Source organism: Tolypothrix tenuis PCC 7101 (genome assembly GCF_963874875.1).
GTDB lineage: Bacteria > Cyanobacteriota > Cyanobacteriia > Cyanobacteriales > Nostocaceae > Aulosira > Aulosira tenue.
Genome location: NZ_CAWNJS010000001.1, coordinates 7,984,367 through 8,033,664 on the forward strand (window position 1 = coordinate 7,984,367; position 49,298 = coordinate 8,033,664).

The 49,298-nt window shown below is 41.0% G+C and carries 36 protein-coding genes (1 of these 36 cut by a window edge); 19 read left to right on the forward strand and 17 right to left on the reverse strand.

Features of this window, described 5'->3' with window-relative positions; all coding sequences use genetic code 11:
• A protein-coding gene (locus AACU25_RS31495; protein ID WP_096582425.1) for an acetoacetate decarboxylase family protein crosses the window boundary here: on the reverse strand, window positions 1–493 show its 5' portion. It extends 152 nt beyond the left edge of the window; only the first 493 of its 645 coding nucleotides appear in the window; the start codon lies at window positions 491–493; its stop codon lies off the left edge, out of view.
• A gap of 318 nt (window positions 494–811) precedes the next feature.
• A complete protein-coding gene (gene dnaK / locus AACU25_RS31500) occupies window positions 812–2,722 on the reverse strand; it encodes a molecular chaperone DnaK (protein ID WP_096582427.1) in 1,911 nt (636 codons plus the stop codon).
• Between the two features lie 527 nt (window positions 2,723–3,249).
• On the opposite strand from dnaK, the gene AACU25_RS31505 reads away from it, so the two are divergent.
• A complete protein-coding gene (locus AACU25_RS31505; RefSeq protein ID WP_096582429.1) occupies window positions 3,250–4,209 on the forward strand; it encodes an aldo/keto reductase in 960 nt (319 codons plus the stop codon).
• A gap of 508 nt (window positions 4,210–4,717) precedes the next feature.
• On the opposite strand, the gene AACU25_RS31510 is transcribed toward AACU25_RS31505, so the two are convergent.
• Window positions 4,718–6,253 (reverse strand): DEAD/DEAH box helicase, encoded by a 1,536-nt coding sequence (locus AACU25_RS31510; protein WP_096582431.1) that lies wholly within the window; start codon window positions 6,251–6,253, stop codon window positions 4,718–4,720.
• Between the two features lie 79 nt (window positions 6,254–6,332).
• Window positions 6,333–7,652, reverse strand: a complete 1,320-nt coding sequence (gene rimO / locus AACU25_RS31515; protein WP_096582433.1) for a 30S ribosomal protein S12 methylthiotransferase RimO — start codon at window positions 7,650–7,652, stop codon at window positions 6,333–6,335.
• A 668-nt stretch (window positions 7,653–8,320) separates the two neighbouring features.
• On the opposite strand from rimO, the gene btpA reads away from it, so the two are divergent.
• The 4 genes from btpA (at window position 8,321) to AACU25_RS31535 (ending at window position 15,336) form a co-directional block, all read left to right on the forward strand.
• Entirely contained in the window at window positions 8,321–9,169 is an 849-nt protein-coding gene (gene btpA, locus AACU25_RS31520) for a photosystem I biogenesis protein BtpA (protein WP_045868803.1), read from the forward strand.
• A gap of 197 nt (window positions 9,170–9,366) precedes the next feature.
• Window positions 9,367–10,359, forward strand: coding sequence for a vitamin K epoxide reductase family protein (locus AACU25_RS31525; protein WP_096584324.1), 993 nt, complete (start codon window positions 9,367–9,369; stop codon window positions 10,357–10,359).
• A gap of 985 nt (window positions 10,360–11,344) precedes the next feature.
• Window positions 11,345–13,528, forward strand: coding sequence for a CHASE2 domain-containing protein (locus AACU25_RS31530; protein WP_096584327.1), 2,184 nt, complete (start codon window positions 11,345–11,347; stop codon window positions 13,526–13,528).
• Window positions 13,529–14,166: 638 nt separating this feature from the next.
• A complete protein-coding gene (locus AACU25_RS31535) occupies window positions 14,167–15,336 on the forward strand; it encodes a PAS domain S-box protein (protein WP_096582435.1) in 1,170 nt (389 codons plus the stop codon).
• Window positions 15,337–15,463: 127 nt separating this feature from the next.
• On the opposite strand, the gene AACU25_RS31540 is transcribed toward AACU25_RS31535, so the two are convergent.
• The 5 genes from AACU25_RS31540 to AACU25_RS31560 all read right to left on the reverse strand — a co-directional run bounded on the left by AACU25_RS31540 (window position 15,464) and on the right by AACU25_RS31560 (window position 19,834).
• Complete coding sequence (locus AACU25_RS31540) at window positions 15,464–16,633, reverse strand: pyridoxal phosphate-dependent aminotransferase (RefSeq protein WP_096582437.1); 1,170 nt, start codon at window positions 16,631–16,633, stop codon at window positions 15,464–15,466.
• 6 nt (window positions 16,634–16,639) lie between these two features.
• Window positions 16,640–16,978, reverse strand: coding sequence for a carbon dioxide-concentrating mechanism protein CcmK (locus AACU25_RS31545; protein ID WP_096582439.1), 339 nt, complete (start codon window positions 16,976–16,978; stop codon window positions 16,640–16,642).
• A 113-nt stretch (window positions 16,979–17,091) separates the two neighbouring features.
• Window positions 17,092–18,474: a cytochrome P450 gene (locus AACU25_RS31550; RefSeq protein WP_096582441.1), complete on the reverse strand. Its 1,383-nt coding sequence runs from the start codon at window positions 18,472–18,474 to the stop codon at window positions 17,092–17,094.
• Window positions 18,475–18,677: 203 nt separating this feature from the next.
• Window positions 18,678–19,241 (reverse strand): 3'-5' exonuclease, encoded by a 564-nt coding sequence (locus AACU25_RS31555; protein ID WP_096582443.1) that lies wholly within the window; start codon window positions 19,239–19,241, stop codon window positions 18,678–18,680.
• 128 nt (window positions 19,242–19,369) lie between these two features.
• Window positions 19,370–19,834 (reverse strand): hypothetical protein, encoded by a 465-nt coding sequence (locus AACU25_RS31560; RefSeq protein WP_321206788.1) that lies wholly within the window; start codon window positions 19,832–19,834, stop codon window positions 19,370–19,372.
• A 203-nt stretch (window positions 19,835–20,037) separates the two neighbouring features.
• On the opposite strand from AACU25_RS31560, the gene petN reads away from it, so the two are divergent.
• The 4 genes from petN to dusB all read left to right on the forward strand — a co-directional run bounded on the left by petN (window position 20,038) and on the right by dusB (window position 25,106).
• On the forward strand, window positions 20,038–20,127 hold the full coding sequence (gene petN / locus AACU25_RS31565) for a cytochrome b6-f complex subunit PetN (protein WP_010998401.1): 90 nt from the start codon (window positions 20,038–20,040) through the stop codon (window positions 20,125–20,127).
• A gap of 7 nt (window positions 20,128–20,134) precedes the next feature.
• Window positions 20,135–20,296 carry a hypothetical protein gene (locus AACU25_RS31570; protein WP_096582445.1) on the forward strand — a complete coding sequence of 54 codons (162 nt, stop codon included), beginning with the start codon at window positions 20,135–20,137 and terminating at the stop codon, window positions 20,294–20,296.
• 276 nt (window positions 20,297–20,572) lie between these two features.
• Complete coding sequence (locus AACU25_RS31575) at window positions 20,573–23,701, forward strand: GAF domain-containing protein (RefSeq protein WP_096582447.1); 3,129 nt, start codon at window positions 20,573–20,575, stop codon at window positions 23,699–23,701.
• A gap of 346 nt (window positions 23,702–24,047) precedes the next feature.
• Complete coding sequence (gene dusB / locus AACU25_RS31580; RefSeq protein WP_096582449.1) at window positions 24,048–25,106, forward strand: tRNA dihydrouridine synthase DusB; 1,059 nt, start codon at window positions 24,048–24,050, stop codon at window positions 25,104–25,106.
• A gap of 145 nt (window positions 25,107–25,251) precedes the next feature.
• On the opposite strand, the gene AACU25_RS31585 is transcribed toward dusB, so the two are convergent.
• From AACU25_RS31585 to chlP, 3 genes are all read right to left on the reverse strand, one after another.
• Entirely contained in the window at window positions 25,252–26,211 is a 960-nt protein-coding gene (locus AACU25_RS31585) for a choice-of-anchor A family protein (RefSeq protein ID WP_096582451.1), read from the reverse strand.
• Window positions 26,212–26,469: 258 nt separating this feature from the next.
• Window positions 26,470–27,963 (reverse strand): aminotransferase class I/II-fold pyridoxal phosphate-dependent enzyme, encoded by a 1,494-nt coding sequence (locus tag AACU25_RS31590; protein WP_096582453.1) that lies wholly within the window; start codon window positions 27,961–27,963, stop codon window positions 26,470–26,472.
• 120 nt (window positions 27,964–28,083) lie between these two features.
• Window positions 28,084–29,340, reverse strand: coding sequence for a geranylgeranyl reductase (gene chlP, locus AACU25_RS31595; protein WP_096582455.1), 1,257 nt, complete (start codon window positions 29,338–29,340; stop codon window positions 28,084–28,086).
• A 159-nt stretch (window positions 29,341–29,499) separates the two neighbouring features.
• Here chlP and yidD point away from each other — a divergent pair, with 159 nt between their 5' ends.
• The 4 genes from yidD to nadB all read left to right on the forward strand — a co-directional run bounded on the left by yidD (window position 29,500) and on the right by nadB (window position 34,146).
• Window positions 29,500–30,051 (forward strand): membrane protein insertion efficiency factor YidD, encoded by a 552-nt coding sequence (gene yidD / locus AACU25_RS31600; protein ID WP_096582457.1) that lies wholly within the window; start codon window positions 29,500–29,502, stop codon window positions 30,049–30,051.
• A gap of 104 nt (window positions 30,052–30,155) precedes the next feature.
• Window positions 30,156–31,172 (forward strand): sulfate/molybdate ABC transporter ATP-binding protein, encoded by a 1,017-nt coding sequence (locus tag AACU25_RS31605; protein ID WP_096582459.1) that lies wholly within the window; start codon window positions 30,156–30,158, stop codon window positions 31,170–31,172.
• A 630-nt stretch (window positions 31,173–31,802) separates the two neighbouring features.
• Window positions 31,803–32,228: a photosystem II complex extrinsic protein PsbU gene (psbU, locus tag AACU25_RS31610; protein WP_096582461.1), complete on the forward strand. Its 426-nt coding sequence runs from the start codon at window positions 31,803–31,805 to the stop codon at window positions 32,226–32,228.
• Between the two features lie 217 nt (window positions 32,229–32,445).
• Entirely contained in the window at window positions 32,446–34,146 is a 1,701-nt protein-coding gene (gene nadB / locus AACU25_RS31615; RefSeq protein WP_096582463.1) for an L-aspartate oxidase, read from the forward strand.
• A gap of 42 nt (window positions 34,147–34,188) precedes the next feature.
• On the opposite strand, the gene AACU25_RS31620 is transcribed toward nadB, so the two are convergent.
• Window positions 34,189–34,458, reverse strand: a complete 270-nt coding sequence (locus AACU25_RS31620; protein ID WP_096582465.1) for a hypothetical protein — start codon at window positions 34,456–34,458, stop codon at window positions 34,189–34,191.
• Window positions 34,459–35,266: 808 nt separating this feature from the next.
• On the opposite strand from AACU25_RS31620, the gene psaK reads away from it, so the two are divergent.
• A complete protein-coding gene (psaK, locus tag AACU25_RS31625; protein ID WP_096582467.1) occupies window positions 35,267–35,533 on the forward strand; it encodes a photosystem I reaction center subunit PsaK in 267 nt (88 codons plus the stop codon).
• A gap of 173 nt (window positions 35,534–35,706) precedes the next feature.
• Here psaK and AACU25_RS31630 read toward each other — a convergent pair whose 3' ends face one another.
• From AACU25_RS31630 to coaD, 4 genes are all read right to left on the reverse strand, one after another.
• Window positions 35,707–36,072 (reverse strand): hypothetical protein, encoded by a 366-nt coding sequence (locus tag AACU25_RS31630; RefSeq protein WP_096582469.1) that lies wholly within the window; start codon window positions 36,070–36,072, stop codon window positions 35,707–35,709.
• A gap of 546 nt (window positions 36,073–36,618) precedes the next feature.
• Window positions 36,619–36,933: a Ycf66 family protein gene (locus AACU25_RS31635; RefSeq protein ID WP_199347399.1), complete on the reverse strand. Its 315-nt coding sequence runs from the start codon at window positions 36,931–36,933 to the stop codon at window positions 36,619–36,621.
• A 371-nt stretch (window positions 36,934–37,304) separates the two neighbouring features.
• Window positions 37,305–37,973 carry a DivIVA domain-containing protein gene (locus tag AACU25_RS31640; protein WP_096582471.1) on the reverse strand — a complete coding sequence of 223 codons (669 nt, stop codon included), beginning with the start codon at window positions 37,971–37,973 and terminating at the stop codon, window positions 37,305–37,307.
• Window positions 37,883–38,434: a pantetheine-phosphate adenylyltransferase gene (gene coaD, locus AACU25_RS31645; RefSeq protein WP_096582473.1), complete on the reverse strand. Its 552-nt coding sequence runs from the start codon at window positions 38,432–38,434 to the stop codon at window positions 37,883–37,885. Before coaD ends, AACU25_RS31640 begins: the two co-directional genes overlap by 91 nt.
• A gap of 766 nt (window positions 38,435–39,200) precedes the next feature.
• Between coaD and AACU25_RS31650 the strand changes: the two genes are divergently transcribed.
• From AACU25_RS31650 to AACU25_RS31670, 5 genes are all read left to right on the forward strand, one after another.
• A complete protein-coding gene (locus tag AACU25_RS31650) occupies window positions 39,201–39,461 on the forward strand; it encodes a DUF7219 family protein (protein WP_096582475.1) in 261 nt (86 codons plus the stop codon).
• Window positions 39,462–39,768: 307 nt separating this feature from the next.
• On the forward strand, window positions 39,769–42,189 hold the full coding sequence (locus AACU25_RS31655) for a GH116 family glycosyl hydrolase (RefSeq protein ID WP_096582477.1): 2,421 nt from the start codon (window positions 39,769–39,771) through the stop codon (window positions 42,187–42,189).
• 2,380 nt (window positions 42,190–44,569) lie between these two features.
• Window positions 44,570–44,809, forward strand: coding sequence for a hypothetical protein (locus AACU25_RS31660; protein ID WP_206758950.1), 240 nt, complete (start codon window positions 44,570–44,572; stop codon window positions 44,807–44,809).
• Window positions 44,810–45,019: 210 nt separating this feature from the next.
• Window positions 45,020–45,358: a HetP family heterocyst commitment protein gene (locus AACU25_RS31665; RefSeq protein ID WP_096582481.1), complete on the forward strand. Its 339-nt coding sequence runs from the start codon at window positions 45,020–45,022 to the stop codon at window positions 45,356–45,358.
• Window positions 45,359–47,285: 1,927 nt separating this feature from the next.
• Window positions 47,286–49,292 (forward strand): DICT sensory domain-containing protein, encoded by a 2,007-nt coding sequence (locus tag AACU25_RS31670; protein WP_096582485.1) that lies wholly within the window; start codon window positions 47,286–47,288, stop codon window positions 49,290–49,292.
• The last annotated feature ends 6 nt before the right edge of the window (window positions 49,293–49,298 follow it).

Below are 49,298 nucleotides of genomic sequence, written 5' to 3' on the forward strand. Positions count from 1 at the left end.
AACCCAAGCGAGATTTCATTCCGACTGAAAATAATAATAAATCATTATTTATAGCACTGAAACCAGAAGCATCTAACGATTGCCGCCACGCCAAACTTTGTTGAGTGTAATTGAGAGTACACAACTTGCGGTTTCCTTGGCGAACAGTTACATTGTTTTCTTGCCATTCAAAATCAGCTAATTCTTTTGGTAATCCCCAAATTTCCCGACCTCCAGCTACCGAATCAACATGGTCTACATAAATATGGGAAATCCAACCGCCTATTTTACCCTGATAACTAACTACTGCAGGAACAACAATTAACTCGCTATACTCCAGCACTGAGTTAGAACCGTAATAGGATAAATAGACACTAGCAACAGTTTTACCAGGCCAGACAGAGATAATATCTAACTCTAAAGGAACTAAAGACCGCACTTGCTCAACATTGACTAAATGCAGAGTCTGCACAGCCTCGCCTTGCAGTATCCAAGGTGCTTGTGGATAGGACATAGTAATTCAAAATTCAAAATTCAAAATTAATTAGGGTGAAGGTAATACCATTTTGAAAAAAGAACGCGACAGATGAGTAGGGGCACGGCACCAGTAAGATATTTGACATACCAAAAGATTGCGGATGCCGTGCCCTTACAAAGAATTTATCTGTCGCCAACATTATTTGAATTGGTATAATTTACCTCTTTATTAATAGGTAGCAGTTGATTACCTAAAAAAAATCCCCACCCAGGCTAATGCTTAGGTGGGTAAGAAGAGTTAAGGATGCGATGTCTACGACGGGCTATGCCTACGCATCCTTAACCACCAGATCAATTACTTGCTTTCAGTGAAGTCAGCATCAATTACATCATCACCGCTACCGGAAGGAGGAGGAGTGGGGCCACCATCCGAAGGGCTGGGTCCACCAGGCGCAGCACCACCACCAGCTTGTTGATAGATGTTGCTACCAACTGCAAATAGTGCTTGTTGCAATTCAGGTGTCAGCTTCTTAATTTGCTCATCATCTTCCTTAGCTACTGCTTCACGCAGTTCTTTGACTAAACCTTCAACTTTGGTTTTGTCAGCTTCAGGAACTTTATCACCTAATTCTTGCAACTGCTTCTCAGCTTGGTAAGCCAAGGAATCAGCTTGGTTCTTACGTTCAATTTTCTCACGACGTTCTTTGTCGGAAGAAGCGTTTTGTTCAGCTTCTCTCACCATCCGGTCAACATCAGATTTATCCAAAGTGGAAGCACCTGTAATGCTGATGGATTGTTCCTTACCAGTACCTTTATCCTTAGCAGTTACGTTGAGGATACCGTTAGCGTCGATGTCAAAGATCACTTCAATCTGAGGTACGCCCCGTGGTGCTGAGGGAATACCATCAAGGCGGAAGGTTCCCAAACTCTTGTTGTCGTTAGCAAATTCCCGTTCACCTTGGAGAACATGGATTTCTACGTTGCTTTGACCATCCACTGCTGTGGAGAATACTTCCGATTTCTTGGTGGGAATTGTAGTGTTACGAGGAATAATCTTGGTCATCACACCACCCAAGGTTTCAACACCTAAAGATAGTGGTGTTACGTCTAACAACAAGATACCAGTAACATCACCAGCTAATACCCCTGCTTGAATTGCTGCACCAACAGCTACCACTTCGTCTGGGTTCACAGTTTGATTAGGATCTTTACCTAACAACCGCTTCACCAACTCTTGGACTGCGGGAATCCGGGTAGAACCACCAACCAAGACAACTTCATCGATATTGTCTTTAGTTAATTTGGCATCTCTAAGCGCATTTTCTACAGGGATGCGGGAACGGTCGATTAAGTCAGAACAAAGTTCTTCAAACTTAGCGCGGGTGAGGGTTGTATCCAGGTGCTTTGGCCCATCCTGGGTAGCAGTGATAAAGGGTAGGTTAATTTCCGCTTGAGTAACGCTAGAAAGCTCAATCTTGGCTTTTTCTGCGGCTTCGGTCAAACGTTGTAAGGCTTGTCTATCTTTGCGGAGATCAATACCTTCGTCTTTTTTGAACTGTTCGGCTAAGAAATCAACAATCTTCTTATCGAAGTCATCACCACCTAAGTGGGTGTCACCAGAGGTAGCTAGTACTTCAAATACGCCATCACCAACTTCTAGTACAGATACGTCGAAGGTACCACCACCAAGGTCAAATACCAGGATAGTTTCGTTGCTTTTCTTATCGAATCCGTATGCTAGAGATGCCGCAGTCGGCTCGTTGATAATCCGCAATACTTCAATACCAGCGATTTTACCAGCGTCTTTGGTCGCTTGACGTTGGGAGTCGTTAAAGTAAGCGGGTACGGTAATTACAGCTTGAGTAACTGTTTCACCAAGATATTTGCTAGCGTCTTCAACTAATTTACGTAGAACTTTCGCAGAAATTTCTTCAGGAGCAAATTGCTTACCAGCACCAGGAGAATCTAGTTTAACGTTACCGCTACTGCTTAATACCTTATAGGAAACTTCTGTAGCTTCGTTTGTAACTTCATCAAAGCGGCGACCAATAAAGCGCTTCACTGAATAAAAAGTATTTTCTGGGTTCATCACCGCTTGGCGTTTGGCAATTTGTCCTACCAAATTATCGCCATTTTTCGCAAATGCTACAACCGATGGTGTTGTCCGAAAACCCTCTGCATTAGCAATAACCGTGGGTTTACCACCTTCCATGACTGCGACGCAGGAGTTCGTTGTACCTAAGTCAATTCCAACTACTTTTGCCATTTTTAGCGCTGGCTCCGTATAACTACAAATGAATGGGATTATTAAGGACTAAATTTTTGAACCAACTGTGCTGAGAGAAGCAGCCAGTTCAGCATGAATACCTTTGGTTTGGTTTTCGGAGTTAAGACCCCATAATATGCTGATATATATACTGAGCTTATATAGCCAGTCCATTAAGGGGGGTTTCCCGAACCTTGATTGGGACGGTTAAATTTAAGAATCTATTTAGTTGGCTCATGAATTGATTTGCTTTCACTGTGTACTAATGTATGAGAATTAATACTTTCAGGAATTGGGGTGAACCGTAACACCAGAGTGGGGTTTGCCGTCTTTATAATGAACTACATGGCATTTTTTGGTTGGTGTTCGGTGTTTGGTAATTGGTAATAAGTGTTTGTCATTAATTATTTCTCCCCTGCTCCCTGCTCCCTTGCTTTTCCTAGCCTCCCTCATCCCCATCCGCCGATTGATTACGCTCTGAGTAAGTGACGCTAGACTAAAAATGTAAATAAATGTAACAAAACTAAATGTTTACAAACACGGAAACCATCACATTGGGGAAAAATGGCCCGATTGTTACACCCCTTTGCCTTGGAACTTGGGCATGGGGTGATAAACTTTTTTGGAATTATGGAGATGGCTACGGGCCAGAACAATTAAAAGAAGCATTTACAGCCGCGCTAGAAGCTGGCGTGACTTTCTTTGACACAGCAGAAGTCTACGGATTGGGAATCAGCGAAACTCTGCTGGGGCAATTTTTGCAAGAAACCCAGCAACCAGTGCAAATTGCTACAAAATTTGGGCCTCTACCCTGGCGCTTTACGGGACAATCTGTCTCTGATGCTTTAACGGAAAGCCTTAAGCGCCTACAATTAGAGCGAATTGAACTTTATCAAGTGCATTGGCCGTTTACCTTCTTTTTAAGCCAAGAAACACTGATGAACACCCTTGCCGATGAAGTGCAGCGAGGTAGAATTGGCGCAATTGGTGTAAGTAATTATTCCGCAGCGCAAATGCGAGAAGCACAACAAATTTTAGCGGCTAGAGGAGTACCCTTAGCAGTTAACCAAGTCCGCTACTCTTTGCTATCTCGTCAAATTGAAAGCCAAGGTATTCTTTCCACAGCGCGTGAATTGGGTGTGACAATTTTGGCTTATAGTCCTTTAGCCCAGGGATTGCTCACAGGTAAATACACAGCCAATGCTGGTGAAACCCCCACAGGTGCCAGAAAATTAGACTCACGATTTAGTAAAGAAGGGCTACAAAAAATTTCACCTGTGATTTCTTTACTACAAAAATTTGGAGAAAAATATGAGCGCACTCCTGCTCAAGTTGCTCTAAATTGGTTAATTGCTCAAGGTAATGTAATTCCTATCGCTGGGGTAAAAACAGCGCAACAAGTCAAACAAAATGCAGGCGCTTTAGGCTGGAGACTGAGCGATGATGAAGTGAGCGAATTAGAAAGAGTTAGTCGCCCTTGGTTGTAAAATTTTTTTGGCAAATAGCTAAGTTTGAGTTGCAATTTCAATTCTCAACTCAAAATTTTTAGTAATAATAATTCTCCAGAATTTGGCTGCAAATAATTGTTTTAATGCAGCAACAGGAGTAGGGGCGCAAAGCTTTGCGTCCCTACTTAATATCTTCGTCTCATTTGGTTTTTCAACTGGTATTACAATGCCGATTTATAAATAAAATACGGGAAATTTTTGTAGGGTGGGCACTCACAAATATCTGATTTGCAACTTCATTATGAAGGTTGCCCAGCCTACTATTTACCCAAAATCTCTGTAATACCAACGCTCTAAACCTGAAAGATTTACTATCAGGCTATAGCTAATCCATCTTTGATGATGTTGTGAACAAATCATCAACAAGTTCAAAGTCAAAAGTCAAAACTGTGAAGTACGCACCACCTAACTATTAGTTAGAGTCGGGTACTTTTTACCTAAATTTCCTTAATTTCTCGCTCTTGACTCTTGACCCTTGACTATTGATTTATGAAGCAGACTCTCTAGCTGAAGATGAACCTAGCTTGTGATTAACTGGGGAAGCATCACGACGGCCTGCGCGCAATTTTGGCTTGGGAGTAGAACGTCTTTCGTCTTCGCCAATGTTATCTGATTTGCTCCAATTGGAACGGGAACGATCGCCTGAACCATCACGACGCTGTTTTACCAACTTGGGTTTAGGAGTCGGGAGATTGTCTTCTTGGGGAATTTCAATGTCTGAACTTAACCAAGCTGGACGAGTTTGATCGTAAGCAATTTGCAATGCTGCAGCTGCGATCGCTTGAGCATCGTATTTTTCGATCAGTTCGCTGACTATGGGCAAGAATGAAGCTAAACGTTCGCCAGCTAATGCTTCTCTAACTTGCTCTTGTAATTTATTGATGTGCCGCGCTTCAATTTGGGCCCTGGTGGGGATTGAAAGCAATTGCCAACTTTGACGGTTATGGCGTTCAAAGACTTGCTGCTTGCGGCGCTCAAATGGTTGTACTAGTGAAATGGCTGTTCCTTCTTTACCAGCACGACCAGTACGACCAATACGGTGGACGTAGGTTTCTACGCTATCGGGTAAGTCGTAGTTGATCACATGAGACAGTTGATCTACATCTAACCCCCGAGCCGCAATATCGGTTGCTACTACCCAGCGGACTTGGCGATTGCGGAAGCGGCTGAGTAAGCGTTCTCTGGCTTGTTGAGATAAATCACCGTGGTATTCATCAACACTATGACCGGCTGCTTGCAGCTGACTGGTGAGTTCGGCTGCGGTGCGTCTGGTACGGACAAATATCAATGCTGATTCTGGATCTTCCATTTCCAGAATTGGCTGTAAAGCTTTGGCTTTTGTCCAGTGGCGAGGAATCAGGTAAGCTACTTGATTAATTTTGGTGGGAGCAGCTTTTGGCTGTTCAACGGTAACTGTCGCAGGCGATCGCAAAAATTTGTTGACCAATTGCCGAATTGATGGTGGCATGGTAGCTGAGAATAGCGCTGTTTGCCGTTCTTCTGGCGCTTGGGACAAGATTTTAATTACATCATCGATAAAGCCCATGCTCAACATTTCATCGGCTTCATCCAACACAAACCACTTCACTTGATCGAGCTTCAAACAACCGCGATCTAGCAAATCAATTACCCGTCCGGGAGTACCCACAACCATGTGGACACCACGTCGCAGTTGTAGAATTTGGCGATCAATTGATTGACCACCGTAGATTGCTAATACCCGCAATCCTTCATCACCAATAAATTGGGTAATCGCATCGTGAACTTGCATGGCTAATTCACGAGTTGGTGTTAATACCAGCGCTTGCACGGCTCTTTGAGTCACATCTAGCCGTTCTAGTATTGGCAATGAAAAAGCTGCGGTTTTACCAGTTCCGGTTTGAGATTGTCCAACCACATCGCGTCCAGCTAGCAGTTGGGGAATTGCTTGAGTTTGAATATTGGTTGGTGTGGTGAAACCAATTTTTTCTAGTTGTTCAACACGTTCTTGTGAAATGCCTAGTTCTTGAAACGAAAGATTCATTAACTCTCCTAGATTTTATTTTTGATTTTTGGGGATTTAGTCATTGGTCTTTAGTTATTGACAAATGACAAATGACAAATTAGTTATTGACAATTTGACCGTAGAGGTCGTATGTATCCGCACTTTGGATCTCTACTGGCACGATTGTTCCTAACTTCGCTTGGCCAACGACATAGACCTGTCCATCAATCTCTGGGGCAAATCGCCCAGAACGACCAATTAATTCTCCTGTTTCCGGATTTTCTTGCTCAATCAGGACATCAACAATTTTGCCTACTTCCTGTTGATTCTTCTGCCAAGCAATCGGCTGTTGGAGTTCCATGAGGCGGTTTCGGCGATCGTCCATCACTTCTTGAGGTAACTGATTTGGCAGCTTGTAGGCTGGGGTTTCTTCTTCGGGAGAAAAAGTAAACACGCCTACGTGGTCAAATTCATGTCGCTGGACAAACTGAAGTAAATGCTCAAAATGCTCTTCTGTCTCTCCAGGGAAACCAACAATAAATGTTGTCCTTAGTACCGCTGATGGTAGCTCTTTTTTAATGCGTTCAATAATCCCATCGTTGACTCGCCCTTGCCAGGGACGGTTCATGGCGCGGAGAATGTCAGGATGAGAATGTTGTAAAGGCAAATCTAAGTAAGGTAAAACATTTGGTGTTTCTTGGATCGCTGCTATGACATCTGGTGTCAACCCCGTGGGATAAGCATAATGCATTCTGATCCACGGTACATCTACTTCTCCCAAGGCGCGCAATAATTCGGCTAACTTGGGCTTGCCGTAAATATCCAAACCATAATTAGTAGTGATTTGGGAAATCAGAATAATTTCTTGTACCCCTTGACTAGCTAATTGCTGGGCTTCAGCAACAATGGATTCAATCGTCCGCGATCGCTGGTTTCCTCTCAAAAAAGGAATAATACAAAACGCACAACGATAATCACATCCTTCGGCCACTCGCAGATAAGCTACGCCTTCGGTTGTAGTGCGGTAGCGCGGTGTAGTTTCATCGGCAATATAGGTTGGTTCAATACTAACCTGCTTTACCCGTTCTCCTTGTTCTACCCGCTCAATTACATTTACAATTTTGTGATAATCGCCTGTACCTACTACGGCCACGGCTTCTGGTAACTCTTCCAATAATTGTTCTTGGAAGTGCTGGGCCATACAGCCTGTGATTACGATTTTTTTGTTCGCCTCTGCCAACTCTACCAAAGTTTTAACAGATTCTGCTCGGGCTGCTTCAATAAAACTACAGGTATTGACAATAACGTAATCTGCTAATTCTTCATTACTATCTACGCCATAGCCTGCTTTGACCAGCAGCCCTAGCATATGTTCTGTATCAACTCTATTTTTCTCGCAGCCTAGGTGAGAAATTGCAATTGTTGGCTTGTCACCCATATTTTGAAAAAATTTTCACTTTTTTTCTTGTCTTCAAACACAGTCGAGCGTTTGCGGCGCTCTTGTTTTTTCTGCACCCCGAAGTGACAGTACTAAAGTGGAAGGTTAGCATTGCCTGTCCCCGTCTGCAAACCTATGACCCGTACCAATGTTTAGGTCATGTTATGATGCTTTTATTAATCTGTTTTCCCAGGGTAATACTCAGTGTCTTAGATTCCTTTGACACTTGTTATGTTTTTTAACAATTCGCCTATTGGTATTTTACATTACCGTGGCGCGTGCGTTGTTAATTTACCCATCGGGAAGCCGCCCAAAGGGCTGGTTGTGAGAAGTCGCTACCCTCAGGGAAATCGCGTTCGCTCGCGACTACGCCTAATCAAGCTGTAATGCTACCCTTCAGATCAGGCTTTGCCTACGAAGTCCGCAGGTGATAGACCTAAACCGTGGGAAGCTGCCTCGCGTCTTGTGAGTTGCAAACTCCTCTTGTAGTCAGGTTTTATCTTAACATATCTTATGGAAGGTTTTACGCTAATTTCCATCCTAGGGAGGAGGCGGGAAACCGTCCATAATCAAATCAATTATTCATTAGTCATTTAGTCATTAGTCATGGTCAAACAATTCTAGACTCTAGACTGATGTACTGTGGACTCCGCGAAGCGGTTAAAGACGTGGACTTAGATCAGCTATTTAAAACTCGAACACCAATTATTGGCGTGGTTCACCTATTACCACTGCCGACCTCGCCCCGCTGGGGAGGTAACCTCAAAACCGTGATTGACCGGGCCGAACAAGAAGCCACAGCCCTAGCAAGTGGTGGGGTGGACGGGATTATTGTCGAAAACTTTTTTGATGCGCCCTTTACCAAAAATCAGGTCGATCCGGCGGTCGTGAGTGCCATGACTGTAGTGGTGCAGCAAATACAGAATTTAGTGACATTGCCGATTGGTTTAAATGTGTTGCGGAACGATGCGAAAAGTGCAATTGCGATCGCCAGTTGTGTGCGGGCGCAATTTATTCGCGTCAATGTTCTTACTGGAGTGATGGCAACCGACCAAGGATTAATTGAGGGAGAAGCCCATCAATTACTCCGCTATCGGCGAGAGTTAGGCAGTGATGTTAAAATTCTGGCCGATGTATTGGTGAAACACGCTCGCCCTTTAAGTTCTCCCAATCTCACGGTTGCTGTCAAAGACACAATTGAAAGGGGTTTGGCTGATGCAGTGATTTTGTCAGGTTGGGCTACTGGTAGCCCGCCTAACATCGAAGATTTGGAACTAGCTTGTGGTGCTGCTAATGGCACGCCAGTCTTTATTGGCAGTGGGGCGAATTGGGAAAACATTGCTACACTAATGCAGGCCGCAGATGGTGTCATCGTTTCCAGTTCCCTAAAACGTCACGGTAGAATCGACCAACCAATTGACCCGATACGTGTCAGTCAATTTGTAGAAGCCGCACACCGGAGTTGGAACTCTAAGGGTGAAACTAAATCAGTTTCCTCAGTAACTATTCGTTCCTAAGGACTGGAGACTAGGGATTAGGGACTGGGGACTAGGAATTAGGGACTAGGGACTAGGGAAAGCAGGAGCAGGGAAAAGAGGAGAAGGGGAAGCAACCAATCCTCATGAACCCAGTACCCAATCCCCAGTACCCAATCCCCAATCCTCAGTACCCAATCCCTAAACCCAACCCCCAACCCCAACCCCCAATCAAGTTTATGATTCGTCGTCGTTCTACTCCTTGGATTCATAAATGGTCGCGTCCGTTGATTGCCGCGATCGCTGGACTTGGTGTCCTGGTTACAGGTTATTTAACTTACGAGAAATTAACCGGAGGTAGTGCAGCTTGTCCTGCCCAACAAGCTGGTTTTAAAGGCTGTGGAGATGTGCTTTCTAGCCCTTGGGCAACGGTTTTTGGTCAGCCATTAGCCTTATTTGGGTTATTAGCTTATATCAGTATGTTGATATTGGCTTTGGCTCCTTTAGCATTGAAACAGGGAGATAATAACCGCAAGCAAATAGAAAATTGGACTTGGTGGCTGCTGTTAGTAGGCGCGATCGCTATGTCCGTTTTCAGCGGCTACTTGATGTATGTACTAGCATCTCAAATCAAAGCCGTGTGTCCTTATTGCATAGGCTCGGCTATTTTCTCTATGAGTATGTTAGTACTCACTATTCTGGGTCGAGCTTGGGAAGATGTTGGACAAATCCTCTTCACTGCCCTAATTGTCGGCATGGTGACACTGATTGGCACATTGGGAGTATACTCAGGTGTCAATCCATCAGCTAATACAGCTACTTCTACCCCTGGACAACCACAGAAAATTCTGCCGTTCTCACCAACAGTAGATCCTAACCCAGAGTTCGGTTGGAAAATTACTACTACCTCTGGTGAAGCAGAAATTGGTCTAGCCAATCATCTGGCGAAAATAGGAGCGAAGGAATATGTGGCTTTTTGGTGTCCGCACTGCCACGAACAGAAGTTACTCTTTGGTCAAGAAGCTTACAAAATTATTGATAGCAGCGGCGTTAAAGTAGAATGCGCTCCTGGTGGGCTAAAAGCTCAACCAGATTCATGTAAAGCTGCCAAAATAGAAGGTTTCCCCACATGGATTATTAACGGGAAAAGCTATAGCGGAGTACAAAACTTAGAGGAACTAGCCAAAGTTTCTAATTATACAGGCGCTCGTAACTTCAAATATTTCAGATAGGTAGCTAGAATTAGCTTTTTCAGGAAAAAATTAGCTATTTATTGTCAGTCAACTGGTTGCATAAAGCACATTCCGGTTGACTTTTTTATTGAAAGTGACAGGAAACTCAATACTTGTCGGTTAAGGGCAAAAGGGGAAGGAGAAAAGGGGCAAGAAAAAACCTTTAACCCTTCCCTTTCACCTTTTCCCCAAACTAAATTCCGAGTTAAAAATCCTTAACCGAGCAGTATTGATAGAAAACTCCATCTTCTTGTGGATGGTGAGAACTTACCAATACCTTCTACGCTATGTCCAAAAATAAGAAATTGGAGTTTTTATTTGTGACTTTTAATACATCTATAAAAAAGTAGGGATGTACAAACTTTAAGGCTGCTAAAAATGATTTATATATTGCAAAATTTTTATTCTTAGTATAAATAATGTTCAATCAAAATATTCTAGTACATATAAATTCTGATTTTTCGTAAATTAAGACAATAAATATACCATTAGACATAGAAGCAATTTATACGAATCTATCTAATGGTGGTTTGCCAACATTGAGTAATTAGATACAATTTTTTTCTACCATAACTCTACAGGTAGTTATCATCAACCCAAAAATCAATGTTATCTAATAACTAGATATTCAGTAAAATTACGCAAAGTATTGTTAATTTACAGCAGTTAAAAAAACTTTAAACCGCAATTATGCAAATATATAAGATTCGGCTTTGACTGCTAAAATCTTCTATAAACATACTTCTGTAATTAGGCAACAATATTTAGACTGAATTTGTGATATGGGGCGCGACAGTTCAAGTTACCATTTCATTGCATGATGAGTGGTTATGTATAGAAATAGATCTCAACTACCCAAGCTAGTCTTGAGGAATTTAACAGATGCGATCGCATTTCTATTCAATCAACATCTCATGAGCTAATTTCGCCTTGTAGTTGATAGAGATTGCAAATCAAGAATATTTCTCCCCACTAGGTAATGGGAATGAGTAAGCAGGTAAGCAAGCATCTTGTGCGGTTTATATCAGGACTAAAAAAACCGCTTAGTCAAGGAAAAAGGGAATTAATTACCGCTTCCAGCGTTGCAGTCTGCATCTTGCTTATACGCTCTTTAGGATTACTGCAATTCTTAGAGTTAGGTGCTCTGGATCAATTATTTCATCTTCGCCCACAAGATCTACCAGAAGAGCGTATAACTATTGTAGCGATTGATGAGGCTTCCTTACGCCAAGTTGGTTCCTGGCCAATTCCAGATGGCGTAATTGCCGAATTATTGCAAAAATTAAATAGGTTTAAGCCCCGTGCTATTGGCTTGGATATCTACCGGGATTTACCTGTGGAACCGGGATATCAAAAATTGGTAAAAACATATAAGTTAATGCCAAACGTGATCGGCATTGAACAACTAGCTAATAATAAAAATGCCAGTGTTTTACCACCACCAGTACTCAATGAACTTGACCAAGTGGGTTTTAATAATGTTTTATATGACCCCGATGGCAAAATACGTCGCAGCTTATTGTATTGGCACATTGATAATCAGGCGCACGAAAGTTTTGGTTTAAAGCTGGCTTTACTTTATTTAAAATCGGAAGGTATAAATCCTAAAAACGCCAGTAGTAACTCTGAGTATTTACAGTTAGGTAAAGCTGTTTTTACGAGATTTCAGGCTAATGATGGAGCCTATGTACGAGCTGATGCTAGAGGCTACCAAATTTTGTCTAACTTTCCCAAACCCCTGTGTGCGGATGCATCAAAATCTTGTAGTTACCGCCAAGTATCGATGCGGGATGTGCTAACAGGAAAAGTAGACAAAAGCTGGATTAGCGATCGCGTTGTGTTAATTGGTTCTACTGCACCCAGCCTGCAAGATTTTGTGTTTGTCCCCCACTCGCGCAAGCCGATCGCGGGAATTGAACTGCAAGCCTATTTGATTAATGAGTTAATAGCTGCTGCTGTAGAAGGACGACCATTATTGCAAGTTTGGTCAAAGGTATGGGAATACTTGTGGATTTTTGGCTGGTCTTATTTAGGTGCAGTCACAGCATGGCGAATTCGACACCCCATTAAGATATCCATCAGTATTTTACTTTTTTGCTTGTTGTTAGCTCTGTCTGTCTATGTAGCTTTTTTATTTGGTTGGTGGATACCTTTTATTCCCCCATTGCTGACATTTGCTAGCGCCGCTATTGGGGTTACCTGTTATTTTGCCTATATGCAAGAAGAGTTTAAACGCTCTAAAGAATTTTTATATCAAGTCATTAATACAATTCCTGACCCGATTTTTGTCAAAAATCAACAGCATCAGTGGATTGTGTTAAATGAGGCTTATTGCGAACTGATTGGTTATCCCTATAACTTATTACTGGAAAAGTCAGACTATGACTTTTTTCCCCAGCATCAAGCTGATGTATTTCGCCGCAGAGATGAGATGGTTTTTCAGACACATCAGCCTCATGAAAGCGAAGAACAATTTACTGATGCTTATGGGTCAACTCATCTGATTGCGACGAAGCGATCGCTCCATAAAGATGCGGCTGGTAATTGCTTTTTAGTTGGGGTGATCCACGATATTACAGAACGCAAGCTGATGGAAGAAAAACTTAAACGCAAAGCAGCGCAACTATATAAATCTAATAATGAATTAAAACGCAAAGAAGACCATCTGCGTTATTTGGCATATCACGATCCTCTGACTGGTTTGTCTAATCGCAAATTCTTCAATGAAAAACTGCAAGAATCTTTGGCTTGGGCACAGAGTAATCATTTATTACTAGGCTTACTGTTTATTGACCTGGATGGGTTTAAAAGGGTGAATGATACTCTAGGTCATGAGATAGGCGATCGCTTATTGGTGACTGTCTCTCAAAGGCTCAGTAATTGTTTGCGGGGTAGCGATACAGTCTCTCGCTTGGGTGGTGATGAATTTACAGTGATTTTACGCGCAATTCCGCAAGTGCAAGTCGCATCTAAAGTAGCTGAAAAAATTCTCAGTACAATTAAAGAGCCAATAGTTTTAGATGGATATACTACCAACGTCTCTGCTAGTATTGGTATAAGTATTTACCCTATTAATAGTAACGATAGTGAAACCTTAATTAAACAAGCAGACAGCGCTATGTACCGCGCTAAACACCTAGGTAAAAATCGTTATGAATTTGCTGGATAATTGATATATATGCGGTTAAGCACTTTTCAGCGCAGCAAAAACTATAGGACTCCTATTCGGTTTTTGAAATTTACGTAGTACTTTACGCTAACGCACCTCTAGAAGCGCTTTTTGTGCGTTACGGCTCACGCCTAACAGACGCTACATGGGACTAATTAGTATATTTATTAATATTAAAAGTTATAATTTTACATATAAATGTACCTAATTTTTCCTAGGAAATTTTATATTGCATTAGTTTTTAGCTACAAATAAAAATTTAGCGATAATTTATTTTTTCTTGCTCAATTGCAGAACTATAAATTTTTGCTTTACAAATCTTAACCACACTTTTTATTTTATCATAGCTGTGGCTATCCCATTCCTAGGATAGAAGTTTTTTATCTCTTTTAGTGGTTAGGTTATTGTTAACGATTCAATATTCAGCTTTATGATAGGTATTTTAAGAAATGATTCAATAAACTGACCTGCCTCAAGAGATAGATACCAAGAGTAGCACCTCTTGAAATGATCATTCTTGATAAAGTCATACGAAATATTAAATTAACCGTTTTTATTATTGGCAGTTTCAGAAAACCAATATCTTGACAGATAGGATTTTTTGGTTAACCTCTGCAAGCTGATAGGGAGAATTTCAGGTGAACATAGAATTATTTTTCCAACGCACAGAAGCATTGCACAAGCGGTTAGCAGATTTATATCAAACGGCTACTGTCTTGCCTTGGGTACCACAAGATATGCTACCCCAAGCCTTTGAAGAACTGCATAGCACCTCCAGAACGGTACAGTTAGCAGTAGAGGAACTATATCAACAAAACGAGGAGCTGATACAAACACAAAATTTTTTAGAAGCAGAACGCCAACGCTACCAAGATTTATTCGAGTTAGCACCAGATGCCTATATAGTGACGAATACAGAAGGCAGAATCTACGAAGCCAACTCAATGGCTGCTCAGTTATTTAATGTTTCCAAAAATTTTTTAGTAGGTAAGCCACTGGTGAACTTCGTTCCTCTCGAAGAACGTCAGCAGATTCGTACCGAACTCAATAGATTAGTTCAATCAGATAGAACCAAAGAGTTACTAGTACGTTTGCAGCAGCGTCATGGTAAAACTCTCAATGCGGCTTTAACTGTAGCAGTTGTCCGAAATCAAGATGGTAAAGTCGTATCTTTCCACTGGTTAATACGCAATATCACTGAGCGCCAACAATGGCAATCATCAGAAGACAATAGCATTAATAATATTCTTGAGAATCGGCAATTGTCTAAATATTCTAAAGGAGAGAATATAACACTCAACCCGCTAGAAATTTTCTATGTGAATCAGGGTTGGGTGAAACTTAGTACTTTTTGCGAAACTGGTGAAGAAATCCTCATAGGATTAGCTGGGCCTGGGATGGTTTTTGGCTCTAGTATGACATCTTTAAATATTTACCAAGCGATCGCTCTATCTAATGTTGAATTAATTTCAATATACACAACAGAGATACCAGCTTCTTCTACTCTCAGTTCCACGATTGTACCAAAAATTAATCAACGCCTACAGCAGACAGAATCCTTTTTAGCTATTTCTGGAAGGAGGCAAGTGCAAGAACGCTTGCGTTATCTTTTGGAATTTCTCAAACAAGAAATTGGCGAACCTATTACACAAGGAATTCGTCTGCAAGTTCGGTTGACGCATGAAGATATTGCTAGTGCTTGCTGCGCTAACCGAGTCACAATTACAAGATTGATGAGTAAATTACGCAAAGAAGGTATCATTAGCTTTGATACCAAGAAACACATCATCTTAAAAGATTTCAATTAAACTGCAATAGTCGACAGCCAAGGCTCAATAATGGCAAATATGGAGCGATCCGATCGCTGATCTTTGGCACACAAAACTTTGTGTTTACAACTGCAATATCCCACATCCACAGGAAACTGCACCCCTATTAATTCCCTAGAATTGTTTGCAAACCTTGAACTAATCTCTCCATCCCTACTTTTACCGTCTCTTGTTGCAGCGCACCGTAAGCAACACGCAGATAGCATCCATCTTCCATGCCAAAGGTTGTACCAGGAATTACTGCTACTTGATGTTCCTGTATGAGTCTTTTGACTAACTCAAAAGCATTCATTTGGGTATGAACTTTCAAGAAGAAATAAAAAGCACCATCCGCAGGGGTAATGGTACAGAGGTCTTGTAGATGATTGAGCGATTCCAAAACTACTTCCCTGACTTGAGAAATTGCACCAATATTTTCTTTTAAATACTCTTCTTTAGCTTGCAATGCACCTAACGCCGCATACTGAGAAATTACTGGCGCACAAATCAAGATAGTATCTTGGACTTTTTTCACCGGAACTAGCAGATGTTGGGGAATCACCATATAACCGATGCGCCAACTAGCAAAACCGTAGGCTTTGGAAAGGCTATACAAAGAAATGGTGTAATCGCTACTATTGGCAAAGGCAGCCGGAGAAATATGTTTTACGCCATTATAGGTAAAGTATTCGTAGGCTTCATCGCTAATATGATAAATCCCGTTATTGCCACATAATTGATTAACTTGCCGCAATGCTGCTTCTGAATACACTACCCCTGTAGGATTATTAGGGGAAATGGTGACGACTGCTCTGGTTTTAGGTGTAATTGCTTGGGCGATCGCATCTGGACGGAGTTGGTAATTTTCATCGGTATCTACTAACACCGGACGACAACCCGCCATTGCGATCGCCATTTCATGATTGAAATAGTAGGGTTTATTGAGAATAATCTCATCACCAGGGCTAGTAATCGCTAGAATGGCGTTCATAAACCCCATGTTGCTGCCTGCGGTGACAACTATGCAGTTATTTTGATTTATTTCAATGCCATTAAAGGCTTGTAATTTTGCTGCTAATGCTGTTAATAATGGCGGAATTCCCTCAACTGCTTTGTATAAATTATTCGTTGGTTCTGCCAAGAATTTGGCTAAAAACTCTTGTGCTTGTGGTGGTGGATTGTAGGAAACCACACCTTGTCCTAAAGAAATTGTTCCCGGCGAATTTGTAATCAATTCCCCAACCACAGGAATGATTGGCGTTTGCACCGCCTGCATACGAGATGTTAGGGATTCCATATCAAATTAAGCTGAAAGGGGCGGAGGAAAGCGGATATCGGCATTAAATTGCTCAACATTGGCGCTGCGATGAATCGGTAACACATATTCTAAATTTTCATGGGGACGGGGAATGATGTGATGCGAAAGCACTTCACCACCATTCACTCGTCCTACAGCTTCTAATCCTGCACCTACTGCAACATTTACCTCGCCCACTTCCCCCCGAATCAGCACCGTAATCCGCCCCAAATCAGTATTTTCATACCCTACCAGGGTGATACGCGCCGCCTTACACATCGCATCCCCAGCTTCCACTGCTGCGGGTACGCCATAAACTTCAATCATGCCGAGTGATAGTGTCATAGGTTAGGGAATGGGGAATGGGGACTGGGGAATGGGTAATTGGTAATTGGTAATTGGTAATGATCATTTCTCCCTCATTTCCCTCATCCCCCTCATCTCCCTCATCTCCTCTATCAAGTACTTGCCATACTCAGCTGCGACTCTTGACGCGCACGCTTACCTGTAATCACCATTTTGACACCATTCGCAGGCGCGAGGGTAAGACCTCGACGGCGAGCTACTTCTGGTTTATTATCAGCTAAAGCGAGTTGATAGCGCGAAAGAATTGTTGCCAATACTATTTTCATTTCAAATACGGCTAAAGCCTCACCTAAACAGCGACGGACACCGCCACCAAAGGGTATAAATTCATAGGGGGAAAATTGACGTTCGAGAAATCTTTCTGGCTTAAATTGCTGATGTTCTGGATACAAATCCTCTCGTTGATGGGTGAGAAACATACAGCCAACAACTACTGTATTTGGTTGTAGAGAATATCCTATGAGTTCCACAGGTTCTTGTACTACTCTGGGAAATGTTAACATCGCCACTGGACGAATCCGCAAAGTTTCATTACAAACAGCGGTAAGATACGGCAGTCTGAAAATGCTCATAGGGTCAGGATCATCACCCAAATTGTCTATTTCTTGTAATAATTTGGCGCGGACTTCTGGTGTTTGGTGTATCCAATATAATCCCCAAGCCATAGCTGTTGCGGTCGTTTCGTATCCAGCAACTAACAGAGTAATCAACTCATCTCTCAACTCTTTATCAGTCATCTGATTACCCGCTTCATCTGTTGCGGACATCAATAAAGAGAGAATATCTATGCGTTCAGGATCTGCTTTCTGGCGACGTTCCGCAATTTCTGCATAGAGTAATTGATCGAGTTTCTGCTGATCTCGGAGAAATTTTCCCCAGGGACTCCAAGCACCTAAATCTTTTTGTAAAGCAGGGAAAAAGAGAAAGCTAGAAGTTAAAGGAGAGCGAAACAGATCCCCCATCAACTTTAATTGTTGCTTCAGTTGTTCGCAACGTTCTCCCTCATAAACACCAAACACTGTTTGTAAAATGACTTGCAGAGAAATCTCTTGGGTAGTGTTACGAGCCGAAAATATCTGATTAGTTGGTAATTGATTAAGTAATTTTTCAGTCAAATCACGTATTAGCTGACCGTATGCTCGCATCCGATCGCCATGAAAGGAAGGCATGACTAATTGTCGCCGCTTTCTGTGGCGATCGCCATCTAGCATGACGATTGAATAGTCTCCTAATAAGGGCTGTAAAAGTTTATTTTCTTTACCAACTGCTAAAAACTTCTTGCGGTCGTTAGTTAATAATTCTTGTAAACCCTGGGGATGATTCACAAAGACTATGTTGTTACCAAAACCAATTATACGGGCAGTGAACAGATCAGGATATTGTTGGGCTGCACTTTCCATATATCCTACAGGATCAGCCACCCATTGGATTCTTTGAAGAAAAGGAGGATTTTTCAGCTGATTGGGTAGTTGCATATCAAAAAAAGTGAATTCATGCCTGTGCTAAATATGCAGTGTAACTTTTTATCCGAACCTTGACAAAATAATCTCCGATTCGGAATTTGTAATTAAGTAGCACGACTCATGAATACAATAAAACACATATATAGAACTTATATTTGATTTTTGAAATTACGCACGTCGTAGGATGCGTTACTAACGCATCTATTTTCTTTCAATTAACTACGCTTTTGGGTCAGCATATATCTATAGATAGCTGCGATATTTCGCGCATCGTCAATACCGCGATGGTGTGTACCCTTCAGTTCCATTCCTAGATATTCAAGAGCCTGCGCCATGCCAAATCTTTTAGATACACCAAGATATTTGGAAAATTCCTCTTTAATATTTATATGTTCTGCACTAAAAGGATAAGGAAGATGATGATATTTACAGTCTTGAATAAACTGACTTTTATCGTAATTCCCCCAAGAACAAAAAATATTATTAGGAAATGAACTCGTCCATTCTTTGAGATTGGCGATCGCCTCGATAAATTTAGGCGCTGTCTCAATATCTTGTTGCTGTATACTAGTTAAATTTGTGCAGAAAGGTGTTAATTGCGGATTTCTCACAGGTTGGATAAACTGTTGAAACTCTGAGTCAATTTCCCAAGTATTACCATTGAGCATCACTGCACCAATTTCGATGATCTCCATTTCTTGACGTGGAACAGTCCCGCGATCGCAGCAAGTAGCTTCTAAATCGATGATCAGATAATAGGAATGATTTTGATTGTTCATTTTAATAAGTAAAAATATCTAATTTAGTTTTTTGACCAATTGCCTATATAGTCTTATATACAGCCTGATAATACATATACTACATAGTGTAATGTATGAAATCAGGACTCTGCAAGCAAAACGAGGCATTAATTTGAGGAAAAAGGTTTCAGCCAACCAAGTTTTATAGCAGCATCGAGTGCGATCGCTGCGATCGCAAACCACAATATACTCTCCAGAGCTAGGACAAGATAAGGTAAGAGAGAAACTGTAATATTCCCACCGACTTCTATTTGAGTTAATCCTCTGACTAAACCAAAAGCAAACACACCGCCTGTGTTTAAGTGAGGGTTGTTATCTTTACGGATGATATAGCGGTAAGTAACACCAAATAGTAAGCCAGAGAAGCAAGCGATCGCACCACTCAGCAAAAAATGTAAAGTTAGCGGCTCAATTCCCACAGTTGCGAATAGGGAAAAATACTTTGCCAGCACTAAAGTATTCACCAGACTAGTGGCAATAAAAGCCAAAACCAGCGCTAAACCGCCAATTATTCCTGCTTTCAACGATTCTAGGCGTTCCGCCATCAATTGAGCATCTAAAATTCTATTCACAATTGTCCAACGCTTCCTTACAAATCAACCAATAATACCAATTCGTAATTCGTAATTCGTAATTCGTAATGAAGAAAGCCAGATTTCCCCAATCCCCAATCCCCATTCCCCATTGCCCCTTTCCCATTGCCCCATTCCCCATTGCCCCTTTCCCAGTATGATGAATAGAAGAACTGTTTTGTAATCATTTTAAAAGTGGGACTATGGCGATTTTGACATTGGGATGGGTATCACTGTTGGTTGTATTCACTTGGTCAATTGCAATGGTAGTTTGGGGCCGTAACGGACTATAGAAGCATCGTGGAAAGTCCATTTCTGAGTATTTTGGCATTATTTGCTGTAGTGCTGCTAGTCGCAGTCACCGGAGGCGTTGGTTATTTAACTCTGGCAGATTGGCGCGATCGCCGTCTTCGAGAAAATGAAAAACGCGAAACCAAACGCAGTACTCCCAAGCGGAAGTAATTTCTGCTTGGCATACTACAGCCCAATTTTCTAGAGTCAAAAATTTTGTCTGAGGGGTAGCGATCGCTACCCCTCACTTGTATTAAAATATACTTTATTTATACTATTTTTAATAAATTGGAGTTATTATACCTATATCTAAAGATAGATATGTATAAGTTGTATGTTATTTCACGTATGCCTAAAGATACAAAACTTAAAAAATTTGTTACATTCAGCGTATTTATGGGCATCTTAAATATAGAAGACTCGTAAGTATTTAAAGCCCTATTTGGCATGGAAAACTCCTTTTCGCTACAATCTTCAAACCCAAATACTGAGCAAGAAGCATATCCGCCAGATCAGAGATATTCCCTCTATCAAGGCGATCAACATAGAGCTTTGTCTAAAGTAATTGCCCGTATCCGCGAATCTTTAGATATAGAAACTATCTTTAAAACTACAGTCAAGGAAGTACGTCAACTGCTCAATAGTGATAGGGTGGGAGTTTTCCGTTTTTACCCTGATTTGGGATGGGAAGGAGAATTCATCTATGAAGATGTGGCTGCAGAATGGAGTTCAGCTCTAAAAGCTAAACTGCGCGATCAATGTTTTGCTACAGAATTTGCTGGGTTGTATCAGCAAGGGCGAATTAATGTCTTACATGATATCTATCAAGCTAATATTAGTGATTGTCATATCAAGCTCTTAGAAAGATTCCAAGTTCGCGCTAATATCGCTGTTCCCCTGATGAAAGGTAAAGATTTATGGGGATTGCTATGTATTCATCAATGTAGTCAACCTCGGCAATGGCAAGCATCAGAAGTGGAATTTGCCCAACTCATTGCTGAACATTTAGGAGTTGCATTACTACAGGCAGATTATCTCGAACAAGTAAAAATACAATCAACACAATTAGCCCAAGCAACAGCCAGAGCCAAAGTAGCAGAATGGCAAAAAACTATAGCCATAACTGTAGAAAAAATTCGGCAGTTTCTCGATTTAAAAAGTATTTTCCATGCTAGCACTGATGAACTGAGAAAATTGCTGAATGCCGATCGCGTTGCTATTTACCGTTTCAATCCAGATTGGAGTGGTGAATTTGTTTTTGAATCAGTAGCAGCAGGTTGGACTTCTTTAATTGAGGAACAGTCACAGCGTCCTGAATTAGGTGAAAATGTCAGCGAATGTAGTGTTAAAGATTTAGCAGAAATTCCCTTAGTTGATACTTACTTACAAGATACAGAAGGTGGACGTTTTACTAGAGGCGAAGTCTACCGGATTTGTAATGATATTTATCAAGCTGATTTTAGTGAATGTTACATTAAAGTTTTAGAAAGTTATCAAGCAAAAGCTTATGTAATTATTGCCATTTACCACGGAAAAAAACTTTGGGGTTTGCTAGCTGTTTATCAAAACGATAGCAGCCGTGATTGGCAAGAAGATGAAGTTTATTTGCTCACTCAAGTTGGTACTCAACTAGGTGTTGCGTTACAGCAAGCAGAGTTTTTAGAGCAATCGCAAAATCAAGCAGCAGAACTCACCAAAGCTGCTGAAAGACAAAGGGCGCTGGCGAATACCGTTGAGAAAATTCGGCAATCATTAGATCTTGACACCATATTTAAAACTACTACTCAAGAAGTACGAGGATTATTACAAGTAGAAAGAGTATCAATTTATCGCTTTAATCCTGACTGGAGTGGTGAATTTGTCGCAGATTCTATTGTTGATGGCTGGACAAGAATAATCCAACCACAATCTGCAACAGAACAGGCGCTTTTACCAGGAACACCACCAGGTAAATATGCGCGTCATGAAATATTTGTACCTATTTCTCAAGGCGAAAAACTTTGGGGTTTATTAGTAGCTTATCAAAACTCCCAAGCACGTTATTGGCAAAATGAAGAAATCAATTTGTTAGCACAAGTAGGCGTGCAATTAGGAGTAGCAATACAACAAGCAGAAACCTTGAAGCAGGTGCAGATACAGGCGCAGCAATTAGCTCAAGCAGCTGAAAGAGAACGGAAAGCTACTGAAAGAGAGAAAGCATTAGCTGCAACCGTTAAAAAGATGCGTCAATCGCTTAATCTTGATACCATCTTTGCCACCACTACTCAAGAAGTGCAAAGATTATTAGAACTTGACAGAGCCACAATTTACCGTTTTAAAGAAGACCATAATATTGAATTTGTATCTGAGTCATTAGCAAATAATGGTACAGTTAATCGGCAAGTTGTACCTTTAATTATTAGAGATTACTTCCAACAAATTCAAGGCAGAGATTACCAGAACAGTAAAATTCTGGCTATTAAAGATATTTACAATACAGAAGATTATACCAATCATATTTCTCTGCTACATCCTGTAGTAGCTAGAGCCTATATGATTGTGCCAATTTTTCAAGGCGAAGAAATTTGGGGATTGCTAGCGGTATATCAAAATAGTAAATCTCGCGATTGGCAAGAAGATGAGATTGATTTACTTGTGCATATTGCTAATCAACTAGGAGTAGGAATTCAACAAGCAGAATTATTAGAACAAACACAGCGCCAAAAAGAAGAACTGACACAAACGCTGACAGAACTGCAGCGAACTCAAACTCAGTTAATTCAAAGTGAAAAAATGGCTGCTTTAGGACAAGTTGTGGCTGGCGTAGCCCATGAAATTAATAATCCGATTAATTTTATTTATGGCAATATTTCCCATGTCACTGAATACACGGAAAACCTGCTGAAACTGCTGCAAATATATCAAAAAAATTATCCTAATCCGAAAGCAGAAGTGAAACAGCAAGCAGCAGAAATAGATGTAGAGTTTATTGCTAAAGATTTACCAAAAATTTTGAGTTCTATGACTACTGGTGCAGAACGCATCAGTGAATTAGTACTTTCATTACGTACTTTTTCACGCCTGGATGAAGCAGATATGAAACCTGTGAATATCCATGAAGGTATTGACAGTACATTAATGATTTTACAACATCGCCTGAAACTGCAAGCTGATGGGAGTGGTATTGAAGTAGTGAAGAAATACTCTCAATTACCTCCAGTTGAGTGCTATGCAGCCGAGATGAATCAGGTATTTATGAATATTCTCAGTAATGCAATTGATGCCCTAGAGAATGCAGCAAAAGTGAAAAAAACCATTGATCATCCTCAAATTCATATTTATACAGAACTGGTAGATGAAAATTCTATCCAGATTCGGATTGTTGACAATGGTTGTGGTATTCCAGAAAGTATGCGATCGCGAATTTTTGATCCATTCTTTACCACCAAGGAACCAGGTAAGGGTACAGGCGTAGGATTATACATTAGTTATCAGATTGTTGTGGAAAAACACGGCGGTCAAATTCAGTGCTTTTCTGAACCTGATGAGGGTTCTGAGTTTTTAATCCAAATTCCGATTAAACGTGCAGTTAGTTAAAAATATTGCATAGTATAAAACAAGCAATTTTAGATTTTGGATTTTAGATTTCAATCTCATCCAAAATTTTTTCTATGCCCTATGCCCCATGCCCTATGCCCTATGCCCTATGCCCTATGCCCCAGAAATGCTAAACTCGTAGAACACTGGGGTCAAAGTGACTTGCTAGGCTTGATGCAACAAGTGGGAATCATCCCAATACCAGGGCCAGGTTTAATTCTGCGAAAATTGTATTTGGCGGTAAGCGGAGCTATGCCGAAGGCTTATCGCTTCAATTACTCGTACATTCAAGCTCTAAATAACTTAATGAAAAAGTATCATTAATATTGCATTTTGAATTATTGATATGGTTACTCTATCTCCTAGCCTCAAAGCTAGACTCTCTCAACCCCTAAAAATCGGTGCTTTTGCAGTCAACAGTCGGGTTTTACAGTCGCCTTTATCTGGTGTCACGGATATGGTATTTCGCCGTTTGGTACGTCGCTATGCACCAGATTCGATGATGTACACCGAAATGGTTAATGCTACGGGGTTGCACTATGTGAAAGAGTTGCCAAAAATTATGGAGGTAGATCCCAATGAACGACCAATTAGTATCCAGCTATTTGATTGTCGCCCCGATTTTTTAGCAGAAGCAGCAGTCAAAGCGGTAGAAGAAGGCGCTGATACTGTTGATATTAATATGGGTTGTCCTGTAAATAAAATTACTAAAAATGGTGGCGGTTCTTCACTATTAAGACAGCCAGAAGTAGCAGAGGCAATAGTTAGAGAGGTAGTTAAGGCTGTTAATGTACCTGTAACAGTCAAAACCCGTATTGGCTGGAACGATAAGGAAATTACGATTCTCGATTTTGCCAAGCGGATGGAAGACGCAGGCGCACAAATGATCACCGTGCATGGACGTACCCGCGCTCAAGGTTACAATGGCAATGCGCGTTGGGAATGGATTGCGCGTGTCAAGGAAATCCTTTCTATCCCAGTAATTGGTAATGGCGATATCTTCTCAGTGGAAGCGGCGGTGAAATGCTTAGAGCAAACTGGTGCTGATGGGGTGATGTGTTCTCGTGGAACTTTAGGTTATCCATTTTTGGTGGGAGAAGTTGATTACTTCTTAAAAACTGGAGAACTATTACCGCCACCCACACCAATTCAGCGTTTGGAATGCGCGCGGGAACATTTACAAGCTTTATGGGAATATAAAGGCGATCGCGGTGTGCGTCAAGCCCGTAAGCACATGACTTGGTACGCTAAAGGCTTTGTCGGTGCTGCTGATTTGCGTGGACAGCTAAGTGCTGTAGAAACTGTCAATCAAGGTTTAGATTTGATTGATCGCGCCATTGAACAATTGACTAAGGGTTATGAACCGGAATTAGATGCAGAATCTAATTTTGCTTTTGTCTCATAAGTTGTGACGCATTTAAATTGAGGCTACGCCAACAAGCCAAAATTTAAAATCTCATATCAATTTTAAAAAAGAATATGACAAATGGGGAGGGCACAGCAATGCTGTGCCCTACGAATAATTGATAGGTTGTAAATATTGTTTGAATTTAAATTGACTTAACTTGATGGCGTTTACTCAAAGATAAACCCAACAGCGTAGCAATTAATCCTAATCCTGCCAAAGGTGTTGGTTCAGGAACACGTTTTGGTTGAGATGGAGTAGTTGGGGGTGTATATAAATTGCCATTAAATAAGTAATTATGAGACTCTCCATTTCCAGTTAAAGAACCTACAATTACGTTACCATTAACTTGACCGTTATTGAAATTGAAATTAGCTAAAGGTGCCAGAATACTACCTTCAATGCCAATTCCACTAGCAGTTAAATTAGTGGCTTCATAGAAGTTGTAAATCACCTTTTGCTTATCTGTACCAATGATATTAAATCCGAAGTTTTGCATTGACACATTTGTACCACTGATATTCACAACAACGGTAGCATTTGCATCAGCTTTGATTTCAAAATAGTTGGTTTTAGAAACATCTGCACCTGAAAGATTAAACACATTAAAAGCACTACCGCTAGCAGCCAGGTTAATCCCACCCCAAGATTGCACTGTAGTTTTACCAGTGGGAGTCAAGCTTGCCAAAGATTGTGAGAGCGATCGCAGTTCTGCTGCTGCGGCATTAAAATCTATGGGATTGCCTTTGCTGAGGGTACCATTGGGGAAGCCAACATTATTAGCAACCTTGGCAACGCCTCCATAAACAGCATTACCGTGGTAAACTTGACCGTTACTTAAAGTCAAGTTTTGCCCAGCGACTACTACATTTCCGCTATTATTAGCCAGTTTACTTCCCAATCCACCCACAAAATTGATATTACCGCCAGCAGCTAGCTTACCTTCAATATCTGTATATTGCTGAGTTACATTTCCTAAAGAAAATACGTTGTAACTAGAGGCGATTCCTAATCCGGCTGCATTTGCTTTTTGTGATATACCAAAAGATAGAGTTACAAGCATCGGTGCTGCTATCCCAGCACATAAATAGCTGTTGAATTTCATAATCTGATTGTCTAGCCAATTTATTGATGTTCATAATCATCCTACGAGACAAACAATATCTGACATTCTTCGTTAGGAGAAATTTATTGCATCTTTTATGTGTGTTGGATTTAGATGTTATTCTTTTGAAGTTTTTAATTTGCCTGTAAGCTTACTGTTGACTCGATTAAATAAGTTTTTAAAATAAAATTTTCCGTAATTACCGATTGATTGAGTCACGCAATATTTTTATTCTTTACTAACAAATACTGTAATTTTCTATTTGATAACTTTGAGATTGGATAGGCTAGAATCTTCGCAACCAGTAATAAAGCCGCCTGTTGCTTGGATTTGTTGCAGGTATTCAATGGCAGATTTAGTAATTAATTCTCCCGGCATTAATACGGGTATTCCCGGGGGATAGGGACAGATGATTTCGGCACAGATGCGATCGCAGGTTTGTTGCAGAGGTAAAGTTTCTGTAAGGGCAAAAAAAGCCTCGCGGGGAGAAATTTGCACAGAATTACCCAGTTTAAAAATATCATCCCATAAAATTAACGTCTTTTTTTCTGGCTGTGTTGGGTGCATCTGAGACAGAGTAGTAAAACCCTCAATCAATTTTTCAATATCAGCTTGGGTGTTGCCGTGACTAATAATAAAGGTGAGATGTTGTAATGAAGCGAATTCCGGCGTTACACCCAGCTTTTCGTCTAAAATTTCCTCAGCTTCAAATCCCGTGAAACCTAACCCGGAAACGGTGACGGTGAGGCGGGTTTTATCTAAAGCTGCAAAGCCTGGTGACCTCACCCCCAACCCCTCTTTGCCAGCGGAGAGGGGAGTAGGTGCTGATAAAACCGATAAACCTGGAATTTGGCTAATGCTGGTTCTAGCTGTATCTGCAAGCTGCAAAGTATGAGATAGCAGTTGTTTGCCAGACAATGCCATTTGCTGACGTGCGGCATCAAGAGAGGCTAAAAGTACATAGCTGGGGCTGGTAGATTGAACTAATTGCAAAGCTTTACTGATGCGGTTGCTATCTATGCGATTGCCTTGAATGTGGAGCATGGAAGCTTGCGTCATCGCTCCCAGGGTTTTGTGGATGGATTGCACAGTTAAATCTGCACCTGCGGCTAAGGCTGGAGTAGGTAATTGGGGATGAAAGGTAAAATGTGCGCCGTGGGCTTCATCAACGAGTAAAGGGATATTGTATTGCTGGGTAATTTGGGCGATCGCTTTTATATCCCCGCAAACGCCGTAATATGTGGGGTAAACTATCATCACTGCTTTGGTATCAGGATGCTGTTGCAGCGCAGATTCCACAGCATGGGGTGTAATACTGTGGGCAATATCTAAAATTGGGTCATATTCTGGATTGAGGAAAATGGGAATTGCACCCGAGAGAATTAAACCCGCGATCGCAGAAGAATGTACATTGCGCGGCAAAATAATTTTATCGCCAGGACTACAAGTAGCAAGAATTGCCGCCTCAATCCCACAGGTGGAACCATTAACAAGAAACCATGTTTGTGATGCACCAAAGGCTGCTGCTGCTAGTTGTTGCGCTTGTTGAATTACCCCTTGAGGTGCAAACAAATTATCTAAATCTGCTAATTCTGTTAAATCTGCGCGAAATACAGCTTTACCCAGCAAATCTGCTAAGGGTGCTGCTATTCCCTCTCCCTGCTTATGCCCTGGTGTGTAAAAAGGAGCATGAGGACGTGATGCCCAGATTTTGACAGCATCTAATAATGGTGTTTGGTTTTGATTCAACATAAAAATTGCAGAGGAGTCAAGAAGCAAATCAATTCAGAATTTCCAGTCAAACTGTAAAATCTGAATTTTCTGCCCCTCATCTCCTCTGCTATGAGCCAAGAGTATAATTACATGCAACTATTATGGAGCTAAGGCATTACCACGCAACAGACTACCAAGGGTTTTGGCAGTAATTTTTAGTTGAGTGATGGGGTTGGCGGGGACAACAGTCTTATACAGATAGCTGTCGAATGTGAGCTTTTGCACATCTAAGTCAGCACACATTTCTACAAACGCCTCGCGGGTAGCATCAGAGCGATAAAATACGGTTTGCAGAATGTCCAACACCTTGTAGGTGAGTCCGTATTTTTTATCCCAACGCTTCAGGTAAAGCTTGATGTCTTTTTCTGTGGGGATAGTTTGTCCATTGTTGGATATTTCCACAATTGTTTCCGCACACATCCGTCCAGATTTAGCAGCAAAGTAAATACCTTCACCAGAAGACTTGGTGACGTAACCAGCCGCATCTCCAACCAAAGCGACTCTACCGACAACGCGGCGAGGACGGGGATGTTCGGGGATGGGGTGTGCTTCCACCTTGATGATTTTACCGCCTGCCAATTTTTCAATAGCACGGGCGCGAATACCTGCTTGTAACTGTTTAATGCTGGCTTTATGTACCTGCATTGTGCCAGTACCGACAGCTACGTGGTCATATTTGGGGAAAACCCAAGCGTAGAAGTCAGTAGAAACGTCATTGCCAACATACATTTCGGCAAGGTCGTTATAGTAAGCCATTTTGTCTTCGGGGAGACGAATCCGCTCTTGAAAAGCGATCGCATAATTATAATCCCCTGCATCGATTTCTTTAGCAATGCGGGAATTTGCCCCATCTGCCCCAATTACTAAATCCACTTTTAAGGTTTTGGCAATCCCTTGTGCTGCACCTTCTGTATGGTCAACGTAATGGATAGTATAAGGGTCAGTATTGTTGGTGGGTATATCCAGTTTATGAACGGTGGCGTTTATTAAAGTTGCACCGAGTTTCGCTGCACGATCCCGCAAGAAACCGTCCAACACTTCCCGGCGGCACATTCCTATATATTCATCTTCATTTATCAGATTGATATCAACCTCACGATTTGAGGGTGATATCATTTTCATCTTCCGCACTCGGCGATCGATAATCTCTGGTGGTAGGTCAAATTCACCCACCATACACAGGGGAATCGCACCCCCGCATGGCTTCGCATTATCTAGCTTCCGCTCAATCAGGTAAGTCTCAATTCCAGCTTTTGCCAGTGTTTCAGCGGCAGATGAACCAGCTGGGCCTGAACCAACAACAGCAACCCGTAGTGTCAAAGGTTTTCTCCCAATCTTGACATTTACCGAAAGCATCCTACCATGTACGTTTGGCTCATTTCTCGCTCTGGCTTCTGGTTTTGAAGTAAATGCAATATTCCTTAATATTTCGATACGAAGCTGCTAGGAAGGATGAAGGATGAAGTATCAAGTATGAAGAATGAAATTTAATTTTTTATACTTCATCTTTAAGTTATGGAAATCTCTCCGTTAGATTTACTGGGCAGAAGAGTCGGTGTGATAGCAATTACTGGATATCAAAAGCACATTTCTCCCCGGAAAGGCTTTGTTTGCGCTCATCGAGTATTATATGGCGGTGAATCTTGCTCGCAATACATTAAGCGGGTAATTGCCGAAGATGGATTTGCAGCATTACCTGCCAAGTCACGTCAGCGATTTCAAGCTTGTAAGGAAGCCAACCGCATTTTAAGGTCACAAGCTGAAGAATCAGAACCAATCGCCCAAGAGGAAGAGCAAGAGGAGAAATCACCAAAAGCATTACCAGGTAGAAAAGCTCAACAATCATCATCAAGTAACAATACCTGTGGAGATACTAGTGATTGTGCTAACATCGCCGATGCTAGTTGCGACTGTGCTGAACTGCTGAATATGACTCCAGATTGTAGTCCTCCAGATTGCAGCACCCCAGATTGCAGCGCTGCTGATTGTAATTCCTTAGATTGTGGTTCCCTAGATTGCAGCGCGGCTGATTGCAGTGTCTTAGATTGCGGTAGCTGCGGTAGTTAAAATCTTTGCCATGCAATCTAGCCCACAACCCATGCTCTATGGTATATATAAAACACGGTAAACCTAGCAATTAGCCGTAGATCAGATGCAAAGGGAAGGGAGCAGTGGGCATATTAGTTGAGAATGTATCCAAAAACTTTGGAAGTTTCAAAGCTATCGAGCAGGTAAATTTAGAGGTAAAGACTGGTTCTCTGGTTGCCTTGCTTGGGCCATCGGGATCTGGTAAATCTACGCTGCTCAGGCTAATTGCCGGGTTAGAATTACCAGATACAGGTAAAATCTACCTCACTGGTAAAGATGCGACTTACCAAAGCGTGCAAGACCGGAACATTGGCTTTGTGTTTCAGCACTATGCCTTATTTAAGCATAGGACTGTCCGGGAAAATATTTCTTTTGGCTTAGAAATTCGCAAAGTCCCAGCCAAGAAAATTCAAGGGCGAGTCGAACAATTATTAGAACTCGTGCAATTAACTGGGCTAGGCGATCGCTATCCATCGCAACTTTCTGGTGGTCAAAGACAACGGGTAGCATTAGCGAGAGCCTTAGCCGTAGAACCAGAGGTATTGCTACTTGATGAACCCTTTGGGGCGCTGGATGCGAAAGTTCGCAAAGATTTACGCGCATGGTTACGCCGCCTCCATGATGAAGTTCATGTTACCACTGTTTTTGTTACCCATGACCAAGAAGAGGCTATGGAAGTCTCAGACGAAATCGTAGTGATGAATAAAGGACGCGTCGAACAAGTAGGCACCCCCGCAGAAATTTACGACCATCCTGCTAGTGCCTTTGTCATGAGTTTTATCGGGCCAGTTAACGTTTTGCCTAGCTCTTCCAGTATTTTTCAAGAACAAAGGTTTGAAGCACCAAACCCTGAAGTCTTTTTGCGCCCGCAAGATGTCGTTGTCGAAAGAGTAGCTAACGGCACGACTACACCTGCCACAGTCAGCCGAGTCATCCATTTGGGTTGGGAAATTCAAGTGGAATTGAATTTAGACGAAGGGCAAGTAGTGATGGCCCATTTAACACGCGATCGCTTTAAGGAATTAGAGTTAGAACCAGAACAACGGGTGTATGTGAAGCCGAAAGATGCGAAATCATTCCCCTTGTATTATTCAATTTGAAGCAACTCACTCAATCTAGTAGTCTGCCAACCCAAAAATGTTAGGTGGAGGTTGGGTAAAGGTTAAAGGGAAAAGGGTAAGGGACAAAAACCTTTCCCCTTTACCCCACTTGCGTTGCCTTGGCATACTAGTTCGTTGGGGAAAGAGAAAGGGGGAAAGTTGAAATTAACCCCTTATCCCTTTCCCCACAATCTTTTGGGGGCATAGTCAGGGTAAGATTTGCAACTGAAATTTGATTTGGTTAAGCGTTTTGAAATCAAAATTGGTTTTGGGGAAAAGGTTAATGGTTAAGGGTTAAAGGTTTTTCTTGCCCTTTTCCCATTCCCTTTTTCCCCTTAACCGACAAGTATTGCTCTAGGTTGTTGCTTGTGCTTTTTTGCCATAGCATCCCTTCCCCCTTTCCCCGTTCCCCCTTCCCCCGTATTTCTTATTGCCTTTCAAACATTGTGGATATTAATACGCTGTATATTAGTTTTTGATGACTGCTGTGTGTTGATGGGAGCAAACAGCTATCAGCTGCCAGTTAATGGTTAATAGTTCCAACTATTAGCTGTTGAGTATGGACTGTTGGGCGCTGAATGCTCTTGGCTTAAATTTTTATTTCAATTTGATGGAAAGAGGTAGAAAATCGTGAAAGGATTGGTGCGTTTATTAACAGTGTTTAGTTTGTTGCTTGGTTGCTGGGGATGGCTGGGAACAACTCAAGTTGCCCAAGCTGCCACTTTTAACAGTTTTGCTTTACCCCAAGTGCCAGTTCTAGCAGTTGGGCAGAATAAGGCAGACGCTAAGTTAGGAACGGAATTTGGTAAAAAAATTGATTTGAACAATACCAACGTCCGCGCTTTTCAACAATATCCAGGGTTGTATCCTACTCTAGCTAAGAAAATTATCAAAAACGCACCTTACCAAAAGGTAGAGGATGTGTTGGAACTAGAAGGATTGAGCGATCGCCAAAAACAAACTTTGCAAGCCAATTTAGATAAATTTACAGTTACAGAACTAGAACCTGCATTCAACGAAGGCGACGATCGCTTTAACAACGGCATCTATAGATAACTGTCTTTGCAGTTAACTTGAGAAAATCACAGCCTATCTCTGCTATCAGGGTATGGCATTTAAACGGGGAGATGTACAGAGACAGGAGATTAATTTCTCCTAACTCTTACCTCTCCTGTTCTCATATAAAATCTTGAGCGCAAAAAAATTAGGATACTAGCCCCTGGATGTCTGGGGTTATTTATTTTGAATTTTGAATTCCCCAAAGGGGTTAACCTTGCCTGCAACAAATATTCCTAGCCAGTTTGATGTTTTAGTAGTTGGTGCAGGTGCCGCAGGGCTGTATACGGCACTTTGTCTCCCACAATCTTTGCGAGTGGGATTAATTACTAAAGAAACAGTTTCCCTATCAGCCAGTGATTGGGCTCAAGGTGGCATTGCCGCTGCGATCGCCCCAGAAGATTCCCCGACTCTACATATTGAAGATACAATCCGGGCTGGGGCGGGCTTGTGTGATAAAGCTGCTGTAGAATTTCTCGCCGAACACGCCCCTAGCTGTATTCAATCTCTCGTCGATTTGGGCGTGGCTTTTGACCGTCATGGTAATGCTTTAGCCTTAACTTTAGAAGCTGCCCATTCCCGTAACCGCGTACTTCATGCAGCTGACACCACAGGTAGGGAAGTTACCACCACCCTCACAGCCCAAGTACTGCGACGGCCTAATATTTCAGTTATCCAGCAAGCTTTGGCTTTGAGTTTATGGATGACACCGCAAGGCGATGTCTCCGACGGGCTACGCCAACGCATTCAAGGCATTAGCTTATTTTATCAAGGCGAAATTCGATGGATTCAAGCACGTGCGGTGGTACTGGCAACAGGTGGTGGTGGGCAGGTATTTGCCCAAACTACTAACCCAGCTGTAAGTACAGGTGATGGCGTAGCGATCGCCTACCGTGCTGGGGCAATTCTCCGCGACTTGGAATTTATCCAATTTCACCCCACAGCCTTAACCAAACCAGGTGCAGATCGTTTCCTCATTAGTGAAGCTGTACGCGGTGAAGGGGCACACCTCGTCGATGATCAAGGGCGACGTTTTGCTTTTGATTATCACCCGGCTGGCGAACTTGCACCACGAGATGTCGTTAGTAGAGCCATTTTTAGCCATTTGCAACGGACAGCAGCCGATCCCGCCACTGCCCATGTCTGGTTAGATATGCGCCCCATCCCCCCAGATAAAATTCGGCATCGCTTCCCCAACATCATCAAAGTTTGTCAACATTGGGGTATAGATGTCTTTACAGAACCCATACCTGTAGCCCCAGCTGCCCATTATTGGATGGGTGGAATTGTCACAGATGTGATGAATCGCACCAATATTTCTGGTTTATATGCCGTAGGCGAAACCGCCAGTACTGGAGTACATGGGGCAAATCGCTTGGCAAGTAACTCGCTGCTTGAATGCATAGTTTTTGGCGCACAGATGGCTAATCTTGATTTGGCAGATGTAGAGTTGCAATCAGAGATACCCATGCTGCCATTGCGAGAATTTCAGACTAATGAAAGCGAATGGCACAGACAGCAAGCAAGTATAGCAGCACTGCGGCAGAAGTTACCCCGTCTAGTTTGGCAAAGCGCTGGTATTTGTCGTTCCCAATCAGCATTAGAAGCCGCAATCACCACCATAGAATCTTGGCAACAAGATTTTGCTAATTTGCCTGTGAGTCAATTTCTACTATCTTTAAAAGCCACAGAACCAGCCCATTTGCAACTACCAGATATAGAAAGGCAACTGCGGCTGTGGGCAGAGACTCGTAATTTATTAGATGTAGCTGATTTAATTCTGAAAAGTGCAGTGTTTAGAACCGAAAGCCGGGGTGGACACTACCGATTAGATTATCCAGAACCAGAATTTGATTGGCAAGCTCACACGCTTGTCCAACAAAACCACTGGTGGAAATCTCCGGTTTTGAACTCTTAGCGAAATACTTGCTCAATCTCATAAGAAATCATTTTGACTTTTTTAGCGAGTACCGCTACCATGCTCACTGTCAGGGCCACCATAGTTAGGAGGAATATAAATATCTTTCTTTTCCGAGGAATTAGCCTTAGTGCTAGTTAAGCTTTCAGTACTATTCGTACTGAAGTGATTGGCATTCAAACTATTTAAGGCTGTAGTCGTATCAATATTCTTGAAAATTACCAAGTAACCACTGATTAACAAGATAGCAATACTTGTAACTCTTAGATGAAGACTAATAACTCTCGGTAAACTTTCGGTGTAGGATTTCATAGAATTTATTAATGTTATTTTCAGTAGATATACGCATTTGGCTAGAAAATATTAAATTTTGATTAAACGTTTTTTAAATGCAAATAAATGAATTTTAAGCAGGAACTGATAGTACAAACGTGCAGTGCTTAGGAAGAAGAAGATAAAAGAGCATAAAGCTTGTAAATGCTAAATTTTAGACTTTTTCAACTGAATCTTAATTTGGGATTTGCTGTACTACTAGCTAGCAGACTGTGAGCGGAGTTGTGCATGAAATAACCTTGACATTTAATAAATACTAATTAGTTGTGTTTATAACATCGGTCAAAAGTAAGAGATTATTAGGTGCCAAGAAGCACGTGCTTTTACTAAATCTAAAATACTTAATACAATCTTAATATTGATGTATGTAATTTCTATGTTAACTGGAACACAAATCAAAAAATAATGTGAATAATCTCCTAATTCACTAATGTTAAGAAATATATACATCAGTACAATCCCTCAACTCCAGGCCCAAAATACCTATGTTCTACTCTTGGCTACAATAGGCAAGCCATAATTACAGTTAAAATACTGATAAGTATAAATACTGCCTAAGTATAAATGCTGAAAAATCTCGGAAGATGAGCGAACAGGTGGGAAAAGACGACAAGGGAAGTATTATTCCCCATTACCCATTACCTATTACCCAATCCCCAATCCCTATTTGTATTAAGTATTTAGAATAACTGTAAAAAATTGCTGCAAATTCAGCTTGGTTCTTGAATTTTGTTGGCAAATATTCAGATCATAATTTAATAATCAACAAGTTTTAGGAGCGAATCAGTTGCTTACTTCGACCTTACTTGCCGCTACCACTGTGCCCACCACTCTACAATGGAGTCCCTCCATTGGGATCATCATGATTCTGGCGAATATTGCTGCCATTGCCTTTGGTAAGTCAAGCATCAAATATCCTAATGTAGGGCCAGCTCTACCTTCACCCAATTTCTTTGGTGGTTTTGGTTTACCTGCACTATTAGCAACTACCGCCTTTGGTCATATCTTAGGAACAGGTATTATTTTAGGCCTGCATAATCTGGGAAGATTTTAGGCTGGGATATATTTGATAACTCTTTTGTCTCCAATCATTAAGCCAGAGATTCAAGTCTCTGGCTTTTCTTTGTTCATTACCAAGTTGCATATAATTGTCACAACTACCTTGTTTTCAGTAGTTTTTTAGTATTAATAAATACTCAATTTTTTGGATTTTAACTTATTAAGTTGCTAGACAGGCATAGGAGCCAAACCATGCAACTGACGTACAGCATTAATACAGATTGGACAATCACAGCCAAACAATTTTATGGCTTCATCACTTTCTGCATCCGTAAATTCCAATTCCGCAGGCTGATTTGCTGATTGTACTTGCGCTACTTTCACCTCTGAGTTAGCAGGAGTCCCAGAAGCATTGCTAACCTGGATACATACCTGTTTTGCTGTGGCTGAGTGCGGGGAACGTACACAAGATAGATGAGTACCCACTGGGGTAACTGTTTGTCCATGAGCTGGTTTAGTCATCATGACCATAGACAGCATAGACATAAACACTGCTGGGGTGGAAAGCAAGGATAGGACAAATTTTTTGTTCATTAGTTCTCCAACATTGGTAATGAAAGACGCATTTTATCTTTTCACACAATTGGTGAGCGATCAGTCTATCTTATACAGATTCTTCGGAAATGGCTTGAGGCTTACTGTAAAAATCGAGTCAGAAGCAAATTGGTTTTACTTGAGGATAATCTGATGCTTCCTGAGCCACTTATACCTATTGAAAATTCAAAATACCCTGCGGGTTCGCTGTTCGGTGGAGCCGTTTCTCTACTCTATGGAGAAATCATCTACACGTAGCGTCTTTGAAAGGAGAAGAGTAAGCGGTTTGTTGATTTTAAATGCTCTGTTTATTTAAGCGGTGCTGTACCATAGCACTCATATTTGATTTTTGAAGTTCACGTAGGAGAGTCAGTAACGCATCAGTACCAAAGCTTTTCGTGCGTTACTAATTACCATCAAAGGTTTAACGAAGCTTTTATTCTGTACAAACAGATTTTTACGGCTCTCAGCAATTGAGACAGTTTCCAGTTTTTAGCTTGAAATTAGCTGTACTGCCATAAATGATTATTTTTGCACAATTTGAAATTATCTATTTCTGGAAATTTCATTCATCACGATATCTTTAACGCTGAAGTAAATAATTAATGAAGTTAATAAAAATTGGGCGAATTGTAAAATTGGATCTAATCGCCAGCCTTGAAACACAAAAATAAATCCACAAAGCAACATAATACTAGGAATTAATAATGCTTGTATCAGGTAAATTATAAAAGCTATACTTCCTAGTCTGCTAGCACGTTTAAATAATAAAAAAACCATAAATCCCATATAAAATATAGCAAAAATTATATAGAGAAACCCAAGTAAGCTAGCTATATTTAAACCAGAATAAATCTGCATAGCAAATTCCTAAAGTCGTAACGCACAAAAACCATTGTTATAAGTGCGTTACGCTATCGCTAACGCACCCTACGTAAGTTTCAAAAATCAAATATGAGTTCTATAGATGTTTAAATCTATAATTCATTCTTTAATCATTCTATAGCTGATTTCTCACCTTCTTTTTAAATTATGATGTCAACTTTTTTGTCAGAAACTATCTATTTTTTAATTTAGTAAGCAAATGAAATATCACAGTTTTTATCAGTCGCTACTGAGTAGAAACAATTACTGTGAATAAGCTAATGAATTTTGAATTTTGAATTTCCAATGAGCAAGTAAATTTTTTATGTTTTCTCATCATTTTAAATGTGTAAAATACCTCAGCAAGCTTACCTCTTTTTAGGTTGTGAAGGATTTCGCTGAGAAGACATATCTGCTTGTAATTCTTGTCTACCATTGGTGACAATTCGCAACATATCTTTAAGATCCTGTTCAATGCCTTCTAAGACGCTATCAGCATATTGATCGGCTCCATTTTCAATTTCTTGCGCTTGAGCGATCGCAGTTTGTCGCATTTCCTCTAACTCTTGCATACAAGCACGCTGTTTTTGCTCAATTTCAGCCAAAGTTTCTTGCATTAGAGCATCACACTCTTGCTGTACTTGCCTTCTTAGCTGTTCAGCTTCTCGCTCTGCCTGTCTGATAATATCGCTTTCAGCTAAGATTTGCGCCCGTTTAGCTTGGGCGGCTTCCACAACTTGCTGGCCATACTCTTCTGCTTCTAGCAGAATTTCCTCTTTTTGGTCGAGGATCGTGGCTGCTTCTTGAAACACAGATGGTAAAGAAACTCGGATGAAATCTAGCTGTTCTAGCAGCTTTTCTTCATCTACAAGGGTGCGTCCAGTTAGGGGAATTCGCAAGCTAGAAAGAATAATTTCTTCTAGTCGATTCAGTTCCTGGAGAATATCTATATTTCCCGCTCCTTCGGTATATTCTTGAGGGGCGTGATTGTTTCCGTTGTGATTGGGTTCAACATTTGAGAGTTGTGGTTGTAGCATTGGTATATTTCTAGGGCAATGTGTGGGGGAACGAGATGATCGACAGAGCCACCAAACCTTGCAATCTCTTTTACCACACTACTACTTAAAAAACTATACTCATTTGAGGTTGCTAGAAAAACAGTCTCTATCTGAGTTGATAGTGTTTTATTAGTATGAGCCATCTGAAGTTCAATTTCAAAGTCTGAAACTGCCCGCAAACCCCGTAATAACACTTGTGCTTGGCGCATTTGGACGTAATTGACGGTTAAACCATCAAAGCTGTCTACACCCACATTAGGTAAATGTTGTGTAGATAGCTGAATTTGTTCTAGCCGTTGCTGCACACTAAACAATGGTGTTTTATTTGGGTTACGCAAAACAGCTACAATTACTCGCTCAAACAGCCGACTACCGCGCTGAATGATATCCAGATGTCCCAATGTTATGGGGTCAAAGCTACCAGGGTAAATAGCAATCACAATCGTAGATACATCAAAGTTATGTAGGTGATTATATCGGAACCTGCCTCTAAACCTTTGAGTATGAGGAAACTACTAATTTTTAATAGCAAAATTGCTACTCAGTGTTTATTATAAATTGGCTATATCAGCATATTAGTAAACTTTTATTGAAAGCGACGGGAAACTTCATTGCATCCCCTTTTGGGTGGAAGAGGTTGTTCTCCCCGTCGCTTGAGGCATTGGGCATTGGCAAAATCTTGCCCATGACGGCAGTTGCTACAACGAGGGGGAACCCCCGGCACTGCCTCCCCGATGCCCAAAAACTCCATCCACAAGGGGGTAGAGTTTTTTGTTTGATTTATAGAAATCCACGGTGATTGCAGAAATTATTTGCGTAATGAGGAAATCAGCAACAAAACATCTATTTATGGTGAGTTTTTCACAAATCAAATATTAGCAATGGATAGTTTAAGATTTTGCTAAACTAGCCCTCTTTACCTTTGATTTATTGCAAAAGTCAGATGCATATTTCATTTAAATCAGTAGTTTTTAGTACTGGAGTATTTTTGATCACAGATAATCTTTACTTTATATAGTTCTAATGAAGTATTTTAATGTCCCTAAATGAACGGTATAAATGGAATATTAAAACATGAACATTTTAATTTTATTTTTAATATTTAAAAGCTGTTTTTATTAATGTATTTACTGTAAATATGTTTATAAAATTTAATTTTTATTCAAGTAGATTTTTCATCTTCACAAGATTATAGGGAGTGACATGATGGCAGATATTAATCAAGACGAACTTCGCAGATTTATTTATCCTCACAGTCGTTATTACGGTTCTTTTAAGGCAGAAACCTTAGTTTTTAATGCTAACTTGCAAGAATTTGCTCAAAGAGTTGGTTATATCAGTGTTTTAGAAACATCTGGAAAACTCTCAGGAGAAGAAGCCTATAGACAGATTCAATCACTCTGGAAGGAGTTGAAGCGCAGCAAAAAAGAATTAGGAATTGGGGAAGAAAACTCAGATGCTAGTTAAAGCTAGAAGCTAATCGTCATTTAAATTGCATCATTGTTTATGCTGGTAAAAGCTGCACACCCTCTCCCTTGCTCCCCTTCGGGTGAATCCTTCGGATACGCTACGCGAGCGCCAGTCCCCCATCGTGACGGAGACCGCCAAGACGGGGGCTGGTCTCACCTGCTCCCTGCCCCCTGCAGTCTCAATGTGCTTTCTTATATGCTTAACAGCTTACAATGCTGCTGTTTCCGGCTTGGGTTTCCGCTTGAGAAAAATTGCACATCGCGCTAGTCTTCATTAGCGTAACCGCACGCTGTATAATCAGGCGATGACAAACCTGCTCTCTTCCGTAATTTCCTCTTACACTTGGAATCGTCCCATTGGTCTTGCTTGGGATAAGCCCTACACTGTCCGCTACGCTAGCAATATTGATGATGGCCCTTGGCATGGTATGCCTTTAGGTGGCTTTGGTGCTGGTTGTATTGGTCGTTCTTCTCGGGGAGACTTTAATTTATGGCATATTGACGGGGGAGAGCATACTTTTGAGAATATCCCCTCCTGTCAATTCAGTGTGTTTGAGTCTCATGGCTCATCTTCCCAAGCTTATGCTTTATCTACCCAAGCACCAGAGGATAAGAGTTTAGCTGCTTGGCGCTGGTATCCAGAAAGCAGGGGAGCAGGGGAGAATTTTCATACGGGGGATTATCATGCGCTCTATCCCCGCAGTTGGTTTGTTTACGAAAATGTTTTCCAAGCACAGCTAAGTTGTGAGCAGTTTTCACCCATTTGGGCAAATAACTACAAAGAAACTAGTTACCCAGTGGCGATATTCCTTTGGAAAGCCCATAATCCCACGAATGCACCTATTAATCTCAGCATTATGCTCACCTGGCAAAATATGGTGGGCTGGTTTACTAATGCTTTGAAGTCGCCGGAAGTGAAAATTCGCGATGATGGTAGCCCAGTTTATGAGTATCAGCCGCGTTTGGGCGAGAGTCAAGGTAATTACAATCAATTAGTGGAAAATGAGCAGCACTTTGGTTGCTTTTTATCGCGGGTTGCTGGTAATGCACCTGTGCAAGAAGGCGATGGTAGCTGGTGTATTGCAACTGTGAAGCATCCCCAGGTGGAAGTGTTTTATCACACGCGCTGGAATCCAAGCGGTACAGGTGATGAGTTGTGGCAAAGCTTTGCAGTAGATGGTTCTTTGCCCAATCATGTTGATGATACGCCAGCAGCAGATAATACACAAATCGGGGCAGCGATCGCACTGCGTTTTACTCTGCAACCAGGGGAATCTCTAGAACTTCCCTTTGTCGTAGCATGGGATTTCCCGGTAACAGAATTTGCTGCAGGAATTAACTATTACCGCAGATATACAGATTTTTTTGGTAGAGATGGTCAAAATGCTTGGGCGATCGCATCTACCGCCTTAACAGAATATCAAAATTGGCGATCGCAGATTCAAAGTTGGCAACAACCCATCCTCGACCGGGAAGATTTACCAGCTTGGTTGAAAATGGCTCTATTTAATGAGCTTTATGACCTAACCAGTGGTGGTACTCTCTGGAGTGCAGCCTCAGAAAACGATCCTATCGGTCAGTTTGCGGTGTTGGAGTGCTTAGATTACCGCTGGTATGAAAGTTTAGATGTGCGGTTGTATGGTTCTTTCGCCCTATTAATATTATTCCCTGAACTGGAAAAGTCAGTAATGCAGGCTTTCGCCAGGGCGATTCCCCACAGTGACGACCGCCAACGTGTAATTGGCTATTACTATACAATTGGCGCAGACACGACAACTGCAGTCCGCAAAATCGCAGGCGCAACACCCCACGATTTAGGCGCACCTAACGAGCACGTTTGGGAGAAAACTAACTACACCTGTTACCAAGACTGCAATTTATGGAAAGATTTAGGCAGTGATTTCGTGTTGCAAGTATACCGAGATTTTCTACTCACAGGCGCTGATGATGTGCAGTTCCTTGCAGATTGTTGGGATGCAATCGTCCAAACTCTCGACTATCTGAAAACTTTTGATTTAGATGGTGATGGAATTCCCGAGAACTCCGGTGCGCCGGATCAGACTTTTGATGATTGGCGACTGCAAGGTGTGAGTGCATATTGCGGGGGTTTGTGGTTAGCGGCGTTAGAAGCTGCGATCGCCATTAGTGATATCTTATTAACGAAACGCAGAGGCGCAGAGAACACAGAGGAGTTAGCAAGGCAAAAATCTATCTATGAAACTTGGTTAAACCAATCTCGCCCCATCTACGAAGAGAAACTCTGGAATGGTCAATATTACCGCCTGGATAGCGAGAGTGGTTCGGAAGTAGTGATGGCGGATCAACTATGCGGACAATTCTACGCGCGATTGTTGAGATTACCGGATATTGTAGCGAGCGATCGCGCCTTATCTGCACTTAAAACTGTGTATGATGCTTGCTTCCTCAAATTCCAAAATGGTCAATTCGGTGCTGCAAACGGTGTTCTCATTGATGGTTCCCCAGAAAACCCCAAAGCCACCCACCCCCTAGAAGTCTGGACAGGTATCAACTTTGGACTAGCAGCTTTCCTCGTACAGATGGGAATGAAAGAAGAAGCATTGCGCTTAACACAAGCCGTAGTCCAGCAAATTTACGACAACGGGCTACAATTCCGCACACCCGAAGCTATCACCGCATCTGGTACCTTCCGCGCCAGCACTTACCTACGCGCAATGGCTATCTGGGCAATTTACTTAGTTTACTAGGGCATGGGGAATGGGGAATGGGTAATGGGTAATGAGTAATGAGTAATGAGTAATGGGTAATGGGTAATTTCTCCCTGCTTCCTCATCCCAATGCCCAATGCCCAATGCCCAATGCCCCATGCCCAGTATTAATTTTTGATTAACTAATTTCAATTTTGCAATCAAATATACATACAGAAAAATATCTACGTTTTATTATTTACGTTTTCAAACCTACTTCGTTTGTAGCTGATTTCGTAAGTATTTTTATCTGTTGTTTTATTTTCCGGGTGTTTCTTAAACCAATAGAAAAGAGTAAGTAATAGTAACAGGGTTGTAACTTCTTGAAGACTCAGGACTGTTGCTTTCACTGGATTCTAGGTTTTCAGCTTAAATTATTGAGGATACTAATCTCTAAAAATTTATGTTCATGGTTAACATTTTTTACCGGAAAATAAATTTATTATTAATTATTTTTTGTAGCAAAAGCTACTATGAATTTAACTGCTTGTTGTAAAAAATCTCTACAGATAAGGTAATATAAATTTTTTACATTCATTCTACGTATTCTTATATACAGTAACAAGGCAATTAAATCAATGGATATTGATTAAAGAGTAGGTAAAATTTTGATAAAGTAGGGAGTATATATTGGCGATCGCAGCCAAAACCTCAGAAGCAAACATTAGCCATTGATTTAGACTTGACTCCAAATTTCACAGTCATAAATCATTTGTAAATCTTTCCTATTCTCCATTCTCAACTTCCAGAAGTAATTTCACAACTCCCAGAGGAATTACTATACATCAGTATTTGCCAGTACTTTTTGAAACTTTCTCTTAGGATAAGCCACTGAAAAATGATAACTCTGCAATTGGTGATTGATAACACAAATAATTGCGTTTTCCAGAGGCTGTTGGAATGACAAAATCCAAACAGTGAAAAATTTTACGTCTTTTTTGTACTGAAAGTACTCGTCTATTTAAAACAAGCTTACCCAAAACCCAAAATTTAGCCATGAGCTGCTATTTGCCGTTTAGAGTTCAGGGAGATCGAGAATTTCAAGCCAACCAGCAGTCTCCTACTCCAAAAGCGTCTATTCTCAGTTTTTTGAGGGTAGTTGTTAATCAATTAAAAACTGAGTCAGAGAGATTGGAGACTACTTAATTCTCCATGCTCTCTGATGTTCACAGGCTTGCTGCATATATCTGTATCTTTGTTTGCAACCGAAGTATCATTTTGAGAAACCACACCGATGCAAAACTGATAGTAATTATAGGTTTTTATCGCTACTAGTAATAATTAGATTTTCTCATGTAACCATACTTAACTACATCAGTTAGATATTAATTCTACAGTCAGGCTATTTAGAACTATTACTATCATCTCTGTAGAGAATATACCTATATGCTGCTGATTTTGAGAGCAATTTATAGGCTAATTTTGATACATTATGGTTGATTTAGATATGAATCGGTGGTGAATTTGCCAGAGTCATTTGGCACTGGTTAACAAAGTTTATATATCATAGCATATTCTAAAATTTTTTGCATATTACCTGCAGCAAAGTATGGTTTATCTTGATGCAATATTATCAACAAACATATTCTAATTGTTTAGATGCGAAACAGGTAAAACCTTTATATAACAAGGAATAACAAAAAAACAAACAAAGATATAAGTCAGATCAATTCTAAAAAAAATTTTCAATAATTATGTCTTTTTTAGATTTTTTTAATAATGCCTATATTCCTTGTTACTCGGCTTTTAAACCACATACCTCGTGGTAAAATTTCTTAGTAATGAGATGTCAATGAAATTTCGATATGTATCTTATATGAGGGGTAAAACCCCTCAGTATTTATAAAAAAGGTGACAAAATGCTAAGTTACACAATACATAAGTAGATATCATATGAAAATCACTAAATTTAACTTATAAAGACATCAATTTAGGAGATGACATTAGCGCAAAAAAATAGTATAAATAGAAATGTTGTTCTTGAACTTCAAGAAAATAGAACTTTGAGTTCCCACCCAAAAACTTAATCAGTTTTACTGAGTAACTCCTAATGTTGTAGCAATATATAATACTTAAGCTATATCAGGGAAAAGTAATTAAATTAGGAGTTGGGAAATTTAAAGAGGACGAAACTGCATCTACCAAGAGCAAACCGAGACTTTTTTCTGCCATTTGTCTGAACATAACAAAAGGTAAATTTTTACCAAGCGTTAACTACTCAGCAAGAGCGATAGCCGAACACTAACTAACGGCCGAGTTCAGTTCTTCAGTACCTCTTACCACTCAGTAAAGGCTGTAGAACTTGGCAGAGGATGTAAATCATGACGATAAATCCACAGGCTTGATTTCAAACAGTCAAGTTTATCAAACAGGTCAGCTCATGGAAAGAATCATCAAGTTAAATGCAGTGGAAACCGCAAGTCAAAGGAGTAGTTATAGGATGAAGGTTGATTATTTGCATCCTTACTACGATCCAACTCCTGAGAAAATATCGATTTATCACAGTGCGCTCAGTATAACTAGAGCGACTGTACCAGAAACATCTACCTGCGATCGCTACATAAAATGCCAAGAATGGAGCCAGGAGTCTCAATTCAGTGGCTTTAGTCTTCAGGAATAGCAAAATTGACTCAGAACTTTTGGTATTTCTGCTTGTACCTGTTAAGAGGGTAGTGTTCTCCCTAAATAGTCTTTAATACCGCATTGCTGATTTCTGTTTTGGAAGCTAATTCAGCAAACGTAAATAGGCTAGAGCAGTTTGTTAACTTCAATTTAAATCCCAACAACCGCAGAACCAGACTGGTTTACTTAAATTAAGACAACTAACACTATGAACCACGATATTTCTGACATTAGTAGCAAGTTAAAGAACTCTATCCCTCCTGAACAATTTGATCAAGTCGTGGAAGCGATTCTTTCTGGAAAATATTCCTGGGCCTGTGTATTAATGTTACGTTTTGCTGGTTACAATCCTTTACATTACATTCCTTATCGGACTTACAATCGATTGCTCAAAGAAAACTCCCTGATGAATCGGTCTAACAACCAGCAAAATCCCACTCTGAACGTTGCCAAACCATCTGCTGATAAAAGGTCTGATACAAATGTCTCACCAACTAACTTAAGCAAAATTAAGGAATTTCCTTATCTTGAGGTCGTTGGGAAGTAAAAAGTAGAAATTTGTGGTGCTAGTTAGGATAGGTGGCTGACAGAGTAAGTTCGAGAACATAAATCAAATACTAATTCAGGCCAGAAAGTACTCAAGATACTTCTGGAAAATTCTGTTGATTAATTAATATATCCATCAATTAACTACAGATTTCCAGTCATTGAGTAACTATCTAATTGCCATGCAGATTCAAGATTTGTAGCATGGCAGCTTTGTAATGGTATTTGTTGCTTAAATAGACTGCTTGTAAAAATCCAGCCAACAGATTCGCTTTGTGATTGCGACCTCCAAAACTCTTACCTTATATAGTCCTCCTCCTTTAGGGGGACTACCCTTTATTTGTGAGGTGATTGTTTTCCAGGCTAAACTTGCAATATTTAACAATCAAGTTTGATTGCTGAAATTGCTGGCCTAGAAAGGTAAGAATAATCAGACAGGAGTAATAAAGGTATACCGAAGTTTTTTTAATTAAAGATGAGTTTTATATGCTTTGATTGTCCTAGTAGTAGGACTAACAATCATAACGGATAGAAAAATATAATCAAACCGTATATAGTCTATCAAAAGCAATATAAAATGCGACATATTTGCATTAATCGCCGAGGAGATAATTCGGAAAATCCTCCTATAGTTAAGTTTTTTGAAAATCGACACAACATTATTGATACAATCTGCCAATTTGGCAAATATTACCAGACAAAATTTTATAAATTATAGATGCCAACTGAAACATCAAAGCTTGACTAGCAGATTTCATGGTGCGGGACGAAATCAATGATGAGTACCAAACATGAAATCTATCAACTCGATTGGCGAAGCAGTCAACATCTTATAGAGTAGATAAATCCAAGACCAAAATAGACAATTCAACTGTTGCTACTGGTGGTTCTGTTTCCCAGGAAGTTAGAACCAATCAAATTGGGAGTGGTAAATTTTTCCATGCCAAATTTGAATTGTTCCCACCTAGTTTAGAGATGGTGGAAACAATAGCGAGATAACTTCCTTGACTGTAGTGAAGTGAATTTAGCCCAAAAAGTTCACATTTCATACTATGAACATCTGTGGAAATAGAAAAAGCGATAGTTAAATTAAAGTCAAGGCTGGTGGAATACATAACTCTTACGCTTCTATAAACGACTATCGTAATCCTTGTCCTCCCAAACAGGATTATGGCTGTTTTAGAAATTAGTAATTTATACAGTAAATTTTGGAAGCTACAAACTTGAATAGCTTCCAATTTTTTATGTTTTTAAGAGAGAGAAAATAAAAATGTAGGCAGTTTGATTCACAAATCCAATAGGAATATCCTGCCCTAAAATTAACGATTTAATGGTAAATTTCGGAATCTGTATTCAGTTGTCCTGGTCTTGTAGAGATTATCGGGTTCTGATTTTGTATATATCAGTAACTTTTCTTCTTTGGGACTTTTACGACAGAGAATATTTTTTCTCCCCCTGCTTGTAAAGACGCGATCAATCGCGTCTCTACGCTGCCCCTCTGCCAAATAAGCGATAGTATATTTTTTGAGTTGAAAATCCCTAAAACTTAGTTGCTGACTGATAGTGGCGCTAGTCGAGAATGTATATTGGGCTTAATAGCCTATTATTTTGAAACCTAACAATGTCAGCAAATGGATAAAGAAAACGTAAGCGACGAACAAAGCAATTGTGACCAACGCCTAGATAACTGCTATGCAGAAAACGCTATGGTGCGAATAAAGAATGCATATCAGTATTTGAACTATGTGTCAATCTAGCCGTAAATTCTCCTGTTAACTAGCAGCAAAGTACTGCATCTGCTGCTAAACTTCATTTTTTACGATTCTTTACATATTGCAACTGTTAACTCGATTTTAGAGTTCATTGTAATTTGTACAATGCAGCTGTGACGTGGATTTTTTCCAGATTGGGCTTCCTTAACGATATTCATGAGCATTTCGACTTCCGTGCTGAGTGATCTGCTACAGTTCCTCCCCTACCTGCGCCCCCAGCTATATTTCAAGGCTTCGCTAACGGCGCTCTCCCATGCGATGGAAGACCAGGTTTTGGCGGCGACTTTAGTTGAGCCTTTGGTAATTGCTAGCTTCCAACGCGAGCGGTTCTACCGCCAAGAAGCTCATCGCTACCAAAGGCTATCCGAGCGTAGTAGCCATGTATACGTGCTATCTGCACCAGAAACTGATTTTACTAATAGCTCGGAATACTACGAAAAAATAGCTTTTGAACCAGATGACGCTTTAAGCCAAGAATGGCATTTAGTAGTAATTGCAGATAATTATGCTACTTGCTTGGTGTGCCGAGAAAACTTAGGCTCCATTGCCAAAAATAAGCAGGTTCCCGATCTAGTGCCTAGTCTGGATATGGATACAGCACGTAGGTTTGAAGGCGTTTGGACATCAGAAAGGGGAGTCAGCCTGAAAGCAGCCCAATTGCTATTAGAAAGGATTGTAATTTACAGACCAGATTTGCTAGACAAAGTCGAGGAAGCACGGCAGAGGTTTGGTATAGGGAAACCGCGCAGCGCCTCTGGAGTAGTGCAAACTAGCGAATATGCTTGTGACATAGATACCGATCCTTTTGTGCAACGCTTAGTAACTTATTTGCAAGCAAGTCAGTATAAATTACATAAAGCCTATCGTTCGATTACAGCCCAAGCACGCAAAGAACGCTTAATTAACTCCATTAGTACTGCCATTAGGCGATCGCTCGACCCTCATGAAGTCCTGCAAATAGCTGCACAAGAATTAGGGCAACACATGGGGGCTGGTCGTTGTTTAATTTACCGCGTGCAAGCTACAGAAGCCAAAGCCATCATTGAACATGAATTTTTAACCCCAGGGGTGACATCTGTGAAGGGGCAAACCTGGGAGTTAGATAAAAATCCTCTATTTCGGGAAATTATTCAACGGGGAGAGGGTGTTTGTGTGAGCGATACCTTAACCGAACCTTGGGTGAATAGTTCCACCATGTTGTCTGCGATCGCCAAAAAGTTTGCTATCCGTTCTTGGCTGATGGAACCAGTGTTTTATCAAGGACGATTGTTAGGTGTCGTAGAGCTACACTATTGCACCATGCCTGTTCATGAGTGCCAACCCGCAGAATTGGACTTGGTAAAAGCGATCGCTATCCAAGTAGGAGCAGCTTTAATTCAAGCTGAAGCCTACGCTAACCTCGAAGTCCTCAATCAGCAGTTAGAAGCCCTCGATCGCACCCGCAGCAACCTGATAGCCATTACTGGGCACGAACTCCGCACGCCCTTATCTACCATCCAAGTTTGCCTGGAAAGTCTCGCCAGCGAACCAGATATGCCCCAAGATTTACAGCAAGTCATGCTGAGTACAGCACTATCTGATTCCGAACGGATGCGGAAATTAGTGCAAGATTTCTTAACACTTTCTAACCTAGAAAGTGGGCGTGTGGAATGGCACCCAGAATCTTTAACTGTACAAGAGTGTGTTGATTTAGCCCTCAGTCGGATGCGGACACGCTCAACCACCGAAAAATATCCCCAAATCACTACGGAAGTACCCCAAAACCTGCCTTTAGTCAAAGCAGATGGTGATTGGCTAGTGGAGGTGATAGCGAAACTGGTAGATAACGCCTATAAATTTACCCCCGCACAAGGAGAAATCAGCATTAGTGCCACTTCTAATGGACACAAGATGGTTGAGGTCACCGTGGCTGACACAGGCAGGGGTATCGAGCCAAATCGCCTAGAAATAGTTTTTGACAGGTTTTACCAGGAAGAAGGCGCACTACGACGCAGCGCTGGCGGCACAGGTCTGGGGTTGGCAATTTGTCGTCTGATTGTCAATGGTTGGGGCGGTAAAATTTGGGCAGAATCCAAAGGTAAAGACCAGGGCAGTCAATTTCGCTTTACCATCCCCATTGTTCAGGTTATCCAAGAGGAGAAGCGGACGAGGAAGGGGAGGTAGGGGATT

What these genes read in the sequence shown, in the direction of transcription:
- AACU25_RS31575 (WP_096582447.1), top strand. Translation starts at nt 20,573, where the DNA reads ATGGAAAACTCCTTTTCGCTACAATCTTCAAACCCAAATACTGAGCAA.
- AACU25_RS31510 (WP_096582431.1), bottom strand. Translation starts at nt 6,253, where the DNA reads ATGAATCTTTCGTTTCAAGAACTAGGCATTTCACAAGAACGTGTTGAA.
- AACU25_RS31525 (WP_096584324.1), top strand. Translation starts at nt 9,367, where the DNA reads ATGATTCGTCGTCGTTCTACTCCTTGGATTCATAAATGGTCGCGTCCG.
- chlP (WP_096582455.1), bottom strand. Translation starts at nt 29,340, where the DNA reads ATGCTTTCGGTAAATGTCAAGATTGGGAGAAAACCTTTGACACTACGG.
- AACU25_RS31660 (WP_206758950.1), top strand. Translation starts at nt 44,570, where the DNA reads ATGGAAAGAATCATCAAGTTAAATGCAGTGGAAACCGCAAGTCAAAGG.
- AACU25_RS31545 (WP_096582439.1), bottom strand. Translation starts at nt 16,978, where the DNA reads ATGACACTATCACTCGGCATGATTGAAGTTTATGGCGTACCCGCAGCA.
- dnaK (WP_096582427.1), bottom strand. Translation starts at nt 2,722, where the DNA reads ATGGCAAAAGTAGTTGGAATTGACTTAGGTACAACGAACTCCTGCGTC.
- AACU25_RS31505 (WP_096582429.1), top strand. Translation starts at nt 3,250, where the DNA reads ATGTTTACAAACACGGAAACCATCACATTGGGGAAAAATGGCCCGATT.
- AACU25_RS31530 (WP_096584327.1), top strand. Translation starts at nt 11,345, where the DNA reads ATGAGTAAGCAGGTAAGCAAGCATCTTGTGCGGTTTATATCAGGACTA.
- petN (WP_010998401.1), top strand. Translation starts at nt 20,038, where the DNA reads ATGGCGATTTTGACATTGGGATGGGTATCACTGTTGGTTGTATTCACT.
- dusB (WP_096582449.1), top strand. Translation starts at nt 24,048, where the DNA reads ATGGTTACTCTATCTCCTAGCCTCAAAGCTAGACTCTCTCAACCCCTA.
- rimO (WP_096582433.1), bottom strand. Translation starts at nt 7,652, where the DNA reads ATGGGTGACAAGCCAACAATTGCAATTTCTCACCTAGGCTGCGAGAAA.
- AACU25_RS31650 (WP_096582475.1), top strand. Translation starts at nt 39,201, where the DNA reads ATGGCAGATATTAATCAAGACGAACTTCGCAGATTTATTTATCCTCAC.
- AACU25_RS31630 (WP_096582469.1), bottom strand. Translation starts at nt 36,072, where the DNA reads ATGAACAAAAAATTTGTCCTATCCTTGCTTTCCACCCCAGCAGTGTTT.
- AACU25_RS31590 (WP_096582453.1), bottom strand. Translation starts at nt 27,963, where the DNA reads ATGTTGAATCAAAACCAAACACCATTATTAGATGCTGTCAAAATCTGG.
- AACU25_RS31670 (WP_096582485.1), top strand. Translation starts at nt 47,286, where the DNA reads ATGAGCATTTCGACTTCCGTGCTGAGTGATCTGCTACAGTTCCTCCCC.
- AACU25_RS31665 (WP_096582481.1), top strand. Translation starts at nt 45,020, where the DNA reads ATGAACCACGATATTTCTGACATTAGTAGCAAGTTAAAGAACTCTATC.
- AACU25_RS31640 (WP_096582471.1), bottom strand. Translation starts at nt 37,973, where the DNA reads ATGCTACAACCACAACTCTCAAATGTTGAACCCAATCACAACGGAAAC.
- yidD (WP_096582457.1), top strand. Translation starts at nt 29,500, where the DNA reads ATGGAAATCTCTCCGTTAGATTTACTGGGCAGAAGAGTCGGTGTGATA.
- AACU25_RS31655 (WP_096582477.1), top strand. Translation starts at nt 39,769, where the DNA reads ATGACAAACCTGCTCTCTTCCGTAATTTCCTCTTACACTTGGAATCGT.
- AACU25_RS31540 (WP_096582437.1), bottom strand. Translation starts at nt 16,633, where the DNA reads ATGGAATCCCTAACATCTCGTATGCAGGCGGTGCAAACGCCAATCATT.
- AACU25_RS31620 (WP_096582465.1), bottom strand. Translation starts at nt 34,458, where the DNA reads ATGAAATCCTACACCGAAAGTTTACCGAGAGTTATTAGTCTTCATCTA.
- AACU25_RS31555 (WP_096582443.1), bottom strand. Translation starts at nt 19,241, where the DNA reads ATGAACAATCAAAATCATTCCTATTATCTGATCATCGATTTAGAAGCT.
- AACU25_RS31585 (WP_096582451.1), bottom strand. Translation starts at nt 26,211, where the DNA reads ATGAAATTCAACAGCTATTTATGTGCTGGGATAGCAGCACCGATGCTT.
- AACU25_RS31635 (WP_199347399.1), bottom strand. Translation starts at nt 36,933, where the DNA reads ATGCAGATTTATTCTGGTTTAAATATAGCTAGCTTACTTGGGTTTCTC.
- AACU25_RS31550 (WP_096582441.1), bottom strand. Translation starts at nt 18,474, where the DNA reads ATGCAACTACCCAATCAGCTGAAAAATCCTCCTTTTCTTCAAAGAATC.